This is a genomic window from Massilia solisilvae, assembly GCF_024753215.1.
GTDB lineage: Bacteria > Pseudomonadota > Gammaproteobacteria > Burkholderiales > Burkholderiaceae_D > Telluria > Telluria solisilvae.
Map to the genome: position 1 here is coordinate 169,644 of NZ_JANUGV010000007.1, position 55,235 is coordinate 224,878.

At 65.5% G+C, this 55,235-nt stretch carries 58 protein-coding genes and 1 other RNA gene (2 of these 59 cut by a window edge); 39 read left to right on the forward strand and 20 right to left on the reverse strand.

Going from position 1 to position 55,235, the window contains the following annotated elements; all coding sequences use genetic code 11:
- Positions 1-473, forward strand: the 3' portion of a protein-coding gene (proC, locus tag NX773_RS20440) for a pyrroline-5-carboxylate reductase (protein WP_258858120.1). 349 nt of this gene lie to the left of the window's left edge; 473 of the gene's 822 nt are visible here — the last part of the coding sequence; its start codon lies beyond the left edge, outside the window; it ends in the stop codon at positions 471-473.
- 99 nt (positions 474-572) lie between these two features.
- On the opposite strand, the gene NX773_RS20445 is transcribed toward proC, so the two are convergent.
- The 5 genes from NX773_RS20445 to NX773_RS20465 form a co-directional block, all read right to left on the reverse strand.
- Entirely contained in the window at positions 573-875 is a 303-nt protein-coding gene (locus tag NX773_RS20445; RefSeq protein ID WP_258858121.1) for a hypothetical protein, read from the reverse strand.
- Complete coding sequence (locus NX773_RS20450; protein ID WP_258823850.1) at positions 862-1,239, reverse strand: phage holin family protein; 378 nt, start codon at positions 1,237-1,239, stop codon at positions 862-864. The genes NX773_RS20445 and NX773_RS20450 overlap by 14 nt, the downstream gene beginning before the upstream one ends.
- A 1-nt stretch (position 1,240) precedes the next feature.
- Positions 1,241-1,561 (reverse strand): ElaB/YgaM/YqjD family protein, encoded by a 321-nt coding sequence (locus NX773_RS20455; protein WP_258858122.1) that lies wholly within the window; start codon positions 1,559-1,561, stop codon positions 1,241-1,243.
- A gap of 83 nt (positions 1,562-1,644) precedes the next feature.
- Positions 1,645-2,499 carry a 4-hydroxybenzoate octaprenyltransferase gene (gene ubiA, locus NX773_RS20460; RefSeq protein WP_258858123.1) on the reverse strand — a complete coding sequence of 285 codons (855 nt, stop codon included), beginning with the start codon at positions 2,497-2,499 and terminating at the stop codon, positions 1,645-1,647.
- Positions 2,500-2,619: 120 nt separating this feature from the next.
- Positions 2,620-3,561, reverse strand: a complete 942-nt coding sequence (locus NX773_RS20465) for a hydrogen peroxide-inducible genes activator (RefSeq protein ID WP_258858124.1) — start codon at positions 3,559-3,561, stop codon at positions 2,620-2,622.
- Positions 3,562-3,701: 140 nt separating this feature from the next.
- On the opposite strand from NX773_RS20465, the gene NX773_RS20470 reads away from it, so the two are divergent.
- Both NX773_RS20470 and rfaE2 read left to right on the forward strand, forming a co-directional pair.
- Entirely contained in the window at positions 3,702-4,898 is a 1,197-nt protein-coding gene (locus NX773_RS20470; protein ID WP_258858125.1) for a PilT/PilU family type 4a pilus ATPase, read from the forward strand.
- A 1-nt stretch (position 4,899) separates the two neighbouring features.
- The gene (gene rfaE2, locus NX773_RS20475) at positions 4,900-5,379 is read left to right on the forward strand and encodes a D-glycero-beta-D-manno-heptose 1-phosphate adenylyltransferase (RefSeq protein WP_258858126.1); all 480 of its coding nucleotides are present in this window, start codon (positions 4,900-4,902) and stop codon (positions 5,377-5,379) included.
- A 104-nt stretch (positions 5,380-5,483) separates the two neighbouring features.
- On the opposite strand, the gene trmL is transcribed toward rfaE2, so the two are convergent.
- Together trmL and NX773_RS20485 are read right to left on the reverse strand one after the other, a co-directional pair.
- Positions 5,484-5,954 carry a tRNA (uridine(34)/cytosine(34)/5-carboxymethylaminomethyluridine(34)-2'-O)-methyltransferase TrmL gene (gene trmL, locus NX773_RS20480; protein ID WP_258858127.1) on the reverse strand — a complete coding sequence of 157 codons (471 nt, stop codon included), beginning with the start codon at positions 5,952-5,954 and terminating at the stop codon, positions 5,484-5,486.
- 185 nt (positions 5,955-6,139) lie between these two features.
- Positions 6,140-6,874 (reverse strand): ComF family protein, encoded by a 735-nt coding sequence (locus NX773_RS20485; RefSeq protein ID WP_258858128.1) that lies wholly within the window; start codon positions 6,872-6,874, stop codon positions 6,140-6,142.
- 61 nt (positions 6,875-6,935) lie between these two features.
- Here NX773_RS20485 and NX773_RS20490 point away from each other — a divergent pair, with 61 nt between their 5' ends.
- The 6 genes from NX773_RS20490 to NX773_RS20515 all read left to right on the forward strand — a co-directional run bounded on the left by NX773_RS20490 (position 6,936) and on the right by NX773_RS20515 (position 13,015).
- Positions 6,936-7,850, forward strand: coding sequence for a methyltransferase domain-containing protein (locus NX773_RS20490; RefSeq protein WP_258858129.1), 915 nt, complete (start codon positions 6,936-6,938; stop codon positions 7,848-7,850).
- A 387-nt stretch (positions 7,851-8,237) separates the two neighbouring features.
- Positions 8,238-9,425: a cytochrome c oxidase subunit II gene (coxB, locus tag NX773_RS20495; RefSeq protein ID WP_258858130.1), complete on the forward strand. Its 1,188-nt coding sequence runs from the start codon at positions 8,238-8,240 to the stop codon at positions 9,423-9,425.
- Positions 9,426-9,460: 35 nt separating this feature from the next.
- The gene (ctaD, locus tag NX773_RS20500; protein WP_258858131.1) at positions 9,461-11,062 is read left to right on the forward strand and encodes a cytochrome c oxidase subunit I; all 1,602 of its coding nucleotides are present in this window, start codon (positions 9,461-9,463) and stop codon (positions 11,060-11,062) included.
- Positions 11,063-11,200: 138 nt separating this feature from the next.
- Positions 11,201-11,737 carry a cytochrome c oxidase assembly protein gene (locus NX773_RS20505; protein WP_258858202.1) on the forward strand — a complete coding sequence of 179 codons (537 nt, stop codon included), beginning with the start codon at positions 11,201-11,203 and terminating at the stop codon, positions 11,735-11,737.
- The gene (locus NX773_RS20510) at positions 11,737-11,952 is read left to right on the forward strand and encodes a DUF2970 domain-containing protein (RefSeq protein WP_370662271.1); all 216 of its coding nucleotides are present in this window, start codon (positions 11,737-11,739) and stop codon (positions 11,950-11,952) included. The genes NX773_RS20505 and NX773_RS20510 overlap by 1 nt, the downstream gene beginning before the upstream one ends.
- Positions 11,953-12,157: 205 nt before the next feature.
- Entirely contained in the window at positions 12,158-13,015 is an 858-nt protein-coding gene (locus tag NX773_RS20515; protein ID WP_370662268.1) for a cytochrome c oxidase subunit 3, read from the forward strand.
- A 177-nt stretch (positions 13,016-13,192) separates the two neighbouring features.
- On the opposite strand, the gene NX773_RS20520 is transcribed toward NX773_RS20515, so the two are convergent.
- Positions 13,193-13,396: a twin transmembrane helix small protein gene (locus tag NX773_RS20520; protein WP_258823862.1), complete on the reverse strand. Its 204-nt coding sequence runs from the start codon at positions 13,394-13,396 to the stop codon at positions 13,193-13,195.
- A gap of 81 nt (positions 13,397-13,477) precedes the next feature.
- On the opposite strand from NX773_RS20520, the gene NX773_RS20525 reads away from it, so the two are divergent.
- From NX773_RS20525 to NX773_RS20555, 7 genes are all read left to right on the forward strand, one after another.
- Positions 13,478-14,173: an SURF1 family protein gene (locus tag NX773_RS20525; protein WP_370662269.1), complete on the forward strand. Its 696-nt coding sequence runs from the start codon at positions 13,478-13,480 to the stop codon at positions 14,171-14,173.
- Positions 14,157-14,741: an SCO family protein gene (locus NX773_RS20530; protein WP_258858204.1), complete on the forward strand. Its 585-nt coding sequence runs from the start codon at positions 14,157-14,159 to the stop codon at positions 14,739-14,741. Before NX773_RS20525 ends, NX773_RS20530 begins: the two co-directional genes overlap by 17 nt.
- A 5-nt stretch (positions 14,742-14,746) precedes the next feature.
- Positions 14,747-15,895, forward strand: a complete 1,149-nt coding sequence (locus NX773_RS20535; protein WP_258858134.1) for a COX15/CtaA family protein — start codon at positions 14,747-14,749, stop codon at positions 15,893-15,895.
- Positions 15,892-16,785, forward strand: coding sequence for a heme o synthase (cyoE, locus tag NX773_RS20540; protein WP_258823865.1), 894 nt, complete (start codon positions 15,892-15,894; stop codon positions 16,783-16,785). The genes NX773_RS20535 and cyoE overlap by 4 nt, the downstream gene beginning before the upstream one ends.
- Before the next feature lie 4 nt (positions 16,786-16,789).
- Positions 16,790-17,383, forward strand: coding sequence for an SCO family protein (locus NX773_RS20545; RefSeq protein ID WP_258858135.1), 594 nt, complete (start codon positions 16,790-16,792; stop codon positions 17,381-17,383).
- Positions 17,383-18,456 (forward strand): AI-2E family transporter, encoded by a 1,074-nt coding sequence (locus tag NX773_RS20550; RefSeq protein ID WP_258858136.1) that lies wholly within the window; start codon positions 17,383-17,385, stop codon positions 18,454-18,456. The genes NX773_RS20545 and NX773_RS20550 overlap by 1 nt, the downstream gene beginning before the upstream one ends.
- Before the next feature lie 78 nt (positions 18,457-18,534).
- The gene (locus tag NX773_RS20555; protein ID WP_258858137.1) at positions 18,535-19,188 is read left to right on the forward strand and encodes a TMEM175 family protein; all 654 of its coding nucleotides are present in this window, start codon (positions 18,535-18,537) and stop codon (positions 19,186-19,188) included.
- 99 nt (positions 19,189-19,287) lie between these two features.
- Here NX773_RS20555 and NX773_RS20560 read toward each other — a convergent pair whose 3' ends face one another.
- Positions 19,288-20,628, reverse strand: coding sequence for a hemolysin family protein (locus tag NX773_RS20560; protein ID WP_258858138.1), 1,341 nt, complete (start codon positions 20,626-20,628; stop codon positions 19,288-19,290).
- Positions 20,629-20,670: 42 nt separating this feature from the next.
- Positions 20,671-21,576: a transcriptional activator NhaR gene (gene nhaR, locus NX773_RS20565; protein ID WP_258858139.1), complete on the reverse strand. Its 906-nt coding sequence runs from the start codon at positions 21,574-21,576 to the stop codon at positions 20,671-20,673.
- Between the two features lie 103 nt (positions 21,577-21,679).
- On the opposite strand from nhaR, the gene NX773_RS20570 reads away from it, so the two are divergent.
- The 4 genes from NX773_RS20570 to NX773_RS20585 all read left to right on the forward strand — a co-directional run bounded on the left by NX773_RS20570 (position 21,680) and on the right by NX773_RS20585 (position 24,827).
- Positions 21,680-22,747 (forward strand): DUF475 domain-containing protein, encoded by a 1,068-nt coding sequence (locus tag NX773_RS20570; protein WP_258858140.1) that lies wholly within the window; start codon positions 21,680-21,682, stop codon positions 22,745-22,747.
- A gap of 142 nt (positions 22,748-22,889) precedes the next feature.
- The gene (locus NX773_RS20575) at positions 22,890-23,465 is read left to right on the forward strand and encodes a TerD family protein (RefSeq protein WP_258858141.1); all 576 of its coding nucleotides are present in this window, start codon (positions 22,890-22,892) and stop codon (positions 23,463-23,465) included.
- A 69-nt stretch (positions 23,466-23,534) separates the two neighbouring features.
- Positions 23,535-24,230, forward strand: a complete 696-nt coding sequence (locus NX773_RS20580) for a TIGR00266 family protein (protein ID WP_258823879.1) — start codon at positions 23,535-23,537, stop codon at positions 24,228-24,230.
- A 15-nt stretch (positions 24,231-24,245) separates the two neighbouring features.
- On the forward strand, positions 24,246-24,827 hold the full coding sequence (locus NX773_RS20585; RefSeq protein ID WP_258858142.1) for a TerD family protein: 582 nt from the start codon (positions 24,246-24,248) through the stop codon (positions 24,825-24,827).
- A 38-nt stretch (positions 24,828-24,865) separates the two neighbouring features.
- Here the strand turns inward: NX773_RS20585 and NX773_RS20590 are convergent, their stop codons facing one another.
- Positions 24,866-25,483 carry a putative quinol monooxygenase gene (locus NX773_RS20590; RefSeq protein ID WP_258858143.1) on the reverse strand — a complete coding sequence of 206 codons (618 nt, stop codon included), beginning with the start codon at positions 25,481-25,483 and terminating at the stop codon, positions 24,866-24,868.
- A 142-nt stretch (positions 25,484-25,625) separates the two neighbouring features.
- Here NX773_RS20590 and NX773_RS20595 point away from each other — a divergent pair, with 142 nt between their 5' ends.
- From NX773_RS20595 to NX773_RS20610, 4 genes are read left to right on the forward strand one after another with little or no spacing between them, the layout of a single operon-like run.
- Positions 25,626-26,024, forward strand: a complete 399-nt coding sequence (locus tag NX773_RS20595; protein ID WP_258858144.1) for a GntR family transcriptional regulator — start codon at positions 25,626-25,628, stop codon at positions 26,022-26,024.
- Positions 26,021-26,893 (forward strand): ABC transporter ATP-binding protein, encoded by an 873-nt coding sequence (locus NX773_RS20600; RefSeq protein WP_258858145.1) that lies wholly within the window; start codon positions 26,021-26,023, stop codon positions 26,891-26,893. Before NX773_RS20595 ends, NX773_RS20600 begins: the two co-directional genes overlap by 4 nt.
- On the forward strand, positions 26,890-28,293 hold the full coding sequence (locus tag NX773_RS20605; protein ID WP_258858146.1) for a hypothetical protein: 1,404 nt from the start codon (positions 26,890-26,892) through the stop codon (positions 28,291-28,293). The genes NX773_RS20600 and NX773_RS20605 overlap by 4 nt, the downstream gene beginning before the upstream one ends.
- Positions 28,239-29,630 carry a hypothetical protein gene (locus NX773_RS20610; RefSeq protein ID WP_258858147.1) on the forward strand — a complete coding sequence of 464 codons (1,392 nt, stop codon included), beginning with the start codon at positions 28,239-28,241 and terminating at the stop codon, positions 29,628-29,630. The genes NX773_RS20605 and NX773_RS20610 overlap by 55 nt, the downstream gene beginning before the upstream one ends.
- 4 nt (positions 29,631-29,634) lie before the next feature.
- Here the strand turns inward: NX773_RS20610 and ggt are convergent, their stop codons facing one another.
- Complete coding sequence (gene ggt / locus NX773_RS20615) at positions 29,635-31,392, reverse strand: gamma-glutamyltransferase (protein WP_258858148.1); 1,758 nt, start codon at positions 31,390-31,392, stop codon at positions 29,635-29,637.
- A gap of 34 nt (positions 31,393-31,426) precedes the next feature.
- The gene (locus NX773_RS20620; RefSeq protein WP_258858149.1) at positions 31,427-31,831 is read right to left on the reverse strand and encodes a hypothetical protein; all 405 of its coding nucleotides are present in this window, start codon (positions 31,829-31,831) and stop codon (positions 31,427-31,429) included.
- A gap of 144 nt (positions 31,832-31,975) precedes the next feature.
- On the opposite strand from NX773_RS20620, the gene pstS reads away from it, so the two are divergent.
- The 4 genes from pstS to NX773_RS20640 all read left to right on the forward strand — a co-directional run bounded on the left by pstS (position 31,976) and on the right by NX773_RS20640 (position 37,609).
- Positions 31,976-33,016 carry a phosphate ABC transporter substrate-binding protein PstS gene (pstS, locus tag NX773_RS20625; RefSeq protein WP_370662272.1) on the forward strand — a complete coding sequence of 347 codons (1,041 nt, stop codon included), beginning with the start codon at positions 31,976-31,978 and terminating at the stop codon, positions 33,014-33,016.
- A gap of 67 nt (positions 33,017-33,083) precedes the next feature.
- A complete protein-coding gene (locus NX773_RS20630) occupies positions 33,084-33,773 on the forward strand; it encodes a response regulator (RefSeq protein WP_258858151.1) in 690 nt (229 codons plus the stop codon).
- Positions 33,774-33,779: 6 nt separating this feature from the next.
- Positions 33,780-36,482 (forward strand): bifunctional diguanylate cyclase/phosphodiesterase, encoded by a 2,703-nt coding sequence (locus NX773_RS20635; RefSeq protein ID WP_258858152.1) that lies wholly within the window; start codon positions 33,780-33,782, stop codon positions 36,480-36,482.
- A 128-nt stretch (positions 36,483-36,610) separates the two neighbouring features.
- Complete coding sequence (locus NX773_RS20640; RefSeq protein WP_258858153.1) at positions 36,611-37,609, forward strand: porin; 999 nt, start codon at positions 36,611-36,613, stop codon at positions 37,607-37,609.
- Between the two features lie 60 nt (positions 37,610-37,669).
- Here the strand turns inward: NX773_RS20640 and rpoH are convergent, their stop codons facing one another.
- From rpoH to ftsY, 4 genes are all read right to left on the reverse strand, one after another.
- Positions 37,670-38,560: an RNA polymerase sigma factor RpoH gene (rpoH, locus tag NX773_RS20645; protein WP_258858154.1), complete on the reverse strand. Its 891-nt coding sequence runs from the start codon at positions 38,558-38,560 to the stop codon at positions 37,670-37,672.
- Between the two features lie 549 nt (positions 38,561-39,109).
- Positions 39,110-40,030: a permease-like cell division protein FtsX gene (gene ftsX / locus NX773_RS20650; protein ID WP_258858155.1), complete on the reverse strand. Its 921-nt coding sequence runs from the start codon at positions 40,028-40,030 to the stop codon at positions 39,110-39,112.
- Entirely contained in the window at positions 40,027-40,686 is a 660-nt protein-coding gene (locus NX773_RS20655; protein ID WP_258858156.1) for a cell division ATP-binding protein FtsE, read from the reverse strand. Before NX773_RS20655 ends, ftsX begins: the two co-directional genes overlap by 4 nt.
- A 4-nt stretch (positions 40,687-40,690) precedes the next feature.
- A complete protein-coding gene (gene ftsY / locus NX773_RS20660; RefSeq protein ID WP_441295331.1) occupies positions 40,691-41,953 on the reverse strand; it encodes a signal recognition particle-docking protein FtsY in 1,263 nt (420 codons plus the stop codon).
- 407 nt (positions 41,954-42,360) lie between these two features.
- Between ftsY and NX773_RS20665 the strand changes: the two genes are divergently transcribed.
- Complete coding sequence (locus NX773_RS20665) at positions 42,361-42,555, forward strand: hypothetical protein (protein ID WP_258823895.1); 195 nt, start codon at positions 42,361-42,363, stop codon at positions 42,553-42,555.
- A gap of 134 nt (positions 42,556-42,689) precedes the next feature.
- On the opposite strand, the gene NX773_RS20670 is transcribed toward NX773_RS20665, so the two are convergent.
- Positions 42,690-44,399, reverse strand: a complete 1,710-nt coding sequence (locus NX773_RS20670; RefSeq protein WP_258858158.1) for a thiamine pyrophosphate-binding protein — start codon at positions 44,397-44,399, stop codon at positions 42,690-42,692.
- A gap of 151 nt (positions 44,400-44,550) precedes the next feature.
- Here NX773_RS20670 and rnpB point away from each other — a divergent pair.
- Positions 44,551-44,884: RNase P RNA component class A (gene rnpB, locus NX773_RS20675), an RNA gene on the forward strand.
- Positions 44,885-44,916: 32 nt separating this feature from the next.
- Positions 44,917-46,401, forward strand: coding sequence for a glycerol kinase GlpK (glpK, locus tag NX773_RS20680; RefSeq protein WP_258858159.1), 1,485 nt, complete (start codon positions 44,917-44,919; stop codon positions 46,399-46,401).
- A 91-nt stretch (positions 46,402-46,492) separates the two neighbouring features.
- Here the strand turns inward: glpK and NX773_RS20685 are convergent, their stop codons facing one another.
- Positions 46,493-46,912 (reverse strand): DUF2501 domain-containing protein, encoded by a 420-nt coding sequence (locus tag NX773_RS20685; protein WP_258858160.1) that lies wholly within the window; start codon positions 46,910-46,912, stop codon positions 46,493-46,495.
- 143 nt (positions 46,913-47,055) lie between these two features.
- Here NX773_RS20685 and NX773_RS20690 point away from each other — a divergent pair, with 143 nt between their 5' ends.
- Positions 47,056-47,562, forward strand: coding sequence for a hypothetical protein (locus NX773_RS20690; protein WP_258858161.1), 507 nt, complete (start codon positions 47,056-47,058; stop codon positions 47,560-47,562).
- 123 nt (positions 47,563-47,685) lie between these two features.
- On the forward strand, positions 47,686-48,027 hold the full coding sequence (locus tag NX773_RS20695) for a DUF805 domain-containing protein (RefSeq protein WP_258858162.1): 342 nt from the start codon (positions 47,686-47,688) through the stop codon (positions 48,025-48,027).
- 121 nt (positions 48,028-48,148) lie between these two features.
- Here NX773_RS20695 and NX773_RS20700 read toward each other — a convergent pair whose 3' ends face one another.
- On the reverse strand, positions 48,149-49,099 hold the full coding sequence (locus NX773_RS20700; RefSeq protein WP_258858163.1) for an AAA family ATPase: 951 nt from the start codon (positions 49,097-49,099) through the stop codon (positions 48,149-48,151).
- A 488-nt stretch (positions 49,100-49,587) separates the two neighbouring features.
- Between NX773_RS20700 and mraZ the strand changes: the two genes are divergently transcribed.
- The 6 genes in view from mraZ to NX773_RS20730 are tightly spaced (at most 11 nt apart) and all read left to right on the forward strand, a layout consistent with a single transcriptional unit that may run on beyond the window.
- Entirely contained in the window at positions 49,588-50,016 is a 429-nt protein-coding gene (mraZ, locus tag NX773_RS20705; RefSeq protein ID WP_258858164.1) for a division/cell wall cluster transcriptional repressor MraZ, read from the forward strand.
- 11 nt (positions 50,017-50,027) lie between these two features.
- The gene (gene rsmH / locus NX773_RS20710) at positions 50,028-50,984 is read left to right on the forward strand and encodes a 16S rRNA (cytosine(1402)-N(4))-methyltransferase RsmH (RefSeq protein WP_258858165.1); all 957 of its coding nucleotides are present in this window, start codon (positions 50,028-50,030) and stop codon (positions 50,982-50,984) included.
- Positions 50,981-51,253: a cell division protein FtsL gene (ftsL, locus tag NX773_RS20715; RefSeq protein WP_258858166.1), complete on the forward strand. Its 273-nt coding sequence runs from the start codon at positions 50,981-50,983 to the stop codon at positions 51,251-51,253. Before rsmH ends, ftsL begins: the two co-directional genes overlap by 4 nt.
- Positions 51,250-53,025, forward strand: a complete 1,776-nt coding sequence (locus NX773_RS20720) for a peptidoglycan D,D-transpeptidase FtsI family protein (protein WP_258858167.1) — start codon at positions 51,250-51,252, stop codon at positions 53,023-53,025. The genes ftsL and NX773_RS20720 overlap by 4 nt, the downstream gene beginning before the upstream one ends.
- Positions 53,025-54,560, forward strand: coding sequence for a UDP-N-acetylmuramoyl-L-alanyl-D-glutamate--2,6-diaminopimelate ligase (locus NX773_RS20725; protein WP_258858168.1), 1,536 nt, complete (start codon positions 53,025-53,027; stop codon positions 54,558-54,560). Before NX773_RS20720 ends, NX773_RS20725 begins: the two co-directional genes overlap by 1 nt.
- A 1-nt stretch (position 54,561) precedes the next feature.
- Positions 54,562-55,235, forward strand: partial view of a UDP-N-acetylmuramoyl-tripeptide--D-alanyl-D-alanine ligase gene (locus NX773_RS20730; RefSeq protein WP_258858169.1) — the beginning only. The gene runs 706 nt beyond the window's last position; 674 of the gene's 1,380 nt are visible here — the first part of the coding sequence; the start codon lies at positions 54,562-54,564; its stop codon lies off the right edge, out of view.

The window sequence follows — 55,235 nt, forward strand, 5'->3', positions numbered from 1 at the left end:
TGCCCAACACGCCGGCGCTGGTGGGCATGGGCGTGACCGGCATGGTCGCCATGCCGGGCGTGAGCGAGCAGCAGAAGGCTGCGGCCGACAGCATCCTGCGCGCGGTCGGCAAGACCGTGTGGCTCAGTGATGAGTCGCTGATCGACCCGGTGACGGGGGTGTCGGGCAGCGGGCCGGCGTACGTGTTCTACTTCATGGAAGCGATGCAGCAGGCGGCGCTGGAGCTGGGGCTGTCGGCGGAGCAGGGCAAGGAGCTGGCGCTCGAAACCTTCCGTGGCGCGGCGCAATTGGCGGCGCAATCGAGCGAGCCGGTCGAGGTGCTGCGCGAGCGCGTCACCTCCAAGGGCGGCACCACCTACGCGGCGATCACGAGCATGGAGCAGGCTGGCGTGAAGCAGGCGATTGTGGAAGCGGTGAAGGCAGCCGCGGCGCGTGGCCGCGAGCTGGGGGAACAGATGGGCAGGGATGCCTGAACGGGCCTGGCCCGCACGGTTTGGACGCGTGGGCGGGAAACCCGCCCACCCTACGAAAGCGGGCAGGCGGTAGGGTGGGCGGCTGTGCCGCCCACGCGTTCAACCAGCGTTGGGCCGTGTCAGCAGCGGCAGCACCTTCTGCGCCACCTTCCATAACGACAGGCCGGCAGCGGCCAGCTTCAGCACGCGCTTGGGCCGCGTGACCGCAAGGCCAAGCGCCACGCCCGCCACCGCGAGCACCACGGGCTTGTTCGCGGCGACAAAGCCGCCAACGCCCGCGCCGCCGAAAGGCGTCTTGAGCGCCGCGACTTCCTCGGCCAGGAACCCGCGCTGCAGCGCGCACAGTTCAATCAGTTCGGCGCGTCGCTGCGCCAGCAAGACAGCTTCTTTACTCACTTGCATGCCCCGCGCCGGTGATGAAATCGAGATCGTTGCGCAGCTCCTTGCGCGTCGCTTCGAAAAGCGCCGGCTTTGCCGCAAAGCTGGCCTGCACGCGGTTCAGGATCACGAAACCGGCCAGTGCAAGCAGCACCGCCATGGCGCCCACGGCGGCCAGGCGGTAGCTGTCCCAGAACAGCAGCACGACGAACAGTGCGGCGAACAGCACCGCGCCGGCGCCCAGCAGCACCGCCATCAGCGTCCAGGCCAGGTAGCCGGACAGGCGACGGGCCTCCTCCTGCACCTCCACGGCCGCCAGTTCCAGCCGTGTGTGCAGCATGGCGACCAGCGTCGCCCCGATGCGGCCTACCGCCGCCCCGAGTGCCATCTTACTTGCGTGCGATGAGCATGCCGATGACCACGCCCACCGCCGCGCCCAGGCCCACCGCCTTCCACGGATTTTCTTTTACGTAGTCGTCGGTGGCCTTGGCCGCAACCTTGGCCTTTTCCACCGCAGCCTGTTCCAGGCGCATCAGGTCGTCCTTGGCATTGACCAGGGTGCGTTCGAACTTGGCCTTGGCGGCCTTCAGTTCTTCGCCCGACAGCTGGGTGCCGTGGCGCAGCCAGGCTTCGGCGTCGGCGATGACGGTTTTCAGGTCGGTGACCAGTTGGTCGCGGGCGCCGGTTTGGGTGGGGATGCGTTCGATCATGATGAACCTCTTCGTGTTGGTTGGTGTCGGGCCCGGTGCGTATTGCTTGCGTGCATTCGGCACCGAGTGTATTCCGGACAATATTATCCTATTGCATAGTCTAACGCGACACCGGCGAACACGGCCGCACCCAACCAGTTGTTGTGGCGGAAGGCCGCAAAGCAACGCATGCGGTCGCGGCCGCGGATCAGGAAATAGTGGTAGACCGCCATGGCCACCGCAACGGCGATGCCGGCGACGAACCACCAGCGCAGGCCGATCACCCAGCCGCAGACGAGGTCGATCGCCAGCGCGGCCGCGTAGCACAGCATCACGGCTGCCACGTCGTAACGGCCAAAGGTGATGGCCGAGGTCTTGATGCCGATCTTCAGGTCGTCATCGCGGTCCACCATCGCGTATTCGGTATCGTACGCAACAGCCCAGAAAATATTGGCAACCAGCAGCCACCAGGCGACCGCCGGCACTTCGCCCTGCACGGCGGCAAACGCCATCGGGATGCCGAAGCCGAATGCGATGCCCAGGTAGGCCTGCGGGATGGCGAAGAAGCGCTTGAAATAGGGGTAGGTGCCGGCAACGATCACGGCGACCACGGACAGTTCCTTGGTCAGCGCGTTCAGGGGCAGGATCAGCAGGAACGAGATGACGGACAGCGCGGCGGCAACCGCCACCGCTTCCCACGCCCTGATGCGGCCGCTGGTGAGCGGGCGTTCGGCGGTGCGCTTGACATGCAGGTCGAAGTCGCGGTCGGCGTAGTCGTTGATCGCGCAGCCGGCCGAGCGCATCAGCGCCGTGCCGACGACGAAGATGACGATGTACAGCGGATCGGGCTTGCCGCCGGCGGCCATCCACAACGCCCACAGCGTCGGCCACAAGAGGAGGAGGATGCCGATCGGCTTGTCGGCACGGACCAGGCGGAAATACAGCGCCAGTTTGCTCATGAATTGATTCTTAATAGTTAAAAACAGGTAGGGTGGGCAGCTTGTCTGCCCACGCGTTCAGACAGTGCGCGCGCTGGCCGAACGCGTGGGCAGGAAACCTGCCCACCCTACGTTATGACATTACGCGGCCTCCGCCACCGACACCATCTGCACCCCGGGCAGGTCGCACTCGCCCACCGCCTTGCAGATCGCATCGATCGCTGCGCGCCGGGTAAAGCTCTTGCGCCAGGCGATGACCACGCGGCGCGACGGCACCGGCGGGGCGAACGGCACGAAGGCGATCATGCCGTTCGGGTCGTGCATGTCGCGTACCGATGCGCGCGGCAGCACCGTCAGGCCAATGCCGCTGGCCACCATATGCCGGATGGTCTCGAGCGACGAGCCTTCGAAGGTGCGCTGCATGCCGTTGCCGCCGGACGAGAAACGCGCCATCTCCGGGCACACTTCCAGCACCTGGTCGCGAAAGCAGTGCCCGCTGCCCAACAGCAGCATGGTTTCCTGCTTCAGGTCCTCCGCCGGTATTTCCTTGCGCGTGGCCCACGGGTGGTTGCGCGGCACCGCCACCACGAACGGCTCGTCGTACAGCGGCTGCACCATCAGCCCCTGCTCCGGCAGCGGCAGGGCCATGATGGCGGCATCGAGCTCGCCCTGGCGCAGCTGCTCGATCAGCTTGACGGTGAAATTCTCTTGCAATATCAGCGGCATCTGCGGGGCCGCATCGATCATGGTCTTGACCAGCGGCGGCAGCAGGTAGGGCGCGATGGTGTAGATCACGCCCAGGCGCAGCGGGCCGGCCAGCGGGTCCTTGTTCTGCTTGGCCAGTTCCTTGATGGCCGCGGTCTGCTCCAGCACGCGCTCGGCCTGCGCCACGATCTGCGCGCCGATCGGCGTGACCGACACTTCCGAGCCGCCGCGCTCGAACAGCGTCACCCCCAGTTCGTCCTCGAGCTTCTTGATCGCGACCGACAGCGTGGGCTGGGCGACGAAGCAGGCCTCGGCCGCGTGGCCGAAATGCCGGGCGCGCGCCACGGCAACGATGTATTTGAGTTCGGTGAGAGTCATAGGGCCCGGTCGGTCGTATTTGTATTGGAACAACACCGAGTTGGTAATGGTCAGCCAGGAAATACTATTTTACCGGGAATCATAGTCGATATAATTGCCGGGCTGCCGTTTTGCCCGACCCCACCATTTGAAAGGCGCGCATGTCCTCGACCTTTGGCCCGGCGGAAGCCCAGGCTTACATCCACAAACTGCTGACCGTCATGCACCACCAGGGCGGTTCGGACCTGTTCATTTCCGCTGACTTCCCGCCGAGCATGAAGCACCAGGGCGCGATGAAGCCGTTGTCGCAGCAAAAGCTCACCGGCGAGGTTACGCGCGCGCTGGCCAATTCGCTGATGAACGAGCGCCAGCGCGCCGAGTTTGACGCCGAGATGGAATGCAACTTCGCGATCTCGCTGCCCAACGTGTGCCGCTTCCGCGTCAACGTATTCATGCAGCAGCAGAACGTGGCCATGGTGATCCGGACCATCGCTTCCGAGATCCCGAACTTCGAGAAGCTCGACCTGCCCGAAGTGCTCAAGGATGTCATCATGACCAAGCGCGGCCTGGTGCTGGTGGTGGGTGGCACCGGTTCGGGCAAATCGACCACGCTGGCGGCGATGATCGACTACCGCAACAGCAATTCGGCCGGCCACATCATCACCGTCGAAGACCCGGTCGAGTACGTGCACAAGAACAAAGGCTGCCTGATCACGCACCGCGAAGTGGGCGTGGACACGCTGTCGTGGCACAACGCGCTGAAGAACACGCTGCGCCAGGCGCCGGACGTGATCCTGATCGGTGAGATCCGCGACACGGAAACCATGGAGCACGCGATCGCGTTCGCCGAAACCGGCCATTTGTGCCTGGGCACGCTGCACGCGAACAACGCCAACCAGACGATGGACCGGATCATCAACTTCTTCCCGGAAGAGCGGCGCAACCAGCTGCTGTCGGACCTGTCGTCGAACCTGCGCGCGATCATCTCGCAGCGCCTGGTGCGCACCGAGGACGGCAAGGGCCGCAAGGCCGCCATCGAGATCCTGCTGAACACGGCGACGATCAGCGAGATGATCCTGAAGGGCAACTTCCAGAACATCAAGGAAATCATGCACAAGTCGCGCGAGCTGGGCATGTGCACGTTTGACCAGGCGCTGTTCGACCTGTACAACAAGGGTTTGATCAGCTATGACGAGGCGATCCGCAACGCCGACTCGGCCAACGGCCTGCGCCTGCAGATCAAGCTGCATGGCGAGCGCAAGGAGCCGGGCGAGGAGGGCGGCGGTGGCGGCGGGCTGGGCCTGTCGCTGCAGGAGGAGCCGGAAGAGGACGACAACAGCGAGGCGCCGAAGCACTGATATGCCAGCATTCGAAGACAAAATCTGCAACCGCGCCGAACTGAAGGCGCGCGTTGCCGCACTGCCCAAGCCGGTGGTGCTCACCAACGGCGTGTTCGACATCCTGCACCGGGGGCATGTGACCTACCTGGCGCAGGCGCGCGAACTGGGCGCCTCGCTGGTGGTGGCGGTCAACACCGACGCCTCGGTCAAGCGCCTGGGCAAGGGCGACGACCGGCCGCTCAACACCATGGCCGACCGCGCCGCCGTGCTGGCCGCGCTCGAATCGGTGAGCCTGGTCGTTGAGTTCGACGAGGACACGGCGCTGGAAGTGGTGCAGGAGGCGCGCCCCGATATCTACGCAAAGGGCGGTGACTACGTGATGACCGAGATCCCCGAGGGCAAGGCCGTGATCGCCAATGGCGGCAAGGCCGTTGCCATCGACTTCGAGCACGACCGCTCGACCACCAAGCTGCTGGCGAAGGTGCGTTCGTACTCCTGATCAGCAGCGATCGGAACCAGTTCTCTGCTCAAGCCCGAAAGCCGTCGTTCCCGACTTGCCGCCCGCCGGCGCGGGAGCGACCTTGTTTTTGGTGGGCCAGTTGTTCAGCTGCCGCCGTCGTAGCCGTTCTGGCGCCACGCTTCGTACACGACGACGGCCACGGTATTCGACAGGTTCAGGCTGCGGTTGCCCGGGCGCATCGGCAAGCGGATGCGCTGGGCAGCCGGGAACGATTCGCGCAGCGCCGGGTCGAGCCCACGCGATTCGGCGCCAAAGATGAAGAAGTCGCCCGGCCTGAACTGGACGTCGGCAAACGGCGACGAGCCGTGGGTGGTCATCGCGAACATGCGCGCCGGATCAGGTCGGGCCTCGGCCAGAAACGCGTCCCAGTTCTTGTGCACCTTCATGGTCGCGTAATCGTGGTAATCGAGTCCGGCGCGGCGCATCTTGGCGTCGTCCAGCGGAAAGCCGAGCGGCTCGATCAGGTGCAGCTGCGCGCCCGTGTTGGCGCACAGGCGGATGACGTTGCCCGTGTTGGGCGGGATCTCGGGTTCGACCAGAACGACGTGAAACAAAGCGATCTCCTTACAAAAACAACTGCTCGATTCCGGGCTTGGTCCCCGTTGTCCGGAATATCTTAGTTAGCGTCGTTCCGGCGCAGGCCGGAACCCATAACCCGTACGCGACGTGCCGCGATTTTCTGCCCACTCGCGGCCCCAGTGGACTCAGCATGGGTCCCGGCGGCGTCGGTCCCCGCGGCTCAACGTGGCGGCGTGCGCGCGAACACCAGGTTGGTCACGCGCGCCGCGCCAGCTTGCTTGAGCGTGGACGCCAGCTCGTCCAGTGTGCTGCCGGTGGTCATCACGTCGTCCACGATGCCCACATGGCGGCCGGCCACCGCGTCCAGCATCTGCGGCGCGACCGCAAACGCGCCCCGGATGTTGCGCCTGCGTTCCCCCGGCGCCACGCCCGACTGCGCCCGCGTATCCACCTCGCGCAGCGCCAGCCGCGCCTGCAGCGGCACACCAAGCGACCGTGCCAGCGGCCGGGCGATTTCCAGCGCCTGGTTGAATCCACGCTCGACCAGCCGCTGCGGCCCCAGCGGCACCGGGCACAGCAGGTCCGGCAGCGCGGGACCGGCCCGGGCCAGCGCCGCGTCGCGCAGCAGCTGCGCAAACCATGGCGCCAAGGCGAGCTGGCTGGCGAATTTGAGCTGCAATACCAGCTGGTCCAGCGGCGCCGCGTAGTCCGCCGCCACCACGGTGGCGTCGAAGGCCGGCGGGTCGGCCAGGCAGGCGCCGCACAGTGGCGCGGGCGCGGGCAGCGGGTTGGCACACCGCGCGCAGCGTGCACGCTCGCTCACGTACTGCGCGTGGCAATCCGTGCACACCACACGCCCGCACGTCTGGCCGCATAGCGCGCAGCACGACGGCAGCAACGCCTGCGCCAGCGCGCGTGGCCAGCGGTGCCACCACAAGCGCAGGCGGTCGGGCATCGGCTCGTCTTCCCACAAACATGTACACTCCCGCCATTATCTCACCTGAACGCAACACAACATGGCTTCTCCCCAATCCTCGTCCAAAATGAGCGCGCCCATCGACATGGCGTGCGTCCGCCAGCTGTTTTCCCGTCCCGCTCGCGTTGCCGAATCGAACTTTTTGCGGCGCGAGATCGCCGCGCGCATGCACGAGCGGCTGGCGCTGGTGAAGATCGCGCCCGAGCGCGTGCTCGACGCCGGTTGTGGCACGGGCGAGGACCTCGCCCTGTTACAGAAAACCTATCCGGCCGCCCAGATCGTGGGCGTCGATGCCGCCCCCGCGCTGCTGGCTGCCGCCAAAGGGCCGGCGCCGCGCCCGCTGAACCAACTGCTCAGCCGTTTGATGCCGGCCAAGACCGGTGTTGACCTGCTCAGTGGCGACTTCGGCAACCTGCCGCTGGGCCCGAACTCGATCGACCTTGTGTGGTCGAATCTCGCGCTCCATTGGCATCCCCAGCCCGACAAGGTGTTTGCCGAGTGGCGCCGCGTGTTGCGGGTGGATGGCTTGCTGATGTTCTCCAATTTTGGCCCGGATACATTCAAGGAACTGCGCACGGCGTTTGCGTCCCTGGACGAAACGCCGCATGCCTTGCCGTTCGTGGACATGCACGATTTTGGCGACCAGTTGGTGGAGGCCGGGTTTTCCACGCCCGTGATGGACATGGAGCAGATCACGGTCACCTATGACACAGCGGCCGCGCTGCTGGCCGATGTGCGCGCGCTGGGCGGCAACCCGCTGGCCACGCGCCGCCGCGGCCTGATCGGGCGTGCCGCCTGGCAACGGATGCTGGCGGCGCTGGAGGCCCAGCGCCGTCCCGACGGCAAGCTTGGCCTGACATTCGAAGTGGTGTACGGCCATGCATTCCGCCCGGTGCCCAAGAAAACGGCAGCCGGCGAATCGATCGTCCGGTTCCAGCCGCGCCCGCCGCAGTAAGTGTCACGTAAGAATTTTGCAAGATTTGCGTCAGGCCAGTGTAAGATTGGTGAAGTGCAAATTTGCTGCCAAGACTAATTTTCTTGAATAAATGTTAGTGACTTGCGTATAATCAAAGACAATTTCTTCCGACTGTGGTAGCAGCACGCTGGAAATAAAAGCAGTAACGGCGTTAGAGTCGGACTGAATTACAGCATTTGCAAGAATCAGTGGTCATGCGGTGGGAGTGTTTCGCGGATCAATGATGGGCTCCTGCCAAGCCGCAGTGCGTTGTATTGCTGCGCGTGTCGGCCGCGGGCCTTTTGCAAGAGGTGTTGCGGGCCGGCAGTCAGTCATCGTTGCCGAGCCATTAAAAAATTATTATTTTTTTGGGTGGTTGGGGACAACATGACATATGCAAAGCGACTTCAAGCTCTGATGCTCGGCCTCGCAGTATCGGCCAGTATCCCAGCTTTGGCAGAACCTGTTATCACTGGGCGGCCAGTTGAGCACCAACTGAACATGCAGCTCCCGGTGACCGGCATCGGCGAAGAAGTCTATAACCTGCACAACTACATGATGCTGGTCTGCCTGGTGATCTTCATCGGCGTGTTCGGCGTCATGTTCTATTCGGTGTTCAAGCACCGCAAATCGCTGGGCCACAAGCCCGCCACCTTCCACGAATCGACCGCCGTCGAAATCGCCTGGACCGTCGTACCGTTCCTGATCGTGATCGGCATGGCCCTGCCGGCCACCCGTACCGTGGTCGCAATGAAAGACACCTCCAACGCCGACCTGACCATCAAGGCCACCGGCATGCAATGGAAGTGGGGCTACGACTACCTGAAGGGCGAAGGCGAGGGCATCTCCTTCCTGTCCAACCTGTCCACCCCGCGCGCGCTCGTCGGCGGCCCGGGCGTCGAGCCGGTTGGCCAGCGCAACGAAAACTACCTGCTCGAGGTGGACAACGAGGTGGTGGTGCCGGTCAACAAGAAGGTGCGCCTGATCACCACCGCCAACGACGTCATCCACTCCTGGACCATCCCCGCCTTCGCCGTCAAGCAGGACGCGATTCCGGGTTTTGTGCGTGACACCTGGTTCAAGGCCGACCAGATCGGCACCTACCGCGGCAACTGCGTCGAGCTGTGCGGCAAGGACCACGCCTTCATGCCGATCGTCGTGAAGGTTGTCTCGGCCGAGGACTACACCAAGTGGGTCAATGAAAAGAAAGCCGCCATGGCCGCCAGCGCCGACGACGCCACCAAGACCTGGACCCTGGACGAGCTCAAGACCCGCGGCGAAAAGGTGTACACCACCAACTGCGTGGCCTGCCACCAGGCCAACGGCAAGGGCGTGCCGAGCGCGTTCGCGTCGCTCGACGGCTCGCCGGTGGTCAACGGCCCCAAGGCCGAGCAGATCAACGTGCTCCTGAACGGCAAGCACAGCGGCAAGTTCCCGTCGGCCATGCCGGCCTGGAAGCAGCTGTCGGATACCGAGATCGCCTCGGTGATCACGTACACCCGCAACAGCTGGGGCAACAAAGCAGCTGAAAACATCGTACAGCCGGCCGAAGTGATGGCTGCCCGTAGCAAGTGATACGCAAGTAGAACAAAGATTGCCAGGACACTGATATGACTTCCAGCACACTCGATCACGCACACGATCACGCTCACGCCCACGATCACGCGCACGACCACCCGACCGGCATGCGCCGTTGGCTGTTTGCCACCAACCACAAGGACATCGGCACCCTGTACCTCTGGTTCTCGCTCACCATGCTGATGTCCGGCGGGGTGCTGGCGCTGATGATCCGCTCCGAGCTGTTCAAGCCCGGCCTGCAGTTCTTCCAGCCCGAGTTCTTCAACCAGCTCACCACCATGCACGGCGTGGTGATGGTGTTCGGCGCGATCATGCCGGCCTTCGTGGGCTTCGCCAACTGGATGATCCCGCTGCAGATCGGCGCATCGGACATGGCGTTTGCGCGCATGAACAACTTCTCGTTCTGGCTGCTGCCGCCGGCCGCGCTGCTGCTGGCCGCCTCGTTCTTCGTGCCGGGCGGCGCCACCGCCGCCGGCTGGACCCTGTACGCGCCGCTGACCGCGCAGATGGGCCCGGGCATGGACATGGCGATCTTCGCGCTGCACATCATGGGCGCCTCGTCGATCATGGGTTCGATCAACATCATCGTCACCATCCTGAACATGCGCGCACCGGGCATGACCCTGATGAAGATGCCGATGTTCTGCTGGACCTGGCTGATCACCGCCTACCTGCTGATCGCCGTGATGCCGGTGCTGGCAGGCGCGATCACCATGACGCTGACCGACCGCCACTTCGGCACCACCTTCTTCAACGCTGCCGGCGGCGGCGACCCGGTCATGTACCAGCACATCTTCTGGTTCTTTGGCCACCCCGAGGTGTACATCATGATCCTGCCGGCATTCGGCATCGTCTCGCAGATCATCCCGGCGTTCGCGCGCAAGCCGCTGTTCGGCTACGCCTCGATGGTGTACGCAACCGCCTCGATTGCGATCCTGTCGTTCATCGTCTGGGCGCACCACATGTTCACCACCGGCATGCCGGTGACCAGCCAGCTGTTCTTCATGTACGCCACCATGCTGATCGCCGTGCCGACCGGCGTGAAGGTGTTCAACTGGGTGGCCACCATGTGGCGCGGTTCGATGACCTTTGAAACCCCGATGCTGTTCGCGGTGGGCTTCATCTTCGTGTTCACCATGGGCGGCTTCACCGGCCTGATCCTGGCCGTGACCCCGATCGACATCCAGCTGCAGGACACCTACTACGTGGTGGCGCACTTCCACTACGTGCTGGTGGCCGGCTCGCTGTTTGCCCTGTTCGCCGGTTTCTACTACTGGGGCCCGAAGTGGACCGGCCACATGTATCCGGAAGGCCGCGGCAAGTTCCACTTCTGGGCATCGATCATCACCTTTAACATCACCTTCTTCCCGATGCACTTCCTGGGCCTGGCTGGCATGCCGCGCCGCTATGCGGACTACGCCGCCCAGTTCACCGACTTCAACAGCATCGCGACGATCGGCGCCTTCGGCTTCGGCCTGTCGCAGGTGTACTTCCTGTTCTTCGTGGTGCTGCCGACCATCCGCGGCGGCGCCAAGGCAGCGGACAAGCCGTGGGAAGCCGCGGAAGGCCTGGAGTGGACCGTGCCGAGCCCGGCGCCGTTCCACACCTTCGAGACCCCGCCGCTGGTGAAATAATGGACGCGCAAAGGAAACGCAACGCCAAACTCGCATGGACCATCGCGGCGATCCCGCTGTTCTTCTTCGTGATGGTCTTCGTTAAACGCATCTGGTTCAACTGACGTGAGCAAAGAAGGCACCCGCACCGGCCGGTTGATGCACCTGAACCGCAGCACGCTCGGCAAGCTCGTTGTCATTGCTGTGGCGATGTTCGGGTTCGGCTATGCGCTGGTGCCGGTGTACCGGCAGATCTGCGAAGAGCTGGGCCTGAACGTGATTACGCAGAAGGACGGCACCGTGGCGCGGCCTGCCAACACGCAGGTCGACAAGTCGCGCACCGTGGTCGTTGAGCTGGATGGCAACGCGCAGGGCCCGTGGCGCTTCCGCCCGACGCAAAACAGCGTCAGCGTGCACCCGGGCGAACTGACCACGGTCACCTACGAGGTCGTCAACACCCAGGGCAGGACGGTGGCGGCGCAGGCGATTCCGAGCTATGCGCCGCAGTCGGCCACGCCGTACTTCAAGAAGGTCGAGTGCTTCTGCTTCAAGCAGCAGACGCTGGGCCCAAACGAGGCGCGGCAGATGCCGGTCGTGTTCTTTATCGACCCCAAGCTGCCCCGGGAAGTGAAGACCATCACGCTGTCGTACACGTTCTTCGAGATCGGCGGCGCGGTGGCAATGAAGGAAGGATGATGATGGATCCGGACAAGCCGGTACAGCGCAAGGGATCGTTCGGCGCCACCATGAAGGCCGTGTTCTGGTCGTTCTTTGGCGTGCGCAAGCGCAAGGACTACGAGCACGATTCTGCCAACCTGAACCCGATCCACGTGATCATCGCCGCGCTGATCGGGGTGGTGCTGTTCATTGGCATCCTGATAACTGTGGTGCGGTTTGCCGTATCGAAGTAGCGGTAGTTGGAGTGCCCGAACAATAAAACAACGTCATCCCGGCGCAGGCCGGGATCCATAGACAGCGCGATCAGTGGCAAAGCCGCGATGAAACGCAAACTCAGCATGGGTCCCCGCCTCCGCGGGGACGACGGATCAAAGGGTAGTGGTACAAAAATTTAGAGCAGCCAATTCAACAAATATAAGTTTGACTTAGGAGATGAAGATGAGTTTGCCACACACCGCGCCGTACTATTTCGTGCCGGGCCCGTCCCGTTGGCCGCTCGCTGCCGGCATGTCGATGCTTGTCACCATGGCAGGCGCGTCGGGCTGGGTCAACGGCGCGTCCTGGGGGCCCGCCGTCAACATCGTCGGCATCGTGGCGATGCTGACCGTGCTGTATTTCTGGTTCGGCGACGCGATCCGCGAGTCCGAAACCGGCAAGTACGGCGCCCGCATCGACAGCTCCTACCGCTGGTCGATGAGCTGGTTCATCTTCTCCGAGGTGATGTTCTTCGGCGCTTTCTTCGGCGCGCTGTTCTACGCGCGCTCGATCACCATGCCGTGGCTGGCCGACCTCGACCACAAGCTGCTGTGGCCCGACTTTGCCGGGCACTGGGGCAGCGTCGGCCCGGCCGGCACCGTGGAACACTTCGAGACCATGGGCCCGTTCCCGATCCCGACCATCAACACGGCGCTGCTGCTGACTTCCGGCGTGACCCTGACCATCGCCCACCACGCGCTGCGCGCCGGGCACCGCGGCAAGACCGCGTTCTGGCTGTTCCTGACCATCCTGCTGGGCGCGACCTTCATGGGCTTCCAGGCCTATGAATACCACCATGCGTACACCGAGCTGAACCTGAAGCTGTCGTCGGGCATCTACGGCTCGACCTTCTTCATGCTGACGGGCTTTCACGGCTTCCACGTGACGATGGGCGCGATCATGCTGTCGGTGATGCTGTACCGCGTGATGCGCGGCGACTTCACCCCCGAAAGCCACTTCGGCTTCGAAGGCGCGGCCTGGTACTGGCACTTCGTGGACGTGGTGTGGCTGGGGCTGTACGTGGTTGTGTACTGGATGTAATTCCTCGCTACGGACACGAACCCGTCGTCCCGGCGAAAGCCGGGACCCATGCTGAGTACGCGACACGTACGCATGTGATAGGTGCTGCAGGCGGGTTATGGGTCCCGGCTTTCGCCGGGACGACGTGCGGAGGCTGACGAAGGATATAGGGGCGAGTCGGTATTCGGCCGTCCCTTTTTAGTAAGGCAAGCCCTTCGGCTGTATCCACCCCAGCTTGTACATGCCCAGCACGATGAGGAACAGGGTGATCGACAGCCCGACCCGCATCGCCAGGGCCTGCACCGTGCGGTTGCTCTTGCCCTTGTCGCGCATCAGGAAGAACAGGGCCGACCCGAGGCTCGCAAGGATCAGGGCGAAAGCGATCGCAACAAAGATTTTCATGGTCTGCCGGATAACAAAATTGGAAGCTCCATTGTAATGCGTCTGCGCTTTCATTTTCGGCTGGTCCCCTTCATCGCCACCGTGCTGCTGGTCGCGCTCGGCATTGCACTGGGCAACTGGCAGGAACGCCGCGCCGCCGAGAAAACCGCGCTGCGCGAGCGCATGGAGCAGCGCGGCGCCCAAGCGCCTGTTGCGCTCGGCCCGGCCATCGTGCCGCTTGAAACGCTCGAATACCGACGCGTCACCGTCACCGGCCAGTTCGTCCCCGGCTGGCCGGTCTTCCTCGACAACCGCCCATACCAGGGGCGCAGCGGGTTTTATTTGCTGATGCCGTTTAAAATAGCGGGTTCGGATGTCCACGTGCTGGTCGCGCGCGGCTGGCTCCCGGCCGATCCGACCGTGCATGACCGCCTGCCCGTGTTCTCCACGCCGCCAGGGCAGGTCAGCATCGAAGGCGTTGTCAGCGGCAACATGGGCCGCGTGCTGCAGCTGGGCGATGCCGTGCCGCTCAAGCCGAACGCGATCGTGCAGAACGTCGCGCCGGGGCAGGTTGAACAGGCCAGCGGCCTGAAGCTCGAGCCTTTTTTCGTCGAACAGACCGGTCCCAAGGAAGAGGGCGGGGCGCTGGTGCGCGACTGGCCGTTGCCTTCGACCGGCATCGAAAAACACAAGGGCTACGCCTTCCAGTGGTACGCGCTGGCGGCGATGGCCTTGCTCTTTTTTGTCATCACAGGATTTCGCAGTGGAACAAAACATGACGATGCAGCCCGCGCGTAGCAGCGGGCGCTGGAAGATGTTCGGGGTGCTCGCCGTGTGCGCCGCGCCGCTGGTCGCCTCGTACTTTACTTACTACGTGCTCAAGCCGGCCGCGCGCAACAACTACGGCGCGCTGATCGACCCGCGTTCCTACCCGATTCCGCGCCTTGCCAGCACCACGCTCGACGGCCGCCCGGAAGGGTTGGGCGCCTACCGCGGCAAGTGGATCATGCTCAAGGTGGGCGGCGGCGCCTGCCCGGACGCGTGCCGCAAGCAGCTGTTCACGATGCGCCAGGAGCGCCTGATGCAGGGCAAGGAGATGGACCGCATCGAGCGCGTATGGCTGATCACCGACAACGAGCCGATCGACACCATGCTGATCCGCGAATACGACGGCATGCACATGCTGCACGCCGACGCCCAGGCGGTGGCCAGGTGGCTGCCGGCTGAAAGCGGCACGACGGCGGGCGACCACATCTACCTGATCGACCCGCTGGGCAACCTGATGATGCGCTTTCCGGCCGAACCGGACACGCGCAAGATGTACAAGGATATTGCGAAGCTGCTCAAGGCTTCCGCCATCGGTTAATTCACATGCAAGCTTCAACCCTCGTTCAACTCGGCATCACCGGGCTGCTGGCGGCTTGCCTGCCGCTGTCGATGGTCTGGATGTCGGCGGACGCCAACAAGTACCGCAAGCTGGTCTGGGTCGCCGCCTTCCTCACTTTCGACCTGATCGTGTTCGGCGGCTTTACGCGCCTGACCGACTCCGGCCTGGGCTGCCCGGACTGGCCCGGCTGCTACGGCCTGGCCAACCCGTTCCTGGCGCACGAGCAGATCTCGGCGGCGCAGGCCGCCATGCCGACCGGCCCGGTCACCCACGTCAAGGCCTGGATCGAGATGATCCACCGCTACCTGGCGATGGGCATTGGCGTGCTCATCATCACCCTGATGACCAAGGCCTGGCTGCAGTGGCGCCGCTCGCACGAGCGCGCGTTCGCCCCGCTGATGCCGACCCTGCTGTTCGGCTTCGTCTGCCTGCAGGGCGCGTTCGGCGCCTGGACCGTCACGCTCAAGCTGCAGCCGATCATCGTGACCACCCACCTGCTGCTGGGCATGACCCTGCTGGCGCTGCTGGTGTGGCTGGGTGGCCGTGAGGACAACATCATCAAGCCACTGCCGGCCGATCCGCGTCCGGCGGGCCTGTTCGCCGTGCGCCGGCTGGCGTTGCTGTCGGCCGCCGTGCTCGCCGTGCAGCTGTTCCTGGGCGGGTGGGTGAGCACCAACTACGCCACCCTGGCCTGCAGCGATTTCCCGGCCTGTAACGGCTCGGTCGTCCCGCCCATGGATTTCGAGCATGGCTTTACGCTGTGGCGCGAGCTTGGCAAGACCGCGGCCGGCCACTACCTGCCGTTCTCGGCCCTGACCGCGATCCACTGGGTCCACCGCAATTTCGCGCTGGTCGTTCTTGTTGTGCTCGGAGCAACAGCCGCGCGTGCCTGGCCGCACGCCGGGCTGCGCCCCACCGCGCGCAGGATGGCGCTGGTGCTGGGCCTGCAGGTGATGAGCGGGATCGCCACCGTCTTCTTGAGCTTTCCGCTCGCCATTGCAGTGCTGCACAACGCCGGGGCCGCGCTGCTCGTCATTTTGGTGACCATGTTAAACTACAAGGCCAAGCACCAACTCGCCGTGGCGCAGGCTCCTTCCCGGCAGGAACCCACGCCAGCAAGCCTCCAGCCATGACGACCCAGACTGCCATTCATAAACCGCCCACCCGCTTTGCCCAGTACTGGGCCCTGACCAAGCCGCGCGTGACGCAGCTGGCCGTGTTCTGCGCGGTGATCGGCATGTTCCTGTCCACCGACGGCTTCCCCGGCTGGCGTCCGCTGATTGGCGGCACCATCGGCATCTGGCTGCTGGCCGGCGCCGCGTTCGCCGTCAACTGCCTGGTCGAAGCCGAGATCGACGCCCGCATGGCGCGTACCGCCCGCCGCGCCACCGCCATGGGCGAGCTCACCCGCGCGCAGACCCTGTCGTTCTCGGGCCTGCTCGGCGGCCTGGGCATGTGGGTGCTGTACACCCAGGTCAATCCGCTGACGATGTGGCTGACCTTCGTCACCTTTGTCGGCTACGCCATCATCTACACCATCGTGCTCAAGCCGGCCACCCCGCAAAACATCGTGATCGGCGGCCTGTCGGGCGCCATGCCGCCGGCGCTGGGCTGGGCGGCAGTTGCCAACGACGTGCCGATGCAGGCCTGGCTGCTGGTGCTGATCATTTTTGTATGGACCCCGCCGCACTTCTGGGCGCTGGCGATGTACCGCCGCGACGACTACAAGCGCTCGGGCCTGCCCATGCTGCCGATCACCCACGGCATGGAGTTCACTGGCCTGAACGTGTGGCTGTACACGGTGGTGCTGGCCGCCACCACGCTGCTGCCGTTCGCCGCCGGCATGAGCGGCCTCTTGTACCTGGCCGCGGCCGTGGTCCTGAACGGCATCTTCCTGCGCTATGCCTGGCTGGTGTGGAAGCATTACACCGACATCATCGCGCGCAAGACCTTTGCCTGGTCGATCATCTACCTGTCGCTGCTGTTCGCGGCGCTGCTGGTGGACCACTACTTCAGGTTCTGACGAGATGAAGAAACTCCTTACCGCCGTACTCCTGTCCGCCCTGGTGGCGGTGCCGCTGGCGGGCTGCGACAAGCTGGCCGCCAAGCCGAACTTCCAGAATACCGACGTCACCGGCCTGGATTACGCGCGCGCTTTCAACCTCACCGACTACAACGGCAAGCCGCGCACGCTGGCCGACTTCAAAGGCAAGGTGGTAGTGCTGTTCTTCGGCTACACCCAGTGCCCGGACGTGTGCCCGACCACGCTGGCCGAAATGGCGGCAGCGATGAAGGAGCTGGGCGCGCAATCGGACCAGGTGCAGGTGCTGTTCGTCACGCTCGACCCAGAGCGCGATACGCCTGACCTGCTCAAGAACTACGTGCCGCAGTTCGACAAGCGCTTCCTGGGCCTGTACGGCACGCCGGACCAGATCGCGAAGACCGCCAAGGAATTCAAGGTGTTCTACACCAAGGTGCCGGGCAGTTCGCCGGACCAGTATTCGATCGACCATACCGCCGGCAGCTACGTGTTCGACAAGGACGGCAAGCTGCGCCTGTTCGTGCGCCACGGCCAGGGGCCGGGGCCGCTGGTCCACGACATCCGACAGCTGCTGGGCTGATGGAAGCGCAGAACGGCCGGCGTTACACACGCGTCGCGACCATCGTCCTGCTCGCGGTCGGCTGCCTGTACGTGCTGCGGCCGTTCCTGGCCGCGATCCTGTTCGCGGCTGCCGTGGTCATCTCGTCGTGGCCGATGTACCTGTCCCTGCTGGAGCGCATGCGCGGCCGGCGCACGCTTGCGGCGCTGACCATGACGCTCACGCTCACCCTGCTGGTCATCATTCCGCTCGCGCTGGTCGCGTACAACCTGGCGGACAACGTGGCGCATGCCTACGAGCAGGCGACCGCCGCCGTCAGGCAGGGCGAGCTGGTGCCGCCGCAGTGGGTGCAGAACCTGCCGCTGGTCGGGCCCTGGCTCGACCAGTACCTGCGCGATCTCGTCGCCAGCCGCGACAACATGATGGACTTCGCGCAGCGCATGATCGAACCGGCGCGCCACTACCTGCTCACCGGCGGCATCATGCTGGGCACCGGCGTGGTGCAGATGAGCCTTGCCGCCTTCGTGGCCTTTTTCCTGTACCGCGACGGCCACACCCTGCTGCGCGTGATCATGGTTACCATGCACAAGCTGATCGGCGAGGGCTCGGGCGGCGTCGCCGACATCGTCAGCCAGACCGTGCGCGGCGTGATGTACGGCCTGCTGGGCACGGCGCTGGCACAGGCGCTGGTGGCAGCCCTCGGCTTTGCCATTGCGGGCGTGCCGGCGGTGCCGCTGCTGTCGGTGCTGGTGTTCGTGGCCTCGATCGCGCCGATCGGGCCGCCCGTGGTCTGGATCGGCGCCGCGCTGTGGCTGTTCTCGCAGGGCGAGGTCGGCTGGGGCGTGTTCATGCTGGTCTGGGGCACGCTCCTGATCAGCAGCGTGGACAACGTGGTGCGGCCGATGCTGATCAGCCGCGGCAGCGACCTGCCGTTCCTGCTCACGCTGCTCGGCGTGCTCGGTGGCGTGATCGCGTTCGGCTTCGTCGGCATGTTCATCGGACCGACGCTGCTGGCGGTCGGCTACTCCCTCATCAGCGACTGGACCGGCAAGGCCGACCTGGTCGCAGTGCGCAAGGACCAGACAGAGGCCTGAACCGCGGGCAGGCAAAGGTCTTGCAGGCTTGTTAATGAACAGCGACAATGCGCTTTTCAACGACCAGCCCCAAGAGCCATGAGCGACGCCACGCCCGCCGGCACCAGCCAATTCAGCAAACACCGGATCGAAGCCCTCATCGACGGCATCTTCGCGGTCGCGATGACGCTACTGGTGATCGACCTGAAGCTACCGGAGCATGCCAACGTGGGCGATCCGGCCGTGCTACGCGAGGCGCTGGCTGAACTGGTCCCCAACCTCATCTCCTGGCTGATCAGCTTCATGGTGCTCGCGATCTACTGGGTGGCCAACCACCGCCTGTACAGCCACGTGCGGCACGCCGACGGCCGCCTGGTCTGGTTCACCATGCTGATGCTGGCCGGCGCCAGCCTGCTGCCGTTCGCATCGGCCGTCAACAGCCGCGCCTTGAGCGACGTGGCGCAGGGCGTGTATGCGTCGGTGATGGGCCTGATGGGGCTGGCCTCGCTGCTGGCGGCGCGCCACATCTATCGCAACCCGCAGTTGTGCGCGCAGCCGATGGACCGCGAGACCTACATCGCCGCGTGCGTGCGCACGAGCGGGGTGATCGTGATCGGCTTGCTCACCGTTCCGATTTCAGCCGTGGCGCCGCGCATGGCGAACTTTGCGTTCCTGCTGATCTTCTTCCTGCGCCCGCTGAGCGCGCTGCTCGCCCGGCGCTTTTCGCACGGCTCACCCGCGCGCTTGTCGTAAGCCACCAACCGTAACACCGCCGCCCCGGCCTGCGAGGGATGAACGGCTGGACTCTTGGCGGTGAACGGGGCGCTGTCTCGCTGCACCGCCAACCACAGGTCAGTCGTGGTCCTCGTCGTCGTCGCGCTCCAGGTGCGGAATGACCTTCACCAGCATGATGCGCGGGCCCTTGGTGCGCTTGACCACCACGTCGAACTGCGGGAATTCGATGCGTTGGCCCTGCTTGGGAATGTCGCCCAGCTTGGCCATGAGCAGCCCGCCCACCGATTCCACGTCGTCCAGCCCCATCGCCTCGTTGTCGATGTCGATGCCAAGCACGCGTTCGAGCGACACGATCGCCAGGCTGGCCTTGCCGAGATAGCTGCCGTCCGCCTGCGGCAGCCAGTCGTTTTCGTTCATGCGGAATTCGTCGCGGATCTCGCCCACCATGGCGCCCAGCAGGTTGTCGAGCGTGATGAAGCCGACCGGCCGCTTGCCCTTTTCGCCGATCAGCGCAAAGTGCGGCGCGCCGTGCTTGAAGCGGCGGAACAACTCCTGCGCCGGCGTGCGCGCGGAGATCGTCTCGACCGGGCGCAAAAAGTCCGCCAGGTCGCTGATCTCGCGTCCGGCTTGCTGCGCGAAGAACAGGTCCTTCAGGTGGATCATGCCCAGCACTTCCTCGCCCTCGGCGTCGAAGTAGGGATAGCGCGAAAAGCGGTTGCGCAGCATCGTCTGCAGGTTCTCGGCCAGCGGCAGGTCGGCGTACAGCGCGATCACCTCGTTAATCGGGCGCATGAGGTCGGCCACCGACATCTCTGAAAACTCCAGCGACTGCGCCAGCACGTGGCGTTCGTCGCTGGTGAATTTTTCGCCGGCGGTGCTGGTGCGCAGGATGAGCTTGAGCTCCTCGGTCGAATACTGGGTCTCGTGCCCGCCGCCCGCACCCGAGAGGCCGGCCACGCGCAGCACCATGTTGGAGCTGGCGTTGAGCAGCCAGATCGCCGGGTACATCAGCCAGTAAAAGCCGTACAGCGGCACCGCGCACCACAGGCCAACTGCCTCGGGAATGCGGATCGCGAGCGACTTGGGCGCCAGTTCGCCTACCACGATGTGCAGGAAGGAGATGACGCCGAACGCGATCACGAACGACACGCCGTGGATCACCTGCTCCGAGGTCACGCCAAGCAGGTGAAATGCCGGTTCGAGCAGCGCGGCGAATGCCGGTTCGCCGACCCAGCCAAGGCCCAGCGACGCCAGCGTGATGCCGAGCTGGCAGGCCGACAGGTAGGCGTCCAGCCGCCCGTGCACCTTGGCCAAAATGCGGCCACGCAGACCGCCGGTTTTCGCAATCGCGCGAATGCGCGTCTTGCGCAGGGTGACGATGCCGAATTCGGCGGCCACAAAAAAGCCGTTCAGGGCGACGAGCACGATCGCGAGAACGACGAACAAAACGTTTTCCATATATTTGTCAAAGAGCCGCGGCCAACCACGGCATTGTAAGGCTCAGGCGGCGCCGAGCACAGTTTCGTGTGCCGCGGAGAGGATCGCTTCCACCGCCGGATGCTGGATCTTGCGCTCGTTCGAGATCGCGTAGAACTGCTCGCGCACCTGCGGCACGCGGCCCACCAGCCGGGCGCCGAACTGTTCCTCGATGTCGGCCGCCAGCGCCGCCGGTGCAAAGAACAGGCCCAGCCCGCGCCGGCCAAAGGTGTTGAGCAGCGCGTTGTCCTCGAACTCGCCCACGATGTCCGGCCGCACGGCGTGCGAGTCGAACCATTCGTCGATCTTCCCCCGCAGGGCATTATTACGTGTCGGTAGCAGGAACGGCGCCCCGTTCAGATTCGCCGGGAAAGCGCCGGCATACAGCGTCGCCAGCACCGGCGCGCCCACCACGATGGTCTCGCTTTCGAACAGCTGGTGGCTGAACACGCGCAGCGCCGTGCCCGAATCCACCGCGCGGTCGGTCAGCACCACGTCCAGCTTGTGCAGCGCCAGGTCGCCCAGCAGCGCCTCGAACTGGTCCTCGTAGCAGACCAGCCGCACTTGCCGGTCCAGCTTCGTGGTCGCTTCCAGCAGCTTGTAGGCGGTGAGCTTGGGCAGCGAATCGGAGATGCCGACCGTTAGCCGGGTGCGCGCGCTGTCCGCTTCGCCCAGCGCCTCCTGCATCTGCTCGCCGAGCATGAAGATCTGGTCCGCGTACGCGAGCGCCAGGCGCCCCGGCTCGGTCAGCACCAGGCGCCGGCCCTGCTGCGTGAACAGCGCCTTGCCCACCGATTCTTCCAGCTGGGCGAGCTGGGTGCTGATGGTCTGGACCGCCAGGTTCAGCCGCTTGGCCGCGCGTGTGATGCCGCCTTCCTTGGCCACCACCCAGAAGTAGTACAGGTGCCGAAAATTCAGGTTTCCATCCATTGCTTCGGTTTTTTCGAAGTAAAAATCAGATTATCTTCGCTTTTTTCAAAGTCTGCACGCCTCTACACTGCGCTTCATCAATTCACCATGAAGGGAAAACAAGATGAAGCACTTCAAGTTCTCGTTCCTCGTGACGGCGGTCTGCCTGGTGGCGGCCGGCTGGTGGGGTTACGAGCACAGTGGCATGGCGGGCGCTCTGACCGGCATCTCGATTGCCGCGATCCTGGCCGTGATGGAGGTGTCGCTGTCGTTCGATAACGCGGTGGTCAACGCCTCGGTGCTCAAGACCTGGGACGAACGCTGGCAGAAGCTGTTCCTCGGCGTGGGCATCATCATCGCCGTGTTTGGCATGCGCCTGCTGTTCCCGCTCGTGATCGTGGCCGTGGCCGCGAACCTGGGCCTGGCCGACGTGTGGAATCTGGCGCTCACCGATCCCAAGCAGTACTCGGCGCACCTGACCGCGCACCACGCCGAAGTGGCGGCGTTCGGCGGCATGTTCCTGCTGCTGGTGTTCCTGAACTTCCTGTTCGACGACGAGAAGGAGCACCACTGGCTGGGCCGCCTCGAAGAGAAGATCGGCGCGCTGGGCCGCGTGTCCTCGATCGCCGTGATGATCTCGATCGGCGCGCTGATGACCAGCCTGTCGCTGGTCGAGGAAGCGCAGAAGATGGTGGTGCTGATGTCCGGCCTGTGGGGCATCCTGATCTACGTTGGCGTGGACGCGGTGTCGGCCCTGCTGGAGAAGGATGAGGACGACGGCGCGAACGTGGGCGATCTGGTGAAGAAGGGCGGTATCGGCGGCTTCCTGTACCTGGAAGTGCTGGATGCATCGTTCAGCTTCGACGGCGTGATCGGCGCGTTCGCCATCACCACCGACGTCGTGATCATCATGCTGGGCCTGGCCATCGGCGCGATGTTCGTGCGGTCGCTGACGGTCTTCCTGGTCAAGAAGGGCACGCTGGACGAATTCGTGTACCTGGAACACGGCGCGCACTACGCGATCGGCATCCTGGCGGTGATCATGTTGGCCAGCATGAAGTTCCACATCCCGGAAGTGTTCACCGGCCTGGTTGGCGTGGCCTTCATCGTCGCCTCGCTGTGGTCCTCGGTCCGGTACAAGAAAGTGCAGCAGGCGCTGGATGTGCGCGAAGCAGTCAAGGAAATCGCATAACGATCATGGTCTGAGCGGCGGCCACCACAGGCAGCCGCCGGACCGAACAAACCGCGCAGCGAGCGGCAGAACACCAGCTCGCAGCGCGTGGTAAACCCCGGTGTTCACACAAGTGACATTCACTTTTTAGGAGAACCACATCATGGCAATCAGTCTGCAAAAAGGCGGCAACGTCAACCTGTCGAAAGAGGCTCCGGGCCTGTCGAAAATGACGATCGGCCTGGGCTGGGACGTGCGCGCCACCGATGGCGCCGCATTCGACCTGGACGGCGTCGTCTTCATGCTGAACCAGTCGGGCAAGGTCCGCTCCGACGGCGACTTCATCTTCTACAACAACCTGAAGTCGGCCGACGGTTCGGTGGCCCACTCGGGCGACAACCGCACCGGCGCCGGCGACGGCGATGACGAAACCGTCACCATCGACCTGGCCCGCGTGCCGGCCGACGTGGACAAGATCACGTTTGCGGTGACGATCCACGACGCCGATGCGCGCCGCCAGAATTTCGGCATGGTCGGCAAGGCGTTCATCCGCTGCGTGAACGCGGCCAACAACGGCGAGATCGCGCGCTACGACCTGTCGGAAGACAGCTCGACCGAAACCGCGATGATCTTCGGCGAGGTGTACCGCAACGGCGCCGACTGGAAGTTCCGCGCGATCGGCCAGGGCTTTGCGGGCGGCCTGGGGCCGCTGGCAAAGAACTATGGCGTGAACGTCTAACCAGCTAAACAGTTTTGCGGCCCGCACCTTTGCGTGTCGGGCTGCAACCGAACGAAAGGAAAACGGCAAATGCCAGTTTTTACCGTGACCGGGGATGTCGATCCCTTCCTGCACGTGTCGATGAAGCAGGGCGAAACCATCTACTGCGAATCGGACGCGATGGTGATGATGGAGTCCACGCTCGACCTGAAGGGCAAGATGCGCGGCGGCCTTGGCAGCGCGCTGATGCGCACCTTCGCCAACGGCGAGTCGTTCTTCCAGCAGCACATCGAGGCCACGCGCGGCGATGGCGACTGCCTGCTTTCGCCCACGCTGCCTGGCGCCATGCAGGTGGTGGACTGCGGTCCGAACCAGTACATCATCAGTGACGGCGCGTTCGTCGCCGCCAGCTCGGGCGTGGACCTGCGGGTGCGCACGCAAAGCCTGGGCAATGCGCTGTTCGCGCAGAGCGGCGGCTTTTTCGTGACCGAGACCGGCGGCAGCGGCCAGGTGGTGGTGTCGGGTTTCGGTTCGATGTCGGTGCTGGAAGTGGAGCCGGGCAAGGACGCGATCATCGACAATTCGCACGTGGTGTGCTGGGACAGCACGCTGCGCTACGAGGTGTCGATCACGACCGGCCAGAGCGCTGGCTTCCTGGGCAACCTGATCAACAGCCAGACCAGCGGCGAAGGGATCGTGCTGCGCTTCTCGGGTCGCGGGAAGATTTATGTTTGTTCGCGCAACCGCGCCGCATTCAAGGCATGGATGCAGGCGCCCGCGCGCTAAACCAAGGAGTTTGAAATGTCAGTCAATCTGCAGAAGGGCCAGAAGATCTCGCTCTCGAAGGAAGCGGGCGGCGAGCTGTCCCGCGTGACCATGGGCCTGGGCTGGGACGCGATCAAGACCGGGGGTATCTTCGGCTTCGGGGCGCGTACCCAGAGCGTGGACCTGGACGCCTCGTGCGTGCTGTTCGACGAGAAGGACCAGCCGGTGGACGTGGTCTGGTTCCGCCAGCTAAAGAGCCGCGACGGCAGCATCGTGCACACCGGCGACAACCGTACCGGTGCAGGCGAGGGCGATGACGAGCAAATCGTCGTCGATCTCGCGCGCGTGCCGGCCAACGTCAAGTCGCTGGTGTTCACCGTGAACAGCTTCACCGGGCAGAACTTCTCGCAGGTGCAGAACGCATTCTGCCGCCTGGTGAATGCGGCCAACGATCGCGAAGTGGCGCGCTACGACCTGTCGGTGCAGGGCGCGCACACGGCGCAGATCATGGCCAAGCTGTACCGCCACAACGGCGAGTGGAAGATGCACGCGATCGGCGAAAACGGCGTCGGCCGCACCTTCGACGAGCTGCTGCCGCAGATCGCACAGCACCTGTAACCCGTAGCGTGGGCGGGTCCTCCCGCCCACGTGCCCAGCTAACTCCTGAACGTTTCCATCAGCACGTTCAGCATGTGCAGCTCCGGCATGGAGCCAAGCAGGGTGAGCGCGTGCTTGGCCAGCTCGCGCGGCACGTGCCCGGTCAGGTGCGAAAACCGCGCGCCGTTGTCCGGGAAGGTATCGAAAATTCCAAATTCCCCGTTCCCGAAGCGCAGTGCGAACCACGCCGTTGTTCCTGGCTCCTCCTGCACCAACGCGCGCGCGTCGATCAGGAACTGCGCCACCTGCGCCTCGTGACCCGACTTTGCCTGGAACCTGAGCAGCAGGCCGCGCCGGTCCGCTGCTGACCCGACGCCTGCCGGCACCTTGCTGGCCAGGACATCCAGTTTTTCAACGCGCGGACCGTGATTGAGCAGTTCGCCCGCGCGCGCCATCAGGCCGGCCACGACCGCGCCCTGCAGGTGCGCTTCGCGCGCCGCGTCGTCGGCGAACACATCGAAGATGCCATATTCGCCCCGCCCGAAGCGCAGGGCGAACCAGGCATCGGTGCCGGTCTCCGCCTCCACGGCGGGCACCGCGTCAAGCAGGAACTCCTCCACCTTCGCGTCCATGTCGTGCCTGACATCCAGATGGACGAGCAAGCCCTTGGCGACCATCACGCTCTCCTCACAGGTTGGACCAGGAGACCAGTGTCGGACAACCGGGCAAAGGCGGGCGCACGCCAGCAGCATTGGCGGTTCTTGTTGACAAACCCGGGAACGGAGTCTACTGTATTAATCAACTAATACACGTACGCCAATGACCGATTACCCATCCCAGCTGTTCTCCATTAACACCGGGTCGCCCGAGCCGATCTACCGGCAGCTGGTCGATCAGGTGCGGCGCCTGGTCGCCGGCGGCCAGCTGGCGCCCGGCGACGCAATGCCTTCCGTGCGCGAGGTGGCACAGGCGCTCGCGGTGAACCCGATGACCGTCTCGAAGGCTTACGGCCTGCTGGAGATGGAGGGGCTGCTGGCGCGCCGGCGCGGGCTGGGCATGGTGGTGGCCGAGCAGGCGCGCCGCGGGCGCAGTGCCGCCCAACGCGCCGCGCTGCTGCGTCCAACGCTCGAGCGCGCCGCGCGCGAGGCGCGCGAGCTCGAACTGGATCCCGAAACCGTCCTTGACCTGTTCAACCACATCCTGAAGGAACAACCATGACCGCTGTTATCCAGATGTCCCGGGTATCCAAACACTTTGCGAGCCAGCAGGTGCTCTGCAACCTGGACTGGCAGGTCGAAGCGGGGCAAGTCGTGGGACTGTTGGGCCGCAACGGTGCCGGCAAGTCCACGCTGATCGAGTGCATGCTGGGCCTGCGCGAAACGGATACCGGATCGGTCACCATCTATGGCGAGGATGTCGCCAACCTGTCGGAGCAAGTGCGCGCGCGGATCGGCTACGTGCCGCAGAAATCGGAAGTATTCGAATGGCTCACGCCGGCGCAAATGCTCGACTACTTCAAGGCCCTGTACCCGCGCTGGAACGATGCCAAGGTGAAGGCGCTGCTGGCGCGCTGGGGCTTCGATGCGGCCATGTGCAACAAGCAGATCAGCAAGCTGTCCGGTGGGGAAAAGCAGCGGCTGTCGATCATCCGCGCGCTGGGCCACGACCCGGACCTCTTGATCCTGGATGAACCGGTGTCCGCCCTCGATCCGCTGGGCCGGCGCGACTTCCTGCGCGAGCTGGTGGATAACGTGATCGAGCGCGGCACCACGGTCGTGTTCTCGACCCACATCCTGTCCGACCTCGAACGCGTGGCCCTGGACGTTGCCTTCCTCAAGGACGGGCAGATCGCGCTGCAGGGCGACATGGACAGCCTGCTCGAAGGCGCGCGCCGCGTCACCGGGCCAAGCGCCGTGCTCGATGGGATCAGGCTGGCGGGCGAACTGCGGCGCCAGAAGGGGCGCGACGGCAGCACCAGTGTGATCGTGAGCGAGCACGGCGAGGTCGAGGCGCTGGCCGCGCGCGAACCCGCGATGCGCGTGGAGGCATTGAGCCTGGAAGACCTGTTCATCGAGGTCACCCAATGACCGCGGCGCTGGGGGCTTACCGGGCCGCCTGGAGCGCGGCCTTCACTGGCGGGACACGCGGCAAGCGCATGTTCCCCATCGCGGCCGGGGTGGCGGCCCTGCTGTTCGCCGCGGGCGGTATGCTGCGCCACGCGCCGCCGATGGAAGTGCTGCGGCTCGGGCTTGCGGCGGCTGCGGGCACGGCCTTGTTTGGCGCACTCCTCTATTTCATTCCCGGCGCAGTCCTGCTCAACACGCCGGCCAATGCGCGGCTTGTGCCAGGCATGCGCAGGCGACTGGTTGAAATGACAGCTGCCGGTTGGCTGCTCGGCAGCGTGCTGGTTGCGGGACTGGCCGGTTGGCTGTCCCTCGCGCCACTCGTGATGATGTACCTCATTGGCTTGTCGTTGATGCGCGCGGGGCACCAGTGGGGCATCGCACTGTTCCTGCCGGCGACGATGTTTGGCGGCATACAGCGGTCCCTGTCGCCCGACATGCTGGGCATCCTGGCCAGCAATGCCGGGTTTGTTTGCGAAATGCTGTTGCTGGCACTGGTCGCCGCGTACGCGCTCGGCCAGCTGTATCCCAAAGGGGGCGACCGGCACTTTGGCGGACGCCGCGGCCAGGAAATGGCGATCGAGCGGAGCTTGCGCAAGGTCGCGCAGCCCGTCACCCCGGCACTTCCGGGGCGGGTATTCAGTTGGGGACTGCGCCGCGACTGCCGCCGGCGCCGTATGTTGTCGCTGATCCTGCACGTGCTGGGGCCGTCGGCGCACTGGAGTGCCGGGCTGATCATGGGATTGCTTGTGCTCGCGGTGGGCATTGGCGTCAAGGCCACCATCGTCTTCTGGGCGAGCGGCGCGGTCATCGCGAGCGTGGGGGGCGCCGGATTGCAGCTGCTCGCAGCGCTGACGATGGCGCAGGCCGCCGTCGCCGAGCAAATCGTGGCGCGTATCGGAGCGGCACGCACCGAGCAGGCGCTGTTCCGCCTGGCGCCGGCCAGCCCGCCGGCGGCGGCGTTCAACCGGCTGTTGGGAGCAGCGCTCGCGTCGCGGGTGCTGTTGAACTTGTTGACCCTGGCATCGGTCATCGCGATCGTCGCGGCGCTGATGGGCACCCCCGCAGAGGTGGCTGTCTCGCTCGCGGCCGTGTGCAGCATGGCCGGGCTGCCGCTCGTCGGCATCGTGCTGGGCGACTATGCGCGCAATCGCGGAGCCTACGAGCCCGGCGTCGCCTTGTCGTTCCTGCTCATCTCGGCACCGGCCGTGCTTGCGGCATTCGCGGCGTGGCATTGGGGCGGGCTGGCGTTCTGGCCGTCGCTGCTGGTTGCGTCCAATGCGCTTGGCGCTTTGTTCGCGGCGTGGCGATGGAAGCGCATGCGCAAGGCGCCCGTTGCCTTTCCTGCCCGGAGGATGTCGTGATTCCGAGCACGCTGCGCCAGGACTTGCTGGCCTGCCGCGCGATTGTCCGGCAAGCGGTCCAGCAGCGCAGGTCACAGGGCAGCATGTGGTTGAGCTGGGTGCTGGCCGCGCTGGCGGTGCTCTTTGCAGTGCCGGCAATATCCAACGATTTCGCTAATGCGGACTCGCGGATACTGTGTATCGGTCTCGCAGGCGGTGCGTTTTCCATGCTGGCGATGATGTGGTGGACGCTGCTCAGTGGCAGCGTCAGGCAGCAATACACGCCATTTGCGGCGCGGCTGCTGCCACGCGCGCGGCAGCGCATGCGCGCCGTGTTGTTGTCGGTCGGGCTGATCCTGGCGATGACCGAGGTGGTATTGGTGGGACTGCCGTTCGGGCATCCGCTGCTGGTGTTCTTCGGCGCGGTTTTCGTGATGATCGAAATCGTGCTGCCGACATCGTGGCGCGCTGCCGCGCTCGTACTTTTCCTGGTCGCCGCACCGGACCGGTTGACGGAACTTTTGGGCGGCCCCGTGGGCGCTGTGCTTGGGCTGGCGGTGCTGGCGTTCGAAGCCAGGGCCGCCTACCGCTATCTGTTCGGCCGTGATGGCGCCTTGCCGCCATTGCGTGCGCCCGCTTTTGCGCAGCGCGGCCCGCGCCCCGCATCGCAAGCCAGGCCAGCCAGCAGGTCCGGACTGCTCGTCTATGGACTCGGCCCGACGCCGCCGTGGCGGTTCTGCCTGCGCTCGCTCGCGTTCTGGGCGATGGCCGCGATCATGTTCGGCTTGATGATGGTGTGGGGCGGAGGCTTGCGTGTCGAAATTGCGCGTGCCTTGATCCTGTGCGTTGTTCTGGTTGCCCAGTTCATGTCGGTGCACGTGATCGCCGGGGCGCTCTACGAATCGGGGCTCGAGCAAAGCCTGATACGCCTGTCGGCCGCTGCCCCGCAGGCGACCATGCTGAACGGCGTATTGGCACGCATCCTGGTCGCGCAGACGGCTAGGGTGCGGATCGTGTCGCTTGCCGCGGCCGTAGCCGCATTCGGGCTGACGGGAGCGCCATGGAGCCAGACAACCCAGGCAGCCGCGCTGTGCGTGTTGATCCCGTTCGCCTGCGGCGGCCTGTTGGCCGAGTACTCGCGCGCGCCGGCGGTCTCCCGGCTGCTCAAGCTGGGCTGGTTCGCGGCCACCATCGCCGGCATCGTCCTGGTACTGGTGGTGTCCTTTGGCCTGGCGCAGCCGCTTGCGTTTGCCGGCGGCGCAGCGCTCGTCCTGCTGGCCGCATCGGGTTTCGCACTGGCGCGCTGGCGCGGCATGCTGCGCGCGCCAGTGGCGTTCCCGGCTGGCCGTATCGGCTAGCGCTTCAGTGCGCGCTGTGCTGCACGAGACCGGTGCCAACGCCGTGCCGGTGGCCTTCGCTCACCGCCGTCACGGTGCCGTCCGGGTTGAACACGAGCGCGTTGGCGGCGCCGATTTCGCCCTCGCGGTCGTCCAGCTTGTGGCCGAACTGCTCCAGCGCGCGCGCCTGCGCGCTGCCGGCAAAGCCCGGCTCGATGGAGGTCGCCGGAATGTTGCGCTCGCTGATGCGCGGCGCGTCGATGGCCTGGTCCATCGGCATGCCAAGGTCCACGTAGTTGAAGATCGTTTGCAGCACGGTGGTGATGATGGTCGAGCCGCCCGGGCTGCCGATGGTGAAGGCCGGCTTGCCGTTCTTGAGCGCGATGGTCGGCGCCATGCTGCTGCGCGGGCGCTTGCCGGCCTCCGGCACGTTGGGGCGCGGGCCGGAGAAGTCGAAGTCGGTCATCTCGTTATTGAGCAAGAAGCCATAGCCCGGCACCACGATGCCGCTGCCGCCCCACGACTCGATCGTGAAGGTGTACGACACCACGTTGCCGTCCTTGTCCGACACCGTCAGGTGCGTGGTGTGCGCCCCCTCGGGCATGTGCACCACCGGCCGCTGCGGGCGCAGCGGGATGCTCTGGTCGTTCTGGAACGGGTACGGATCGCCGGCCACCGCCCCGCCGGAGGCAAGCTCGGGATCGATCAGCGCGCGCCGCTGCGCCGCGTACTGCTTGGACAGCAGGCCCTCGACCGGCGCGTCCACATACTCCGGGTCGCCCAGGTAGGCATTGCGGTCGGCGAACGCGAGGCGGCTCGCTTCGATGTACAGGTGCTCCGCTTTTGCGCGCGGCATCGACTTCAGGTCGTAGCCTTCAAGGATGTTGAGCGCTTCGCCCACCGTCACGCCGCCGCTGCTGGGCTGCGGCATGCCGTAGATGTCGTAGCCGCGGTAGGTGGTGTGCACCGGCTGGCGGATGCGCGCCTCGTAGTTGGCCAGGTCGGCCAGCGTCATGTTCCCGCCCGCGACGCTCTTGCCGCTGGCAAGTGGCGGACGGTTCACCGCCTCGACGATCGCCTCCGCCATCGGGCCTTCGTAGAACGCCTTCTCGCCGCGCGCCGCGATCTCGCGGTAGGCGCGCGCCAGCGCCTGGTTGCGCAGCACGCTGCCGGCCGGGATCGCTTTGCCGTTCCTCAGGTACAGCGCGCTGGTGGTGCTGAAGTTCTGGAATTTGCTTTCATTCTCGGCCACCAGGTGAGAGAAAGTGTCGTTCACGGTGAAGCCCCTGGTGGCCACGTTGATGGCCGGCGCCAGCACCTGCTTGAAGCTCATCGTGCCGTAGCGGTCGAGCGCCTCGTGCCAGCCGCGCACCGTACCGGGCACCCCGACCGACATGCCGCTGGCGACCACGGTCTCGAAATCCATCGGCTTGCCGTCCTTGAGGAAGGCCGACGGCGAGAACGACGCCGGCGCCGTTTCGCGGTGGTCGATGGTGATGACGCGCTTGTCCTTGGCCAGATAGATGACCATGAAGCCGCCGCCGCCGATGCCGCAGCTGAACGGGTCGGTCACGCCCAGCGTCGCCGCCGCGGCCACGGCCGCATCGACGGCGTTGCCGCCCTTGTTGAGGATCTCGATGGCGGACTGGGACGCCTTTTCGCTGATGGTGGCGACGGCCCCGCCGGTGCCGGTGGAGACCGGCGGCTTGGCCAGCACGGCCACGGGGTGCAGGACGATGGACAGGGTCAGCCCGCAAGCGAGCACTCTTACGCGATTGGTCATGACAGGATCAGGCAGTGGACGAAAATCGGGACGTTCATGGCCGGGTGACCGAGACCGTGACGGGATAGTTTGCTGGCGCCACGCCCGCCGGCGGCACCGGTGGCAGCTTGGCCGGGTCGAGCGCAATGCGCGCCCCGCCCAGGGCCTGCGACACATAGCCCGGCTTGGAGGGGCCCAGCGAGAACTGCTCGGTGGCGGCGGGCGTGTGCAGCGTCAGGCGGTAGGTCAGCTCGCCCGCCCACATGCACTTCATCGATTCGGGGCAGCGGCTGTCGCTGAAGCTGTCGTAGGCAATGGTGGCCTGGCCGCCGAGGTCGATGCGCTGGCCGGGGGCGAGCGTGTAGCTCGACTGGGCCGGCTGGCCCGCGGGCGCACCCGGACTGGCACAGGCGCCCAGCACGAAGGGAAGGATGGCAAGCAGCGCACGCAGAGGCTTCATGGGTGGATTCCTCCTGACTCGGGAGTTCAATGATAGCAAAGCCAGCACAGGTGTCATGTTTTACATGTGCCTGTCACATCGCAGTCATATTCGCTGGCTAGACTGCCGCTCGTTGTCCAACTCACTCAGGGAAAAACAATGAACATGAAACTGGTGCTGAAATCGATGGTTGCTGGCGTCGCGGCTGCGGTAGCGATGTCGTCTTCGGCAATGGCTGCCGATATCACTGGCGCGGGCTCGTCCTTCGCCTATCCGATCTATTCCAAATGGGCGGAAGCGTACAAGGACAAGAGCGGCGTCGGCCTGAACTACCAGTCGATCGGCTCGGGCGCCGGCATCAAGCAGATCAAAGCCAAGACCGTCGATTTCGGCGCGTCGGACATGCCGCTGTCGGCGGAAGAGCTGCAGGCCGACGGCCTGGTCCAGTTCCCGACCATCATGGGCGGCGTGGTCGCCGTGGTCAACCTGGACGGCATCGCCCCGGGCCAGCTCAAGCTGTCCGGCCCGATCCTGGCCGACATCTTCCTCGGCAAGGTCACCAAGTGGAACGCTCCGGCCATCGCGGCCCTGAACCCGGGCGTGAAGCTGCCGGACGCCGACATCACCGTGGTGCACCGCGCCGACGGCTCGGGCACCTCGTTCCTGTTCACCGACTTCCTGTCCAAGACCAGCACCGAGTGGAAAGACAAGGTCGGCGCCGGCACCGCGGTGAAATGGGCCACCGGCGTGGGCGGCAAGGGCAATGACGGCGTCGCCGCCAACGTCCAGCGCATCAAGGGCTCGATCGGCTACGTCGAGTGGGCCTACTCGAAGAAGAACAAGATGTCGCACACCCAGCTGAAGAACCACGATGGCCAGTTCCTGCAGCCGGATGACGATGCGTTCAAAGCAGCCGCCGCCAACGCCGCATGGGACAAGACCCCGGGCTATGCCGTGGTGCTGACCAACCAGCCGGGCAAGAATGCGTGGCCGATCACCGGCGCCACCTTCGTGCTGATGCACAAGACCCAGCAGGACGCCGCGAAGGGCAAGGAAGTGCTGAAGTTCTTCGAGTACGCGTTCAAGAACGGCGCGGCTGCCGCCGAAGCGCTGGACTACGTGCCGATGCCGGCATCGGTCACCAAGATGATCGAAGGTGCCTGGAAGAGCCAGCTGAAGGACGCCGCGGGCAAGCCGGTCCTGTAAATCCATTTGCAGGGGGCGCGGTCCGGGCGACCGCCCCTTTGCAGTTGTCATCTTTCGGGTGGAGCCCATGACATCGGCCGAAACGCTAGTGTTGATCGTCGAAGACGAGCCGGCGATCGCTGAACTGGTCAAATTTTCGCTGCGCGAGGACCATTGGACCTTTCGCACGGCCGCAACGGTCGGCGAGGCGTGGGAGTTCATCCAGCAGCAGCCGCCGCATCTGGTCCTGCTCGACTGGATGCTGCGCGGCGAAAGCGGCCTGCGCCTGTTGTCGCGCCTGCGCGCCGACCGCGGCCTGCACGAGCTGCCGGTGATCCTGCTGACCGGCCGCACCCTCGATGAAGACCTGGCCATGGGCATGGACAGCGGCGCCGACGATTACGTCACCAAGCCGTTCTCGCCGCGCGAGCTGGCGATCCGCGCCAAGGCCGTGCTGCGCCGGCGCGGCGACAGCCAGCACGGGCGCCCGCTGCAGGTCGGTCCGCTGGCGCTCGACCCGCGCAGCTGCACGGTGCGCGTCGGCAGCGAGCCGATCGAGGTGCGCCAGGCCGAATACCGTTTGCTGAAATTTTTGCTGTGCCACCCCGGGCAGGTGTTCTCGCGTGCCCAGCTCCTCGAGCAGGTGTGGTACGCCAATGGCACGCTCGACGAACGGACGGTCGACGTGCATGTGCTGCGGCTGCGCAAGGCGCTGCGCGAAGCCAAGTCCCTGCTCAAGACCGTGCGCGGCTTCGGCTACAAGCTGTCGGCCACGTAGGAGCACATGGGTCCGCAAGCCGAGCAGCGCATCGCCCGCAGCCACCGGATACTGGTTGTCGTCTGGCCCCTGCTGGCGGGGCTGGCCTGCGCCGTGATGTGGGCCACCACGCTGGCGCGCGCGGGCGGCGAGCGCGAACGCGCACAGGCGCAGGTGCGCAAGGACGCCGGGGCCTACGCAACCGCCTACGAGCAGTACATCACGCGCTCGGTCGGACAGATGGACCAGGTCGCAATGCAGCTCAAGTACAGCTGGGAGCACAACCAGCGCGGCGACCTGCTGGGACGCCTGCACCGCGACGGCATGTTCACCGACAGCGCATTCACGGCGGTCGCGCTGGTCGGGCGCGACGGCGTGGTGCGGTCGGCCACGCGTTCGCCGCTGCGCGAACTGAACCTGTCCGGGACTTCCTTCTTTTCCCATCACCGCAACAACATCTCGACCGCGCTGCGGGTCGGCGCCGTGCCGGCCGAGCTTGGCCTGGGACAGCATGCGATCCTGTTCACGCGCCGCCTGGACACCAGCGACGACGAGTTCGATGGCGTGGTGGTGCTGGCGGTGGACGCGCGCTACTTCACGTCGTTCGTCGGCCCCGAGACGCTGGGCGCGCACGGCTTGCTGGCGCTGGCGGCCGCCGAAGGGCGGCTGCGCCTGGAGCAGGGCGACGGCAAACTGCTGCCGGCAACACCCTTGTGGCGCGGCGACGCCGGCGTGCGGCTGGTGGAAAACGGCTTTGCCGACCACCGCGCGCGGGTGCTCGGCTGGCGGCGCGCGCAGGCTTACCCGCTGGTGGCGGTGGTGGCGCTGTCGCAGGATGCGGCGCTGGCCGGCGCCCAGGCCTACTGGATCGACAATCGCAACCGCGCCATCATCGCCACCGCCGTGCTGGCGCTGTTGGGCGCCTGTGGCGCGCTGCTGTCGCGCCGCGCGGCGCTGCGCGAGCGCGAACGCGAAGAGGTGCGCCGCGCCTACCGCACGGCCACTGAAAGCGCCAATGACGGCTTCTACATGGCCGCGGCGATCCGCGACCGCAAGGGTGAGATCGTCGATTTTCGCATCGTTGACTGCAACCAGCGCGGCGCCGCCATCTACGGCCTGACGCGCTCGGAGCTGGTGGGCGCACGCGTCGCGCAGATCGATACCAGCCTGTTTGGCGCCGACCTGATGGCGACCTACCGCCAGGCGATGGAGACCGGGTTCCACCAGGACGACCGCCAGATGCCGAGTCACGACCGCGTGAAGATCCGCTGGGGACGGCGGCGCCTGGTCCGCGTCGGCAACGCGCTGGCGGTCACGCTGCAGGACATCAGCGAGCGCAAGGCGCACGAGCAGGCGCTCGAGCGGCTGGCCAACCAGGATGGCCTGACCGGGCTCGCCAGCCGCAACGCCTTCCTGCAGCGGCTGCCCGCGGCGCTGGAGGGAGCACGCGTGCGCGGCCATTCGCTGGCGCTGCTGTTCATCGACCTGGACGAATTCAAGAACGTGAACGACGCGCACGGCCATGCGGCCGGCGACCTGCTGCTCAAGGCCGCCAGCCAGCGATTGAAGTCGCTGCTGCGGCCATCCGACGAGGTGGCGCGCTTCGGCGGCGACGAGTTCCTGGTGCTGCTCGACCCGTGCGGCGCGGAGCGCGACATCGCCGCGGTCGCCCAGCGCGTGGTGGACGCGCTCGCCGCGCCGTTTGCGATCGGCGAGGACCTGCACGCCGTTGGCGCATCGGTCGGCATTGCGCTCTATCCGCGCGATGGCGCCGACGTCGAAACGCTGATCAGGCATGCCGACATTGCGATGTACGCCGGCAAGAACGACGGCAAGGGCCAGTACAGGTTCTTCGACCCGACGCTGTCGAGCAGCCTGCGCGCGCGGGCGCGGCTCAAACACGACCTGGTGGACGCCATCGAGCACGACCATTTGGTGCTGCACTACCAGCCGCGTGTCGATCCGCGCGACGGCAGGCTGCTGAGCATGGAGGCGCTGCTGCGCTGGCGCCATCCGGCGCATGGCATGGTCCCGCCGGGCGAGTTCATCCCGCTGGCCGAGGCCACCGGTCTGATCGGGCGCATTGGCCAGGTCGTGATCGAGAAGGCCTGCGCGCAGGTGGCGGCCTGGCGCGATGCGGGCATTCCCGTGGTGCCGGTATCGATCAATGTGTCGGCGCGCCAGTTCCGGCGCGGCGCCGTGCCGCGCCAGCTCGCGGCGGCGCTGGAGCGCCACCGGCTGCCCGCGGCGCTGCTGGAAGTCGAGATCACCGAGTCGGCCATGATGGGCGACCACGACGAGATCCTGGCCGACCTGGCCGCGCTGCGCACCATGGGCATCAAGCTGCACGTGGACGACTTCGGCACCGGATACTCGTCGCTGTCGCAGCTGCAGCGGCTGAAGATGGACGTGCTCAAGGTGGACCGCGCGTTCACCGCGGAGCTGGGCAAGTCGCGGGAGGGCAGGGTGTTCTTCCAGGCGATCGTCTCGATGGCGCACGCGCTGGGCATGGGCGTGGTGGCCGAAGGCGTGGAAACGCGCGAACAGCTGGCGATCCTGCTCGAACTCGGATGCGGCGAGATCCAGGGCTACCTGGTAGCACGCCCGGTGGATGGCGCGGCAATGGCGGACCTGATGGCGCGCCGCTTCCTGCTGGACGAGGACGGCAGGGTGGGCAGATCCTGCCCACGCGTGCAGGCGGCGATGCTGCAGACGCGCTCTGGAACGTAGACGTGCGCTGAACGGGTCCGTTGCCTTTGTCATCAAACGGACATATCCGTTCGATAAGATGCCCCGCGATCGCCGGTAAATGACAGCAATCATCGGCGGCTCATCTTGTCCCAAACTACGGAGAACACATGCAACGCAAACACCTCGCAGCCGCACTGCTCGCATCCCTTCCCATGGTCGCATTTGCGCAAAGCAGCAACGTGCAGCTGTACGGCGTCATGGACGCAGCCATCGCGTCGCAAGACAACGGCGTGACCCGCCAGACCGGCATCAACTCGGGCAACCAGTCGAGCAGCCGTATCGGCTTTCGCGGCACGGAAGACCTGGGCGGCGGCATGAAGGCCCTGTTCAACCTGGAAGCTGGCGTGGCCATCGACACCGGCGCCGCCGACTCGGCCCTGTTCGGCCGCCGCTCGGTGGTCGGGCTGGAAGGCAGTTTCGGTACCGTGACCGTGGGTCGTGAATACTCGCCGATCGCTTCGGTGGCGGGCGCGTCCGACATCACCGGCCAGGGCTTCTACGGCAGCAATCTGTCGGCCTTCAACTACCTGACCCGTCGCCTGTCGAACTCGGTCAACTACAAGAGCGCATCGATGTCGGGCTTCAAGGTGCTGGCCGCCTACTCGGCCGGCGAGCAAGCCACCAACCTGCCCAAGAGCGACCTGAAGGGCGTGGGCCTGGAATACGCCGCGGGCAACCTGTACCTGGGCGCCGGTTACCACACCATCAACAACTCCACCGCCGGCGACACCAAGGAATACGCGTTCGGCGCCGCCTACAAATTCGGCGACGTGGAACTGAAGGGCAACTGGATGGTGCAGGACCCGGCTGGCGCGAACAACAAGTTCACCCAGTACAACCTGGGCGCCGCCTACGCGATGGGTCCGGGCAAGTTCTTCGTGAACCTGCAGCAGAACAAGCTGGACAACGGTGCGCGCGGCAACGGCTTCAACATCGACTACAGCTACGCGCTGTCCAAGCGTACCAACCTGTACACCGGCTACGCACGCCTGGACAACAACAGCCTGGGCAACTTTGCGCTGAACTCGTCGTCGGTCAAGCTGGCGCCGGGCAAGGTGGCAGCCGATCCGTCGGTGTTCAACATGGGTATCCGCCACAGCTTCTGAGCCGGGCAGCAATAGGGAAATGAAAACGGGGCTGCGCCGGCTGGCGCAGCCCCGTTCCTTTTAGACGTAGGCCGCGAGCGCGCCCTTCATTTTCTTCAGCGCGGCCGATTCGATCTGGCGGATGCGCTCGGCCGACACGCCGAACTCATCGGCCAGCGTGTGCAGCGTGGCGCCCGAGCCGTCGTCGTTGGCCAGCCAGCGCGCCTCGATGATGCGGCGCGAGCGCGGGTCGAGCTTGGACAGCGCGGTTTCCAGGCCCTCCGACTGCAGGCGCGTGACCTGCTCGGCCTCGAGCACCTTGGTCGGCTCGGACGTGTCCGACGACAGGTAGGCGATCGGCGCGAACTTGTCGTCCTCGTCGTCGTTCGGCGCTTCCAGCGCGATGTCGTGGCCGGACAGGCGGGTTTCCATCTCGATCACTTCTTCGCGCTTGACGTCGAGCATGCGTGCCAGCTCGTCCACTTGCTGCGGCGACATCGTGTCAAGGCCCTGCTTGTTCGAGCGCAGGTTGAAGAACAGCTTGCGCTGGGCCTTGGTGGTGGCCACCTTGACCAGGCGCCAGTTCTTCAGAATGTATTCATGCATCTCGGCCTTGATCCAGTGCATCGCGTACGACACCAGCCGTACGCCTTGGGTCGGGTCGAAACGCTTGACTGCTTTCATCAGGCCAATATTGCCTTCCTGGATCAGGTCGGCGTGCGGCAGGCCGTAGCCCAGGTAGCCGCGCGCGATCGACACGACCAGGCGCAGGTGCGACAGCACCAGTTTTTGGGCGGCTTCGAGGTCATTCTTTTCCCGCAGCCGCGTTGCCAGCGATACCTCTTCCTCGTGCGACAGCATCGGCAGGCGATTGACCGCCGAAATGTAGGCGTCGATGTTGCCGAGATTGCCAGTGAAACCCAGTCCCAGAGCACGAGTGCCAACCGGAACCAGTGCGGATTGTGCGGACATAGTCATTTTCCCTCTTGAGTAATCGGTGCTGCGACATCAACTTACCGCTGACAGCGCCCCGAAGGCACGACTGTTACGGCTTGTTACCTGCTTGCACAACGGCCTTGTTGTGCAGGCCGTCTTTCGTTGAATCATATATTAGCACTCTGCCGAGGTGAGTGCCAATCGCCCCTGTTTATCGTTGTGATAGCGTTTAACAATTGCTTGGCGGAACCTACTCCGGGCTGTCCTACTGTAGAGCAGGAGAGGTTGGGGCGTAGTTGACTTAAATCAACTGTGCGTGCTTCCAAATCGGATGAAACACAGGTTACGGGGTCCCGCTTTCGCTATCTGTTGGATGCCGCACGTTGGCGCGCGTTCCGTAAGCTGTTGATTTGCAAGGGCTACTAATCACTATAGCAGGTTTGGCTTAAAGCTGCATTAAAAATGCATCTTTTGTGGCCGTGCTCTTGCAGCACACGCCGTCGCCCCGGCGAAATTCGGGGCCCATGCTGAGCGTGCGACTTCGGTCCGTCAGCATGCGTCCCGGCTTTCGCCGGGACGACGGTATCAGGACAGGCGCGCCAGGTGGCGCTGGACCGACAGCATGGCGCCCACCAGGCCCAGGCCGGCGCTGATGGCCAAGAGGCCGGCAATGCCCAGCGGCGGCAGTGCGGTGAGCTGGAACTCGGAGGCATACAGCCGCGCGAATTCGGCAATCGCGGCGTTCAGCGGGCGCAGCGACAGCGCCACCGCCCCCAGCGCCACCGCGCCGGCGCACAGGCCGAGCAGGGCGCCCGTATAGTAGAAGGGGCGGTGGATGAAATTGTCGGTCGCGCCCAGCAGCTTGGACACGGCAATTTCCTCGCGCTGGGTCAGCACCTGCAGGCGGATCGTGTTGAACACCACCGCAATCACCACGGTGCCCAGCGTGATCGCGAGCAGCAGCAAGGCCAGGCGCAGCACGTTCAGCAGCGCGGCCAGGCGCTTGACCCAGGCCGAGTCCACCTGCACGGTGTCCACCTCGGGCATGGCGCGCAGGTTCTGGGCGAGGTCGTCCACGTGCGCGGCGGCGGCGGCGCTTTCCACTCCTTCGAGCTTGACCACGTAACTGTCCGGCAGCGGGTTTTCGCCCAGCGCGGCCAGCACGTCGGTCAGGCCGCTCTTGTCCTTGAGCGCCTCCAGCGCCTTCTCGCGCGGTACAAAAATGATTTTCGCGCGCGCGTCGCCCAGCACCTGGCGCATCTTGACCGCCAGCGCCTGCGACTGTTCGCGCGGGGTGTCGAGCTTGACGAACACGCTGATCTCGGGATCGACCGACAGCTGCTCGGACATCGGGCGCACGTTGTCGAGCAGGGTCACGCCCGCGAACGGCAGGGTCAGCGCAATGGCCACCACCAGCACGTTGAACAGGAAGCTGCCCGGCGCCTTGCGCACGTGGGCGAGCGCGGCGCCGAGGGCGAAGCGGTGATGGCGCAGCCAGACGTTCATTGCGCTCCTCCCGCCATCTGGCCGTGTTCAAGCCGGATCACGCGTCCGGCGCTATCGAGCACCTGCTCGTCGTGGGTCGAAATCATGCAGGTCACACCTACCGAGTTAAATGCGCGCAGCGCGTCGATCACGCGGTCGGCCGCGGCGCGGTCCAGGTTTGCGGTCGGCTCGTCGGCCAGGATGATCTGCGGGCGGTTGACGATCGCGCGCGCCACTGCCACGCGCTGCTGTTCGCCGCCGGACAGCTCCATCGGGTTGGCGTTGGCGCGGTCGAGCAGGCCCACCTTGTCCAATGCCGCGCGGGCGCGCTGCTCGGCCTGCGCGCGCGGCGCGCCGGTCACCAGCAGCGACAGCATCACGTTGGCCAGGATGCTGCGGTCGCTCAGCAGGCGCTGCTGCTGCAGGATCATGCCGATGTTCCGGCGCAGGAAGGGCACGCCGGCGCGCTTGATCCGGCCCACGTCGTGGCCGTTGACGATCACGCGCCCGGACGTGGGGCGCTCGATCGCGGCGATCATCTTCAGCAGGGTCGATTTGCCGGCGCCGGAGGGGCCGGCCAGGTAGACCAGCTCGCCCTTGTCGATGTTGAGGGAGACGTCACGCAGTGCGTACGCGTCGGTGGAGTATTGTTTGGAGACGGCCTGAAATTCGATCATGTCCTTATCCGAGCAGCGCCTCGACGAATTCTTCCGCATTAAAGGGCTGCAGGTCATCGAGCTTTTCACCGACGCCGATGAAGTACACCGGCACCGGGCGGGTGCGCGCGATGGCGGCCAGCACGCCGCCCTTGGCAGTGCCATCGAGCTTGGTGATCACCAGGCCGGTGAGCTGCAGCGCGTCGTCGAAGGCTTTCACCTGCGCCAGCGCATTCTGGCCCGTATTGCCGTCGATGACAAGGACGACCTCATGCGGGGCGCCGTCCATGCCCTTGCCGATGACGCGCTTGATCTTCTTGAGCTCTTCCATCAGGTGCAGCTGAGTGGGCAGGCGGCCGGCGGTATCGACCATCACCACGTCCATGCCGCGCGCCTTGCCCGACTGGACCGCGTCGAAGGCGACGGCGGCCGGGTCGCCCGAGGCCTGCGAGACCACGGTGACGTTGTTGCGCTGGCCCCAGACCATGAGCTGCTCGCGCGCGGCGGCGCGGAAGGTGTCGCCGGCGGCCAGCAGCACCGACTGCTCGTAGCGCTGCATGTGCTTGGCCAGCTTGCCGATGGTGGTGGTCTTGCCGGCGCCGTTCACGCCGGCGATCATCATCACCAGCGGCTCGTAGCGGCCCAGCTCGAGCGGCTTTTCGAGCGGGCGCAGCATGTCGATCATCAGGCCCTTGAGCGCTTGCTTGACGTCGGCCGCGTCGAGCAGCTTTTCTTCCTTGACCTTGCGGCGCAGGTTCGACAGCAGGAACTCGGTGGCGTCCATGCCGGCGTCGGACATCAGCAGCGCCGATTCGAGTTCCTCGTACAGGTCCTCGTCGATGCGCGCGCCGACGAACAGCAGCGACAGGTTGCTGGAGGTCTTGGCCAGGCCCGCCTTCAGGCGCTGCATCCACGATTTCTTGCGCTCGCCTTCGGTGGTGGGGCGCTCGGCGGTCTCGGGGAACAGTTCGGCCACCGGCTCGGTGGCGACTGGCGCCGGGGCAGCCGTCGGCGCCGGAGTCGGCGCGGCCGTGGGTGCTGGCGTGGGCGCCAGGGTTGGGGCTGGAGTTGGTGCGGCCGTTGGCGCAGCGGTCGGCACCGGAGTCGGTGCGGTGGTCGGAGCGGCAGTCGGGGCAGGCGTCGGAGCGGCAGTCGGGGCCGAAGTCGGGGCCGAAGTCGGAGCAGCGGTCGGCGCCAGAGTCGGAGCAGCGGTCGGCGCCGGCGTCGGTGCGGCCGTCGGCGCTTCGGTGGGGGCCGGCTCGGCACCGCCGCCGAACAGGCGACGCAGGAACGATGGTTGCTCGGCAGCTTGCTCGGCGGGCGCTTCGGCGGGCGCGGCAGCAGGTTCGGCCGCGGCTGGCTCAAGCGCTTCGGGCGTCTCGGCTGGTTTTTTGCGCTTAAAGAAACTAAACATGGGATATGTGGAGGCGGGTACAGCGTGCGCGTGCCCGGTCGGTCCGGACGCGCCAAATTAGGGTCGCGCGTATTTTACCAGAGCAGCGCAGGCATTCCTTCCGGCACCCGTGTAACTTCGTCAATTTTTTCGACCGACGGTAGCAGGGTGGCGCGCCGAACTAGCGGAACGGCAGAGTGTCCAACAGACGCGCACAACTCAACAGTGTGGCGCTGGAAAATGGGTAACAACTGGTTTAGATTTATGTATCGGAACAAATATCACCGAAACAGGAAGCGATCGTGAACATATCCCGGTTTCTCAAGCGCCTCATCGTGGGGGATAACGCTATCGAGGGCGAGGCGGCGGCATTGCGCAACGTGATCGTGTGGCTGTTCATTGCACTGGTCGCGCTGTTCCTGACCAAGCCCGCTGGCGAGCCGCACAGCATATTCGACAAGCCATTGCCCATGCCGCCGGAGTTAGGGCTTGAATAATTCCAAGCTGGTGTAGGGTGGGCAGATTCTGCCCACGCGTTCAACCGGAGCATGAATGGCCATCATTCGGCGGCATTTTTCGCGTCGCCTGAACGCGTGGGCAGAAAATCTGCCCACCCTACGAACAACCCGGTTCAGGCCAGGTGTGCCTTCCTGGCCGCTTCCGCGTTCTTGCGGATCGTCTCCAGCGTCGCGTTCGGGGTGATCAAATTGCCGTCGTAACGCAATTCGATGATGGCCGGCAGGCTGTTCTGGTGGGCGTGCGCGAGCGCGCGCTCCAGCGCCGGCGCAAAGTCGGCGGTTTTCTCCACCACTTCCCCATGCGCGCCGTAGGCCGCTGCCAGTGCCGCGAAATCGGGGTTGTGCAGCCCCGTGCCGGACACCCGGCCCGGATATTCGCGCTCCTGGTGCATGCGGATCGTGCCGAACATGCCGTTGTTAAAGACGATGATGACGACACCGGCCCGGTACTGCACCGCGGTGGCCAGTTCCTGCCCGGTCATCATGAATTCACCGTCGCCGGCGAAGGTGACCACCGCGCGCTCGGGATGCACGATCTTGGCCGCCACGCCCGAAGGCACGCCATAGCCCATCGCGCCGTTGGTCGGCGCCAGCTGGGTGCGCATGCCGCCGTAGCGGTAGAAGCGGTGTGCCCACGACGCGTAGTTGCCGGCGCCGTTGGTCAGGATCGCGTCATGCGGCAGCGCCTTCATCAATTCCTGCACCACCTGCCACAGGTCGAGCGGGGCGTCGCCATCGCGAAACACCGGCGGCTGCGCCTGATAGGCATCCAGCTCGGCCCTGGCCTCGGCCACGGTGTGCTTCCATGCGCTTGCATCCACCGGCGTCATCGCCGCCAGCATCGCGGCCGCCTGCGGCGCACCGCTGTTGATCATCAGCTCGGCCTGGAACACGCTGCCCAGTTCCTCCGCGTCGGCGTGAATGTGCACCAGGCGCTGGCGCGGTACCGGCGACGCGAGCAGCGAGTAGCCGCTGGTGGTCATCTCGCCCAGGCGCGGGCCGAAGGCGATGATGAGGTCCGCGTCTTTCACGCGTGCCGCCAGCTTCGGGTTGATGCCGATGCCCACGTCACCAATGTAGTTCGGGTGTGCGTTGTCCAGCAGGTCCTGGAAGCGGAAGGTGCAGCCCACCGGCAGGTGGTTGGTTTCGGCGAAACGGCGCAGGTCGTCGCAGGCCTGCGGCGTCCAGGTGCCGCCGCCCAGCAGCAGCATGGGCTTTTTCGCGTCGCGCAGCATGCCGCGCAGCGTATCGATCTGGGCTTGCGACGGCGAGGCCTGCACCGGCTGGTAGCGGCGGGTATCGGCCACCTCGGCTTTCGAGACCAGCATGTCCTCGGGCAGGGCCAGCACCACCGGGCCGGGACGGCCGCTGGTGGCCACCTGGAAGGCGCGCGCGATGTATTCCGGGATGCGGTCGGCGCGGTCGATCTGGGCCACCCACTTGGCCATCTGGCCGTACATGCGGCGGTAGTCGATCTCCTGGAACGCCTCGCGGTCCACGAAGTCGTTGCCGACCTGGCCGATGAACAGGATCATCGGCGTCGAATCCTGGTAAGCCGTATGCACGCCGATCGACGCGTTGGTCGCGCCCGGGCCGCGCGTGACGAAGCAGATGCCCGGCTTGCCGGTGAGCTTGCCGTAGGCCTCGGCCATGAATGCCGCGCCGCCTTCCTGGCGGTTGATGACGAAGCGGATGTTCGAGTCGTGCAGCGCGTCGAGCACATCGAGGTAGCTTTCGCCGGGCACGCCGAAGGCAATGTCCACGCCGTGGACGTGCAGCGCATCGACCAGGATCTGGCCGCCGGTACGGGATGGGTGCGTCATGTTCAGGTCATCCTTGTTGGTATGGCATCCCGGGATTCTATGCGAGCCGGTCCGTTGCGGCTTTTGAAATGGCGACACCAAATTGCAGAAATCGCAGCCCCGGGGCCGGTACGGCGTCGTTACACTCGCCCATCGGTTACAATGGCGCCGTGAAGCAGGCCAGACAGCCGCTGGCTGGCGCCGCAAGGTGCCGGCGGGAGGAAGGTCCGGACTCCACAGAGCAGGGTGACGGTTAACGGCCGTCCGCCGAAAGCCGCTCTCGGGCGGTATAAGGCGAGGAATAGGGCCACAGAGACGAGCGTATTAAGTTACGGTGAAACGCGGTAACCTCCACCTGGAGCAATTCCAAATAGGCACGCGTTGATGTTGCTCGCGGAGCGTGCGGGTAGGAAGCTTGAGCGCCGGAGTAATTCGGCGCCTAGAGGAATGGCTGTCATAGCGGGCAACCGCCGTAACAGAATCCGGCCTATCGGCCCGCTTCACATTGAATTCCAAGCAGTGCCCTGGAGAGACCAAGATGCAGCAATACATCCTTGCCCTCGACCAGGGCACCACCAGCTCGCGCGCCATCCTGTTCGACCGCCAGGGGCAGGTGTTTGCGACGGCGCAGCAGGAGTATCCCCAGCATTTTCCCCAGCCCGGATGGGTCGAGCATGACGCGCTCGACATCTGGAACAGCCAGCTCGCCTGCGCGCGCCAGGTGCTGCGCGATTCCGGCGTGGCGAGCGCCCAGGTGGCCGCCATCGGCATTGCCAACCAGCGCGAAACGACGCTCCTGTGGGACCGCCGCAGCGGCGCGCCGGTGGCGCGCGCAATCGTCTGGCAGGACCGGCGCACGGCCGACACCTGCGACCGCCTGCGCGAAGAGGGCAGGGCCGGGCTCATCCAGCGCAAGACGGGCCTCGAACTGGACGCCTATTTTTCCGCGACCAAGCTGCAATGGCTGCTCGAGCATGTTCCCGGCGCACGCGAACGGGCCGCGCGCGGCGAACTGGCCTTTGGCACCGTGGACAGCTGGCTCGCGTTCAAGCTGTGCGGCCGCCACCTGACCGACGTGAGCAACGCGTCGCGCACCATGCTGTTCAATATCCACAGCATGCGCTGGGATGACGAGTTGCTCGATGTGTTCGGGATTCCCGCTGCTGTGTTGCCCGAGGTCGTGTCCAGCGCCGAAGTGGTCGGTCATGCAAACGAAGAATGGTTCGGCCGCAGCATTCCCATCGCCGGCATCGCGGGCGACCAGCAGGCGGCCACCTTCGGCCAGGCCTGCCATCACAAGGGCATGGTCAAGAACACCTACGGCACCGGCTGCTTCATGCTGATGCACGCGGGCGAGCGCCCGGCGCAGTCGCACAACCGGCTGCTGTCCACGGTCGGCTGGAAGATCGACGGCCGCACCGACTACCTGCTCGAAGGCAGCGTCTTCATGGGCGGCGCAACGGTGCAGTGGCTGCGCGACGGGCTGGGCATCATCAAGCAATCGAGCGATGTCGAGGCGCTGGCCACGAGCGTGCCCGACAGCGGCGGCGTGCTGCTGGTGCCGGCTTTCGTGGGCCTGGGCGCGCCGCATTGGGACCCGTACGCGCGCGGCACCATCGTCGGCATGACGCGCGGCACCACGGCGGCGCACATTGCCCGCGCCGCGGTGGAGGCGATCGCCTACCAGAGCGCCGAATTGCTGGATGCAATGCAGAAGGACGCGGACTGCCCGGTGGCCGAAGTGCGCGCCGATGGTGGCGCGGCGCGCAACGACTTGCTGATGCAGTTCCAGGCAGACCTGCTGGGCGTGCCGGTGGTGCGGCCAACGGTGACCGAGACCACGGCGCTTGGCGCAGCCTGTCTGGCCGGGCTGGCGGTGGGATTTTGGCAGTCGCGCGACGAAATCGCCGAACAGTGGAAGGTTGACCGCCGTTTCGAGCCAACGATGCCGCGCGCGCGCAGCGAGGAATTGATGACGACCTGGCGACGTGCGGTGAACGCCGCCAAGGCCTGGGCAAGCTGACCGGCGCCGATCGTCGCTTACGCAAACCCGTCGTTCCCGCGCAGGCGGGAACCCATGCCGAGCGCGCCATCACCCTACGGCAAGGCAGCGTTCAAAGGAACGACCTCGCCTGCTTCAGCACGGTGTCGCACACCTGCTTCGTCACCTGCTCCTTGATCCCGCCGGTGCTGCTCAGGTCCACCTGCTTGCCATTGCTGCCGTGAAGCACCCCTTTCAGCCCGTCCGTAAAACCGGGATCCTGTGATTTGGTCCCGCCCGGCAGCTTGCCCATCAGCTTGTCCTGCACCGAATTCACATCTCCGCCACCGAGGTAGTTGTTGGTGACGCAGAACTGCAGCAGTCCGGCCACATTGCCCAGGCTGCCGGAATTCATCGACTGGCCCGGCAATGCCCCCGCCAGGCCCTGCAGGTCCTTGCCGCCTTTGCCCATCAATCCTTCGAGCTGCGCGTGCGCGCTCGCCAGCGGCAGGGCCAGCAGCAGCGCCGCAATGCGATAGAGCGTCGTCTTCATCGTGCCTCCCGCGGTTCGTGCCCCGATCCTCCCCGCCAGTCCATGGCATTGCAATTGGCCCTTGGTCCAAGGCGCCTAACGTGCGTTCCGGACAGTGCCGATCATGCACAATCGCCGGGAATGGTCTTGCGGCGGGAGGCGCCTTGAAGTTCCTGATTCGTTTTTTCTCGACGGTGCATGCCTTGATCGCCGTGCTGTTCACCGCGATCTCGGTGCTGTTCATCGTCGTGGCCGCGCGCGTGGGCTGGAATGCGGTGGGCCAGGACGCGCTGGAAAGCGCCAACCAGGCGATCGAGGCGATCGGCCTGCTCGCCATTGCCGTCGTGTCGCTGCAGATCGCGCAGACCATCACCGAGGAAGAGGTGATCCGCGACGCCCACATCAGCGCGCCCACCCGCGTGCGGCGCTACCTGTCGCGTTTTCTGGTCGTGGTGGTGGTGGCGCTGGCGATAGAAGGGTTGGTCGGCACCTTCAAGTCGCTGCACGAAGCGCCCGAGACCTTGCCCAACGCCGCCGCCGTGCTGGTTGCCGCTGCGGTGCTGCTGGCCGCCTGGGGCGTGTTCATCCGCTTTAATAAGGCGGCCGAGGAACTTGAGCCGGAAGCGATGGCGGAGGCCAAGAAGGAGGACGTGAAGCTGGAGGGCAGCTAAACAATAGACTTTGCAGGGATTGCCGCGTACACTCGCCTTGTCAAATGCCTAACAAAGGCAGCGATGGCATCAAGGTTCCACAGAGAGCTCATTCTTACCCACAACATGGAGAGAGACTGCGAGATGAACTTCACCCAAGCCGTTCAAACCTGCTTTTCCAAATACGCCGATTTCAACGGGACCGCATCGCGCCCCGAGTTCTGGTGGTTCTTCTTGTTCTGCTGGGTTGCCTCCATGCTGATTAACTTCTTCGGCGGCAATTTCGCATCGTCCATTTTTTCGCTGGCGACCCTGGTGCCCAGCCTGGCCGTCGGCGCGCGCCGCCTGCATGACACTGACCGCAGCGGCTGGCTGCAGCTGCTCTGGTTCATCCCCGTGATCGGCTGGATCCTGTTGATCGTGTGGCTGGCGCAGGAGGGCAAGGCCAACCGCTACGGCGCGGCCACAGAGGCGGTGCCGACCTGACAGGCGCTTGTTGGACGCGTGGGCGCGAGACCTGCCCACGCTACGCAAGAGCGCCGCTGGTCGAGTAGGGTGGGCAGGTTTTCCTGCCCACGCGTTCAGCCAGCGGCGAAGCAGCCGCGGCCTAGAACCCGATCCGTGCGCGCCCCGGCGTCCCCTTGATCCGCACATCCTCCAGCGCCACGTGGCTGCGCCCGTCCGCCACCGCGTATCCGAGCGCATCGATCAGCGTCTTGCGCAGGTCGCGCGGCGACACCGGCGCCAGCTTGTCCAGCACCGCGCCGGCCAGCTGGTCGTCGAAACCCTGCAGATTCAGTTCCCCCAGCAGCGACCGGTACATGCGCTGCGCGATGGATGCCGCCTGCTCAGGCGTGGGCGGGGGCACTTCGTACACCGCCATCCGGTTCAGCAGCGGCTTCGGGATCCCCTCGGTGCTGTTGGCCGTCAGCACCCAGAAGATCTGGCTGGCGTCGATGTCCACGTCGATGAACTCGTCGCGAAAAGCCGTTGCCGTCTCCGGTTCCAGTAGCTGGTAGAGCGCCGCCAGCGGATCGGACTGCGACGAGCCGCTTGCCTTTTCCACCTCGTCCAGCACCACCACCGGGTTGGCGAACTGCCCGCGCACCAGCCGCTCGGCCACCTTGCCGCACTTGGCGCCGCGCCAGCTGGCTGAGCTGCCGGTGATGACGAAGCCGGCCGACAGCGTGTTCATGCTGATCAGTTCGCAATCGGTTTGCATCACCCGCGCCAGCCGCTTGGCGAAATGTGTCTTGCCCACGCCCGGTCCGCCCAGCAGCAGGATCGGCATCACGTTAAAGCCCTTGTCGCCGGCGTGCGCCAGGCACAAGTAGCGCGCCAGGTCGTCCAGCACTTCGTCGAAGTTGGGGCATTCGTCAAACAGGGGATCGAGCGCGTCGCTCGAGGCGGGGATGGTGACGAAGCGCTCGGCGCCGGTGTCGAGCATGCGCTCGTAGAAGGCTTCGAGCTCGGGCGAGCGGCCGCGGTTGCGGTCGAGCGCGCCCTGGACTTCGTTCAGGTCGTACACTGCGCGGGTCCGGGCCAGGGTAATGCTCACGACAATCTCCTTCACGGCAGCTTGCTCCTGCCGCCAGCGGCTCACTTGCGAACCGGGCTGCCCGCTACCGCCAGCGAGTCGGGGCGCGGTGGCGGGTCATCGCCTCGGCTTTATCGTAACCCTGAGCGGATCAATCTGCAATTTCCGCCCAACAGTGTCGCGTTGCGCACACCAGGCCTACTTCCGGTTTTTTTCAGAATGAGAATCATCGTAAAACCCATGTGTAAAGGTGAAGTAGCACTTTCAGTGTGTTTTCTATCTCATTGATTTTATTCACGTTTTTTCTGAGAGCTCGGGTCGAGAAAGTGCGCTAAGTCCTTGACTTCATTGAAAAAAATCGTGTTTCGCACGCGTGAATTCGCTTGACCAGTAGAAACGCTTCCTCTAAAGTGGGAAAAGGTGTGAAAAAGTGTAGTTTTGTGGGGGAAATCGAAGGCCCCGGCAAACCAAAACAACTAAACTGACAACTCTCCCAAACCAGGTACAACGTGTTCCAAGGCGCGTCAGCGATCAATCTCGATGCGAAAGGCAGGATGACAATCCCTGCCAAGCATCGTGACGCCCTCGTACAACAGTGCGAAGGCAAGCTCACGCTCACCAAACACCCGCACGGCTGCCTGCTGTTCTTCCCCCGTCCCGTCTGGGAAAAACACCGCGAACAAATCGCCGCCTGGCCGATGTCCGCCAGGGCGTGGCAGCGCATTTTCCTTGGTAACGCTTGCGATGTCGAGATTGACAGCGCCGGCCGCGTCCTGATTTCTCCGGAACTGCGCGCCGCCGTCGGACTCGAAAAAGAAGTGATGATGCTCGGCATGGGCACCCACTTCGAAATCTGGGATGCCGCCAAACTGGCCGAGGACGAGGCCGCGGCGGTTGCGGGCGGCATGCCCGAGGCACTTTCCAACTTCAGTTTCTAAGGGGCGCCGCGATGATTTCCACGACGGTGCCCGTATTGCAGCATCGCACGGTGCTGCTGGATGAGGCGGTGGACGCCCTCGCCATCGACGGTGCGCGCGCCAACGGTACTTATATAGATGGCACGTTCGGACGGGGTGGCCACAGCCGCCTGATCCTGTCGCGCCTGGGAAGCAGCGGCCGCCTGGTCGCGTTCGACAAGGACCCAGAGGCAATTGCCACGGCTGCGCAGATCGTTGATGCGCGCTTTGCGATTGTCCATGACAGCTTTGCCACGATGCGCACCGCCCTCGCCGGGCGCGGCATCGGCCAGGTGGACGGCATCTTGCTCGACCTGGGCATCTCGTCGCCGCAGGTGGATGATGCGGCGCGCGGCTTCAGCTTCCGTCAGGATGGTCCGCTCGACATGCGGATGGATACCACGCGCGGCGTTTCCGCGGCCGAATGGCTGGCAACCGTGCCCGAACAACAATTGGAAAAGGTGATACGCGATTATGGGGAAGAACGGTTTGCTTTTCAGATTGCAAAGGCGATTGTTGCTCGCCGGGCAATCGAACCAATTTCAGGCACACGGCAGCTTGCCGGTATCGTGGCAGACGCGGTCAAGACTCGGGAAAAGGGCAAGGATCCGGCCACCCGTACCTTTCAGGCTATCCGGATTTTCGTCAATCAGGAGCTTGAGGACCTCGAAGCAGGCTTGACGGCGGCGTTCGACATGCTCGCTCCCGGCGCGCGGCTGGCCGTGATCAGCTTCCACTCGCTGGAAGACCGCATGGTCAAGCAGTTCCTGGCCTCGAAGGCCAAGGTGGAGCAGCCCGACCGCCGCCTGCCGATCAAGGCCGCCGACCTGCCGCAGCCGCAGATGAAGCTCATCGCCAGGCTCAAGCCGTCCGTCGACGAAGTGGCCGCCAACCCGCGCGCCCGCTCGGCGGTGCTGCGCGTGGCCGAACGCGTCAAGGAGGCGGCGTGAACGGCAAGGTCAACGTCGTGCTCTCGACCCTGGTGGTGGGCTGCGCGCTGTCGGTCGTGAACGCGCGCTATCAGGCGCGCCACCTGTTCATCGAGCTGGAACGGCTGCAGCAGCAGGCGCGCCAGCTCGACATCGACTGGGCGCAGCTGCAGCTGGACCAGTCGGCGCTGGGCAAGAACGAGCGCATCGAGCAGATCGCGCGCTCGGAACTGAACATGACCCCGCTGACCCCGGCGCGCACGCAGTACCTGACGGAAGGGGACAAATGAGGCGCAGCGCGAACACCGGCAGCGCGCGGGTTGCCGCATCCAAGGGCGTCGCCTTCTCGACCAGCCCGGTGCTGGCGGTGCGCGTGCCGGACTGGCGCTCGCGCCTGGTGCTGTTCATCCTGTTCGCAGCCTTCCTTGCGCTGGGCGCGCGCGCCCTGTGGCTGCAGGCCATGTCCACCAAGTTCCTGCAAAAGCAGGGCGCCAGCCGCTACGAACGCACGCTCGAACTGCCGGCCATCCGCGGCAAGATCTTCGACCGCAATGGCCAGGTGCTGGGCTCGTCGCTCCCGGTCAAGGCGGTGTGGGCGATCCCCGAAGACGTGCTGGCCGCGCCGCCGGAAAAGCTGCGCGAGCTGGCGCGCCTGCTCGAGATGACCGAGCCTGAGCTGCGCAAGAAGCTCGACTCGGACCGCACCTTCGTGTACCTGAAGCGCCAGGTCGAGATGGACGTGGTCGAAAAAATCGAGAAGCTCAAGATCGACGGCATCGACACCCGCAAGGAATACAAGCGCTTCTACCCGCAGGGCGAGGTGATGGCGCACCTGGTGGGCTTCACCAACGTCGAGGACGTGGGCCAGGAAGCATTCGAGCTGTCGCAGCAGAAGACGCTGGTGGGCATGACCGGCAGCCGCCGCGTGATCAAGGACCGTCTCGGCCACATCGTCGAGGACGTGGGCATGTCGCGCGAGCCGCACGACGGCCGCGACCTCACGCTGTCGGTGGACAGCAAGCTGCAGTACATCGCCTTCACCAGCATCAAGAACGCGGTGGACAAATTCCACGCCAAGGCTGGCGCGGCGGTGGTGCTCGACGTGCACACCGGCGAAGTGCTGGCGCTGGCTAACTGGCCGAGCTACAACCCGAACGACCGCCGCAACCTGACCGGCGAGCAGCTGCGCAACCGCGTCATCACCGACACCTTTGAGCCCGGCTCCACGCTCAAGCCGTTCACCGTGGCGCTGGCGCTGGACAAGGGCCGCGTCACGCCGGACACCCTGTTCGACACCGGCAACGGCCGCATGCAGATCGGGCCCAACGTCGTGCGCGACACCCACCCGCACGGCGTGATCAACGTCAGCCAGATCATCCAGAAGTCGTCCAACATCGGCGTGTCCAAGATTGCCCTGGCGACCCCGCCGCAGGAGATGTGGGAGCTGTTCACCAAGCTCGGCTTCGGCCAGGCGCCGCGTTTCGGCTTCCCCGGCGCGGTGGCCGGCCGCGTGCGTCCCTACAAATCGTGGCGCCCGATCGAGCAGGCCAACATGGCTTTCGGCCAGGGCATCTCGGTGTCGCTGCTGCAGCTGGCGCGCTCGTACATGATCTTTGCGCGCAACGGCGACATCATCCCGCTGTCGTTCCAGAAGGTGACCGAGCAGCCGGTCGGCCAGCAGGTCATCTCGGCCAAAACCGCGGCGCAGATGCGCACCATGCTCGAGACCGTGGTGCAGCCGGGCGGCACCGCGGTGCAGGCGCAGGTGCCGGGCTATCGCGTGGGCGGCAAGACCGGCACCGCGCAAAAGGTGGTGGACGGCCGCTACTCGCAGACCCGCTACGACGGCGTGTTCGCCGGCATTGCCCCCTTGTCGAACCCGCGCTTCGTCATCGCCGTGATGATCAGCGACCCGGCGGGCGCGATCCACACCGGCGGCGGCGTGGCCGCGCCGACCTTCGCCGCGCTGGCCGCCAACGCCCTGCGCGCCGAGAACGTGGCGCCCGATTCGAGCGTGACCGACATCATCATCCCCGAACACCCCCTCGAGGAGGAAAACTGATGGGCGCCAGCCTTACCGACATCTGCCAGTGGATCCGCGCCAGCGCGCCGCAGGGCCGGCTGGTGTCCGATTCGCGCCTCGTACGCGCGGGCGACGTGTTCTTCGCCTGGCCGGGTGAAGCCGGCGATGGCCGCCGATACATCGCGCAGGCGGTGGAAAACGGCGCCGCCGCCGTCGTGTTCGAAGAGCGCGGCTTTGCCTGGGACGACTCGCTCGCCGTGCCGCACCTGGCGGTGGCCGACCTGAAGCAGAACGCGGGCCCGATCGCGCACGCGTGCCTGGGCCATCCGGATGCGGGCATGTTCACCGTGGGCGTGACCGGCACCAACGGCAAAACCTCGTGCGCGGTCTGGCTCGGCCAGGCCTTCGCGCGGCTGGGCGAGACCGCATCGGTGATCGGCACGCTGGGCGTGGGCATGTTCAAGGGACGCGCCGAGCCACAGTTCGACCCGACCGGCTTTACCACGCCCGATCCGGTACTGTTGGCCCGCAAGCTGCTTGAAGTGCGCGATGCGGGCGCCACCGTGCTTGCGATCGAGGTATCCTCCATCGGTTTGGACCAGCAGCGCGCGGCGGGCATGCATTTCGACGTGGCGATTTTTACCAATCTCACACGCGACCACCTCGACTACCACGGCGACATGGAAAGCTATGAAGCGGCCAAGCTCAAGCTGTTCGAGTGGCCGGGCTTGAAGGCGGCCGTGGTCAACCTGGACGACCCCGCCGGCCGGCGCATCGTGGCGCACCTGCGCGAGCACTTCGCGCAGCTGCCGGTCACCGGCTACACGCTGCGCGGCAAGGCAGAGCAGCCGGCCATCGAGGGCGTGGCTATCCTGCGCGCGTCGAACCTGAAGAGCCGCAACGCCGGCACCGAATTCCATCTCGATTCGCCATTCGGCGGCGCCAACGTCAAGACCCAGCTGGTGGGCCACTTCAACGTCAGCAATGCGCTGGCCGTGATGGGCGCGCTGCTGGCCAAGGGCACGCCGCTCAAGGCCGCGGTGGACGCGATCGAGTCGCTGGCGCCGGCCCCGGGCCGCATGCAGCAGGTGGGCGGGCAGGATGCGCCGATGATCGTGATCGATTACGCGCACACGCCCGACGCGCTGGAAAAAACGCTGGAGGCGCTGCGCCAGGTCGCAATCGAGCGCGGCGGCCAGCTGTGGTGCGTGTTCGGCTGCGGCGGCGACCGCGACCCGGGCAAGCGCCCGCAGATGGGCGCGATCGCCCAAAGCGCCGACCACGTGCTCGTCACCAGCGACAACCCGCGCAGCGAGGAGCCGGGCGCGATCATCGCGCAGATCGTGGCGGGCATGAACCCGGACCACCCGAGCTCGCGTTACCAGGCCATCGAGGACCGCGCCGCCGCGATCCTGCTGGCCGTGAAGCAGGCCGGCAAGCAGGACGTGATCCTGGTGGCCGGCAAGGGCCACGAGCCCTACCAGGAAATCAAGGGCCGGAAGATGCCGTTTTCCGACGCCGAACACGCCGTGCTGGCCCTGACCGCACGCGTTACGATGTTAAGGACCAATTGATATGCGCGGATCGCTGGCACTCATGATTCCGTCCATCGCAGGCGCGCGCATGACGCAGAACGCCTCGTTCGATGGCGTGTCGACCGACAGCCGCAATGTGCAGGTCGGGCAGCTGTTCGTCGCGCTGCGCGGCGAGAACTTCGACGGCCACGACTTCCTGGCCCAGGTGGCAGGCAAGGGTGTGGCGGCGGTCGTCGTCGAAAAACTGCCGGATGGCTTCACGCTGCCGGCCATCGTGGTGCCCAATACGCTCACCGCGCTGGGCCAGATCGCCAACTGGTGGCGCAGCAAATTCGACATTCCGGTCATCGGGGTCACCGGCAGCAACGGCAAGACCACGGTCAAGGAGATGATCGCATCGATCCTGGCGGCCGCGTTCGGCGAAGCGCAGCGCCTGGCCACGCAGGGCAACCTGAATAACGAGATCGGCCTGCCGCTCACGCTCATGCGCCTGGAAGCGACGCACCGCGCCGCCGTGGTCGAGATGGGCATGAACCACCCGGGCGAAATCGGCCGCCTGGCCGCCATCGCCGCCCCGACCATTGGCATGGTCAACAACGCGCAGCGCGAACACCAGGAGTTCATGCACACCGTGGAAGCGGTGGCGCGCGAAAACGGATCGGTGTTCGCATCGCTGCCCAAGGATGGCGTGGCGGTGTTCCCCGGCGACGACAC

Coding starts and splice junctions, on each gene's coding strand:
- NX773_RS20445 (WP_258858121.1), bottom strand. CDS start 875: ATGCAAGTGAGTAAAGAAGCTGTCTTGCTGGCGCAGCGACGCGCCGAA.
- NX773_RS20450 (WP_258823850.1), bottom strand. CDS start 1,239: ATGGCACTCGGGGCGGCGGTAGGCCGCATCGGGGCGACGCTGGTCGCC.
- NX773_RS20455 (WP_258858122.1), bottom strand. CDS start 1,561: ATGATCGAACGCATCCCCACCCAAACCGGCGCCCGCGACCAACTGGTC.
- ubiA (WP_258858123.1), bottom strand. CDS start 2,499: ATGAGCAAACTGGCGCTGTATTTCCGCCTGGTCCGTGCCGACAAGCCG.
- NX773_RS20465 (WP_258858124.1), bottom strand. CDS start 3,561: ATGACTCTCACCGAACTCAAATACATCGTTGCCGTGGCGCGCGCCCGG.
- NX773_RS20470 (WP_258858125.1), top strand. CDS start 3,702: ATGTCCTCGACCTTTGGCCCGGCGGAAGCCCAGGCTTACATCCACAAA.
- rfaE2 (WP_258858126.1), top strand. CDS start 4,900: ATGCCAGCATTCGAAGACAAAATCTGCAACCGCGCCGAACTGAAGGCG.
- NX773_RS20485 (WP_258858128.1), bottom strand. CDS start 6,874: ATGCCCGACCGCCTGCGCTTGTGGTGGCACCGCTGGCCACGCGCGCTG.
- NX773_RS20490 (WP_258858129.1), top strand. CDS start 6,936: ATGGCTTCTCCCCAATCCTCGTCCAAAATGAGCGCGCCCATCGACATG.
- coxB (WP_258858130.1), top strand. CDS start 8,238: ATGACATATGCAAAGCGACTTCAAGCTCTGATGCTCGGCCTCGCAGTA.
- ctaD (WP_258858131.1), top strand. CDS start 9,461: ATGACTTCCAGCACACTCGATCACGCACACGATCACGCTCACGCCCAC.
- NX773_RS20505 (WP_258858202.1), top strand. CDS start 11,201: ATGCACCTGAACCGCAGCACGCTCGGCAAGCTCGTTGTCATTGCTGTG.
- NX773_RS20510 (WP_370662271.1), top strand. CDS start 11,737: ATGATGGATCCGGACAAGCCGGTACAGCGCAAGGGATCGTTCGGCGCC.
- NX773_RS20515 (WP_370662268.1), top strand. CDS start 12,158: ATGAGTTTGCCACACACCGCGCCGTACTATTTCGTGCCGGGCCCGTCC.
- NX773_RS20520 (WP_258823862.1), bottom strand. CDS start 13,396: ATGAAAATCTTTGTTGCGATCGCTTTCGCCCTGATCCTTGCGAGCCTC.
- NX773_RS20530 (WP_258858204.1), top strand. CDS start 14,157: ATGCAGCCCGCGCGTAGCAGCGGGCGCTGGAAGATGTTCGGGGTGCTC.
- NX773_RS20535 (WP_258858134.1), top strand. CDS start 14,747: ATGCAAGCTTCAACCCTCGTTCAACTCGGCATCACCGGGCTGCTGGCG.
- cyoE (WP_258823865.1), top strand. CDS start 15,892: ATGACGACCCAGACTGCCATTCATAAACCGCCCACCCGCTTTGCCCAG.
- NX773_RS20545 (WP_258858135.1), top strand. CDS start 16,790: ATGAAGAAACTCCTTACCGCCGTACTCCTGTCCGCCCTGGTGGCGGTG.
- NX773_RS20550 (WP_258858136.1), top strand. CDS start 17,383: ATGGAAGCGCAGAACGGCCGGCGTTACACACGCGTCGCGACCATCGTC.
- NX773_RS20555 (WP_258858137.1), top strand. CDS start 18,535: ATGAGCGACGCCACGCCCGCCGGCACCAGCCAATTCAGCAAACACCGG.
- NX773_RS20560 (WP_258858138.1), bottom strand. CDS start 20,628: ATGGAAAACGTTTTGTTCGTCGTTCTCGCGATCGTGCTCGTCGCCCTG.
- nhaR (WP_258858139.1), bottom strand. CDS start 21,576: ATGGATGGAAACCTGAATTTTCGGCACCTGTACTACTTCTGGGTGGTG.
- NX773_RS20570 (WP_258858140.1), top strand. CDS start 21,680: ATGAAGCACTTCAAGTTCTCGTTCCTCGTGACGGCGGTCTGCCTGGTG.
- NX773_RS20575 (WP_258858141.1), top strand. CDS start 22,890: ATGGCAATCAGTCTGCAAAAAGGCGGCAACGTCAACCTGTCGAAAGAG.
- NX773_RS20580 (WP_258823879.1), top strand. CDS start 23,535: ATGCCAGTTTTTACCGTGACCGGGGATGTCGATCCCTTCCTGCACGTG.
- NX773_RS20585 (WP_258858142.1), top strand. CDS start 24,246: ATGTCAGTCAATCTGCAGAAGGGCCAGAAGATCTCGCTCTCGAAGGAA.
- NX773_RS20590 (WP_258858143.1), bottom strand. CDS start 25,483: ATGGTCGCCAAGGGCTTGCTCGTCCATCTGGATGTCAGGCACGACATG.
- NX773_RS20595 (WP_258858144.1), top strand. CDS start 25,626: ATGACCGATTACCCATCCCAGCTGTTCTCCATTAACACCGGGTCGCCC.
- NX773_RS20600 (WP_258858145.1), top strand. CDS start 26,021: ATGACCGCTGTTATCCAGATGTCCCGGGTATCCAAACACTTTGCGAGC.
- NX773_RS20605 (WP_258858146.1), top strand. CDS start 26,890: ATGACCGCGGCGCTGGGGGCTTACCGGGCCGCCTGGAGCGCGGCCTTC.
- NX773_RS20610 (WP_258858147.1), top strand. CDS start 28,239: ATGGAAGCGCATGCGCAAGGCGCCCGTTGCCTTTCCTGCCCGGAGGAT.
- ggt (WP_258858148.1), bottom strand. CDS start 31,392: ATGACCAATCGCGTAAGAGTGCTCGCTTGCGGGCTGACCCTGTCCATC.
- NX773_RS20620 (WP_258858149.1), bottom strand. CDS start 31,831: ATGAAGCCTCTGCGTGCGCTGCTTGCCATCCTTCCCTTCGTGCTGGGC.
- pstS (WP_370662272.1), top strand. CDS start 31,976: ATGAAACTGGTGCTGAAATCGATGGTTGCTGGCGTCGCGGCTGCGGTA.
- NX773_RS20630 (WP_258858151.1), top strand. CDS start 33,084: ATGACATCGGCCGAAACGCTAGTGTTGATCGTCGAAGACGAGCCGGCG.
- NX773_RS20635 (WP_258858152.1), top strand. CDS start 33,780: ATGGGTCCGCAAGCCGAGCAGCGCATCGCCCGCAGCCACCGGATACTG.
- NX773_RS20640 (WP_258858153.1), top strand. CDS start 36,611: ATGCAACGCAAACACCTCGCAGCCGCACTGCTCGCATCCCTTCCCATG.
- rpoH (WP_258858154.1), bottom strand. CDS start 38,560: ATGTCCGCACAATCCGCACTGGTTCCGGTTGGCACTCGTGCTCTGGGA.
- ftsX (WP_258858155.1), bottom strand. CDS start 40,030: ATGAACGTCTGGCTGCGCCATCACCGCTTCGCCCTCGGCGCCGCGCTC.
- NX773_RS20655 (WP_258858156.1), bottom strand. CDS start 40,686: ATGATCGAATTTCAGGCCGTCTCCAAACAATACTCCACCGACGCGTAC.
- NX773_RS20670 (WP_258858158.1), bottom strand. CDS start 44,399: ATGACGCACCCATCCCGTACCGGCGGCCAGATCCTGGTCGATGCGCTG.
- glpK (WP_258858159.1), top strand. CDS start 44,917: ATGCAGCAATACATCCTTGCCCTCGACCAGGGCACCACCAGCTCGCGC.
- NX773_RS20685 (WP_258858160.1), bottom strand. CDS start 46,912: ATGAAGACGACGCTCTATCGCATTGCGGCGCTGCTGCTGGCCCTGCCG.
- NX773_RS20695 (WP_258858162.1), top strand. CDS start 47,686: ATGAACTTCACCCAAGCCGTTCAAACCTGCTTTTCCAAATACGCCGAT.
- rsmH (WP_258858165.1), top strand. CDS start 50,028: ATGATTTCCACGACGGTGCCCGTATTGCAGCATCGCACGGTGCTGCTG.
- NX773_RS20720 (WP_258858167.1), top strand. CDS start 51,250: ATGAGGCGCAGCGCGAACACCGGCAGCGCGCGGGTTGCCGCATCCAAG.
- NX773_RS20725 (WP_258858168.1), top strand. CDS start 53,025: ATGGGCGCCAGCCTTACCGACATCTGCCAGTGGATCCGCGCCAGCGCG.